This is a genomic window from Pseudomonas sp. GW822-FHT06B12, from assembly GCF_058799675.1.
The window spans coordinates 57,672-115,342 of record NZ_JBXALR010000009.1 but is presented as its reverse complement, the minus strand read 5'-3'; the positions used below and the strand labels follow the sequence as shown (position 1 = coordinate 115,342).

Sequence of the window (57,671 nt, the reverse complement as noted above, 5' to 3'; positions counted from 1 at the left end):
ACGTTTTACTATCCGGCTCAACAAATACAGGCGTGAGGTTATTTTCAGTAATAGCAAGCACACTCGCAATATAAGTGTTAGCTGGTACTATAACCTCGTCACCATCTTTCAACTTTCCGAGCTCTTTCCACGCACGCAAAGTGAGGATAAGAGCATCAAGACCGTTCGCAACACCTATGCAGTGTTTGACTCCGCAGTAACTCGCGAAGTCCGCCTCAAACTTTTCCAGTTCTTGCCCGCCGATGTACCAGCCAGAATCAATAACTCGAGTCGTAGCCTCAACCAATTCGCTGCGCAAAGTCCTATTCACAGAAGCCAAATCTAGAAAAGGAATAGTCATCATTTAAAAATCACCGAAAGTTTCTGTTCTGAGTGTTTAACTGCGTCATCTGTAATTTCATAATAATAATTGGCATCATCTTCGCCAACCTGAACAGCGCCCATTTTCTTATGAAAAGAAATAACCTTATCGTTCCCTTTCATTACATCAAAGTGAGACTTTTTAAACCCTAAAAACTCGAAACCAAATTTATAGACCAGAAAAGCACTCTCAATTGCAGAAAAGCGGGTTTTACTCTCATTGAGAATCCAGCTTCCCCAACAGAACGAATCAGAGCGAAGATCGTAGATCCGGACAGTCCCACAAGGTGTACCGTCGAGTCTTTGAATAATAAAATAAAATTGCTTTTTTGCTGCTTCGTCAGCTTTATATTTTTCAATCCACGCTTTCTGCGATTCCAGATCTGGAGAAACCCCCGACAGAAACTTATTGTATCGATCGTCCAAACGCAAACTCAGGATAAACTCTGCGTCCGCCACCTCAACCAATCTCAGGCCTATTGTCGAATATTCTAAATTCACTGCTTATTCTCCATCAATGTAGTATCGGCGCGCATTGAAATCCGCCAAAACGCATTGCTCGTTAGTTGGCTACCCGATCAATTTAGACTCATCAGATAACACCTGATCGCCGCCTGAGCCGTTCGATAGAACGGCTGCGCTGAAATTATTGTAGCGGCCCCCTGTTGAAAACACCAGAGTGTCTTAAGACCGGTTATCTACCAATACCTTATGGCGCCCACCGCAAGCTGTAGCGGCAGTAATAGACTGAACACCTAAGGCGCATACGCCATTGAGGAAGCGGATATTCGACGCTACGGAAGGAGATTACAGACAACCGCCGGGATGGGCACGCTCAAAGCGCGGGGTGTGTCGCAGGTGCTTGGTGGAGCCTGCGCAAAAGACTACGGTATTTGCGCACGGCAGAAAGCGGGAAAGTAAACATCACCGATAAACAATGACAATAAGCCCTTGGGGACAGGGCTTAATTATCAGGACTTCTTAACTAGCGGATAAACCGGGATTAGCATCTGCAATAAACTTATTATAATCCCTGTAATAATCCTCCTCATCATAAAAATCCGAAGCAAGCACCATACACACGGCGCCGGAAGAAAAATTATCGATCTCCCGCCAGATCATCGGGCAGATATACAGCCCAGAGTAGCTACGATTCATATGGACAGTTTTCTTCTCATACCCATCATCAAGATGAATATCAAAAGAACCCGACATTGCGATAATCAACTGATGCAACGCCTTGTGAGCGTGCCCTCCCCTTTCGGCCCCGCCGGGGACATCATAAAGATAGTAAACTCTTTTGATATCGAACGGAATATGGCGACCAGCCTCGACATAAGTAAGATTTCCGCGAGGATCGTTAATTCTCGGCAAACTTAAAATCTCACACTTTTCTAAATTCACTTCAAACTCCTTCTTTTATCTGATCACAATATTCACGCAAGAACATCTGTCTCAAGCTCATCTAGAAATTTCTCCAGATCAATGGTGAAATCGGCATGAATACTTTTTCCGCCGGACTCGATTGATCCCAGTACGTAATTGATTTTCTTCCCTGTGGAACAGGCAATATTTTGCCAGTACCAATAACTCGTATCTGGAAATTTGCTGATAAGTATGAATATTTTGGCGTCCTTTGGTGCAAACACCAGATTCGCCAATGCAGCGCCCGAAGATCCAATAATTATTTTGGCTCGACTAAACAGAATAACCTGTTCAATGAAGGTGAGCCCCTCCGTCTCGATGACCTTAAAGCCTTTTGGAACAAGTGCCGACTCTATGTCTGCAAAATTACTTACGAGCCTGGCGCCTGTTTTTCTTCTGAGTATGATTTTGTCTGGCCACTCTCCTTGTGAACGTGCAGCAAAAATATCCGTACGAGCTCTCAGCAGATTGAACGCGGAAGGACTGAATAGGCCGTGCGAGTATTTATCCAGCGTGGTATTACGACGTTCAAAAGGCACGTAACCTGCCACCGAAACAACATGCAATTGGGCGACTTTGACAGCTTTACCAGTTGGAATGACTATAATTTGACGAGCGCTACCCGCTACAACCCTTAAAGACTCCATCAAGTTTCGATGCAATCCATCATTTATAAGAATCGGAATATCTTTATATGCCTCTTCTGCACAGAATATAGCGATTCGAGGCAATACTTCTGTCATCCAATGCGCGTAATTTGGTGCGCAAGAATCAAGGAACGACGCAGCGATCGGAATCACCTCAGGCGCAACATCGTGCGACAACCAACGAGCCTTTCTCAACTTGTTGTCAAAAACCACTCTACCATGCAGTTCTTCACTCGTGTAATCTCGAGAAAAGTCATAGAGGTCGTGATGTAGTATTTTGTTGTCAACCAATACGAGATTTGTTCCACCGGAAACCATCGCATTGCTCAGAGAAAAAATATAAATATCTGGATATATATACGACGAGTGAGGTGATACCAGGTAGTCTTGTTCCGCAGACGGCAAAACTCGCGGCGAGGGAGTCTCAACCAACTCCTCGTGCGCTACTGCTTTTACTGTTATACCTTGTTCTATTATATATTTTTTATAATTCGTAAGCTCACGCCACTTTTGGTTTTTGTTTCCAGATAATAGAGCCCGAGCATTTGCATAGATCGGATAACCATTTCGCCAGAGCCACAATACTACCCAGCGTATAAACCAATTTTTTTTCAGGTGTTTTATATAGAATCTACCAAGCACCGTACTCCTTAGTCTGCCCACCATGTTATGCGTTTTATCAACTTCAAACTCGAGTCTCTGGATCGTCGTTTCATTTATATCAACCTTTTCCTCGACCGCATCCGGCGCAGGCATCCATCTTGAGATGTCAAATACGCGCCCTTGAGCATCTTGAGCATTCGACGATATTAACGACCTCAACTGCTCATCATGTTTCTCTACTTTCGCCTCAAGTATCGCCAATTGCTTCTTCAGCGCTTCAACACTTGAATTATCCATGCCGAGGTGCCCCATTAAGATACATCTCTATAACTTCATCAGGTTTTCCGTCAGCGACCTTCTTTCCGTGGTCCATCCAGATTACGCGATTACATAGCGATTTAACCAGATTATGATCATGAGATACCATGATCATAATATCTGCCTTGTCAATCATCGAATGCATTCTAGCCTTAGCCTTCTCCATAAAAGCTGCATCACCGCCAGCAAAAATCTCATCCAGCACTAATACTTCCGGGTGTACGGCTGTAGCAAGCGAAAATGCCAACCGCATATACATACCGGTGGAGTAGTACTTAACAGGGGTATCGATAAACTCTTCCAGCTCTGCAAAGGCAATTACTTCAGGTTCAATTTCGGATAATTGACTCTTCGAATACCCCAGGATTGCCCCGTTCAAGTATATGTTTTCTCGTCCTGTGAATTCAGGATGGAACCCGGCTCCAATTTCGAGCAAAGGTGCGATACGCCCTGAAACCTTAATGATACCGTCCGACGGTTCATAGATCCTGCACAATGCTTTCAGAAGCGTGCTCTTTCCTGCGCCATTATGCCCGACGATTCCAACGCGATCTCCAGCGTTCAGATCAAAAGAGACATTATTGACTGCCAGGAAATCCGAATATGCCGACCTGTTTTTTCTCTTGAATATCCCGGTGAAGTAATCTTTAAACGAAGGCGTCGAATCATGATAAATACGAAATTTTATTGACAAATCGATGATAGATATATTCGACATATTATTTACAGCCTGAAGATAATTTTTTTCTCTTTAAGGAGAAAAAAGATAAACCCGAGAAAGAGAGTACCTGCCGCCAGCGCGATGCACAGCATAACCGTTGAGGAGCTTGGTAAAACTCCTTGGGTCAGGGGGGCACGAAACATGTCAACAAACGGAACTACCGGATTAAAGCTCACTAACCACGCAACCTTTCCTATAAGCGCGTCATTCTTATACATAATCGGCGTCAGGAAAAACCAGGCTTGCATTGCGATCACGATGATATGCTGCAGATCTCGAAAAAAAACCGTCACAATCGAGACAAACAAAGCAATGCCTAGCGAGAATAAAAACAAAAGTGCGTAGGCCACAGGAATAAACAAGAGGGCCCAAGTAAGCTGCCCACCAATCGCAAAAATAATCAAAAATAATGCAAAAAAAGACAAACAACTATCAATCAAAATACCAAGAGCGACACTCAATGGAAATATCAGTTTTGGCAGATAGATCTTCTTTATCAAACTTTCATTATTAATGAAGGCCGCCCCAGACTGCGTTACTATCCCGCTGAAGCAGTTCCAAGGAATCATTCCCGCAAACAAAAACACGGCATAAGTCTTTAAATCCGCCTTGAACAGAGTCGAAAATACGACAGCGGTCACGCTCATCATCATCAACGGATTGATAAGCGTCCACAAATAACCGAGAGCCGTTCTTCGATACCGCAAAATCAAATGCTGTCGTACTAACTGCCATAGTACTGCACGGCTCCCGCACAGTTCAAAAAGCTGTCTAAAGGCCGAATTAATCACACGATTACCTCAGCGACCACACTAAAACCATAAATGACACACTTCATTTTTTGACCTTATAACTAACAAATTACGCCATTTTCCTTTGACAGCAACTTAGCGCAAAGGGTCGCCATTACGCTCACGCTCCTTTGATTTCTTTCAAAATAGCCAGCAGGTATTTGCCGTATCCATTTTTCGCCAAAGGTGCCGCGAGCGCTTCTAACTGTTCATCATTAATCCAGCCCTGCCTGAATGAAATCTCTTCAGGACATGCGACTTTCAATCCTTGGCGGCTTTCTATCGTGGCAATAAACTGCCCGGCCTCAAGCAGTGACTCATGTGTCCCAGTATCCAGCCACGCGTATCCTCTGCCCATGATTTCAACATCCAGCTGGCCTTTCTCCAGATAGAGTCTATTAAGGTCAGTAATTTCGAGTTCGCCTCTGGCGGACGGTTTTAAGCTTTTGGCGAGTTCTACGACTTGCGAGTCATAGAAGTACAGTCCTGTAACAGCGTAGCTGGACTTGGGTACAGTAGGCTTTTCTTCAAGGCTGATTGCCTTACCTTGACTGTCAAACTCGACGACACCGTACCGCTCCGGATCGTTGACATGATATGCAAATACGCTTGCACCGTCCGACCGAGACATCGCATTTGTGAGCAGACTGTGGAAATCGTGACCATGGAATATATTGTCACCCAAGACCAGCGCGCAAGCCTCACCGGCAAGAAACTCCTCACCAATGACGAATGCCTGGGCAAGTCCATCAGGCGACGCCTGAACGGCGTAGTGCAAATTGAGGCCCCATCGCTGACCATCACCGAGCAATTGCTCGAATCGCGGCGTATCCTGGGGAGTGGATATAATGAGAATATCTCTTATCCCTGCAAGCATAAGAACACTCAGAGGGTAATAGATCATAGGTTTATCAAAAACAGGTAAGAGCTGTTTTGATATGGCCAATGTTGCAGGGTGAAGGCGAGTTCCCGAGCCACCTGCGAGGATGATGCCTTTGCGATTCGTCGTATTGATCATTTATTTAGGACTTCCATAAGCATTCGGGTTACGCCACTTTGCCAATCCGGCATATGTAGAGAAAAATTGTCACACAGCTTCTGAGTGTTCAAACGCGAGTTTAGCGGTCGGCGCGCGGGGGTTGGGTAGGCCGCGGTGTCGATCGGATTGATTGCCGTCACCGCCAATTGTTCGCCATTCTGGCGAGCGAATTCGATCACATAACTCGCATAGCCGTGCCAGGAAACTTCACCGCTGGCAACCAAGTGATACAAGCCCTTAAGCTCGGGGCGCTCGACAATTTTCTGAATAACCAGAGCGGTTACGTCAGCAATAAGATCCGCGCCTGTGGGTGCTCCAATCTGATCGGCAATGACGCTCAGTGTTTCCCTGTCCTTGGCCAGACGCAAAATGGTCTTGGTAAAATTATTGCCGCGCGCACCGTATCCCCAACTGGTGCGAAAGATCAGATATTTGCAGCCCGAAGCGATAATAGCCTGCTCGCCAGCGAGCTTACTCGCACCGTAATGATTCACTGGCGCGACTGCGTCATCTTCTTTCCATGGTGCTTGCCCACTGCCGTCGAACACGTAGTCCGTCGAGTAGTGAATCAACCAGGCATCAAGGGACAATGCTTCCTCGGCCATAACCTGACTCGCCAGGGCATTTACGCGAGTTGCAAGCTCAGGCTCTGATTCAGCTTTATCCACTGCTGTGTAAGCAGCGGCGTTGACTATAACGTCAGGATTGACCCGGTGAATCGTTGCACGCAAAGACTCAAGATCGGACAAGTCGCCACACAGCCCGTCGACCGTTTGACGGTCAAGAGCTATCACCTCTCCGAGAGGCGAAAGGGAACGTTGCAGTTCCCAGCCAACCTGGCCGTTCTTTCCAAGCAGAAGGATTTTCATGCTTTGCTTGAACGGTCGGCGTAGTTTTTATCAATCCACTGTTGATAACTGCCACTCTTCACATGAGCTACCCACTCAGTGTTGTTCAGATACCATTCTACGGTTTTGCGGATGCCGGTTTCGAAGGTCTCTTCCGGTGTCCAGCCCAGCTCACGCTGGATTTTGCTGGCGTCGATCGCATAACGCTGGTCATGTCCCGGACGATCCTGAACATAGGTAATCAGACTGGCATGCGGACGGTGGGCCGAGTCAGGACGTAGCTCATCAAGCAATGCGCACAGGGTGTGTACCACTTCGATGTTTTGCTTTTCGTTATGGCCGCCGATGTTATAGGTCTCGCCGATAACGCCTTCGGTCACGACTTTGTAGAGTGCGCGGGCGTGATCTTCGACATAGAGCCAGTCACGGACCTGGTTGCCTTTGCCGTAGACCGGCAGCGGCTTGCCTTCCAGTGCATTGAGGATGATCAGCGGGATCAGCTTCTCAGGGAAGTGGCATGGGCCGTAGTTGTTCGAGCAGTTGGTGACCAGGGTCGGCAGGCCGTAGGTACGGCTCCAGGCGCGAACCAGGTGATCGGAGCTGGCCTTGCTGGCCGAGTATGGCGAGCTTGGCTGGTATGGCGTGGTTTCGGTGAAGAGGTCTTCCGGACCTTCGAGGTCTCCGTAGACTTCGTCAGTCGAGATATGATGGAAGCGGAAGCTGGCTTTACGCGAGTCATCCAGCGCTGCCCAATAGTGGCGCGCAGCTTCCAACAAGGTGTAAGTACCAATGATGTTGGTCTGGATGAATTCGGACGGACCGGAGATCGAACGATCAACGTGAGACTCTGCGGCCAGGTGCATGATCGCATCCGGTTGGTGTTCACGCAGGACACGGTCTATCTGATCGCGATCGCAGATGTCGACGCGCTCAAATACATAACGCGAATTCTGACTAACTTCAGCCAATGACTCGAGATTACCAGCGTAGGTCAGCTTATCCACGTTGACTACGGAATCTGCAGTATTGGAGATGATATGACGAATGACTGCCGAGCCGATAAATCCGGCACCGCCGGTTACTAGAATTTTCACGCGAAACCATACCCTTGAGTTACTGACAGGGCCGCCAACCGAGCGCTGTCTAATCCATGAATGTAAAAGCCGTCAACCCGGCCGAAGCCTCTGACAGAATCAACCTGAACCAATATGGGAATGTGCCACTATCGGACAAGCGGAACATTTTACAGCTTAATGAAGCTTTTACTAATGGATATAGACAAGCTGTGCCGCAAATTCGATGCGCGCCTTATGTTTGTCGCAATCAGACAAGACGCTTGCGTGAAGCTCTGGACGTACGTCCCAGAAACCAGCCCAGAATTGGGCCGATTACCATGCCAATCAGCAGCGCAATAACCATCACCAGCGATACAGGCAACTGCGGCCCAGCCCAGCCCAGGAACAGCAGCGAAACTGACTGCTGGTTCTCCAGCACGAATGCCAAAACTGCCAAAACAAGCAGCAACACAAAGACTCCGAGGAGTACGCGCTTTAGGTTACGCATGAATCGCTCCTTGAATGGCGACTGTCAAAGCCCCTCCTCCTCATCCTCATTCACCCGATCCCGGAGCTCTTTGCCCGGTTTGAAATGAGGAACGAATTTTCCGTCGAGACTGACGGATTGACCGGTCTTTGGGTTACGACCGACGCGCGGCGCGCGATAGTGCAAAGAGAAGCTGCCAAAACCACGGATTTCGATTCGATCACCGGTAGCCAGGCACTGGGACATTTGCTCAAGCATGGTCTTGATGGCCAGCTCGACATCCTTGGATGAGAGCAGCCCTTGATGGGTGACAATTCGTTCGATCAACTCCGACTTCGTCATATTTTTCCCTTCTTTTTCAAGCAGCTAGATCAGCGCTTCAAAGGTTTTAGCATGCTCGAAGGATTTTGAACAGCCTATATATTGACTTATCTGCATTACCTCGCAGACACCGCAAACCTGGCCCTCCTGGAGACTGGAGACCCGCTTCGCCACGCCACAGAGACACACCGAGCAGTCACCTGCAGATGACCAGCATGGTGCGAGTGAGGTATCCGGCCGGGTTCCACCCAAAAAAATAATCCTCAGCCTCCTCCTTGGCATCACTGGACTTGCCAATGACTCTGTACCCCTCCACCCCACACTCTCTTGCAGCACGCTTGTAACACCTGTCCCAACCCGAGCCGAGCCCCGAACAATCGATCTCAATACCACTAACGCCACGCACCACATGAGTTTTGGCGCCTGTCGTACACCCCACCAAGACCAGCACTGCCAATGTGACAACGAGCTTGTTCATTCCCTTCCTTACGCCAGGCATCACACCCAACCAATACTCGATTCAAGCTAAAGCCTAGCTTCGAATAGACAATTGATATACCTGAACAACAGACCACCTTACACCCGCATTGTTTCCCTCTATGCACTGACAACCTCAAATTTCAGGCACAAAAAAGGGCGACCGAAGTCGCCCTTTTTCTATGGCTTGACAGAACTTAGTTCTGTTTTTCCATTTGTGCACGCAACAGGTCGCCCAGAGTGGTAGGACCAGCAGCGATGCTGTCCGAGGCTGGCTTGTCGCGCAGGCTCTGGATAGCTTCTTTCTCGTCTTCAACGTCTTTCGACTTGATCGAGAGCTGGATTACGCGGCTCTTGCGGTCAACGCTGATGATCTTGGCTTCAACTTCTTCGCCTTCTTTCAGAACGTTGCGCGCATCTTCGATGCGGTCACGGCTGATTTCGGAGGCTTTCAGAGTAGCTTCGATATCGGTAGCCAAAGTGATGATGGCGCCTTTAGCGTCAACTTCTTTCACGATGCCTTTAACGATTGCGCCTTTGTCGTTCTCTTGAACGTACTCGGAGAACGGATCGCTTTCCAGTTGCTTGATACCCAGGGAGATACGCTCGCGCTCTGGGTCAACCGACAGGATAACGGTGTCCAGCTCGTCGCCCTTCTTGAAGCGACGTACGGCTTCTTCGCCCACTTCGTTCCAGGAGATGTCGGACAGGTGAACCAGACCGTCGATGCCGCCGTCCAGACCAATGAAGATACCGAAATCGGTGATCGACTTGATGGTGCCGGAGATTTTATCGCCCTTGTTGAACTGGCCAGAGAAATCTTCCCATGGGTTAGATTTGCACTGCTTGATGCCCAGGGAGATACGACGACGCTCTTCGTCGATGTCCAGAACCATAACTTCCACTTCGTCGCCGACTTGTACGACTTTCGAAGGATGGATGTTCTTGTTGGTCCAGTCCATTTCGGAAACGTGTACCAGACCTTCAACGCCTTCTTCCAGCTCAGCGAAGCAGCCGTAGTCGGTCAGGTTGGTTACACGTGCGGTAACGCGAGTGCTTTCTGGGTAACGGGCTTTGATAGCAACCCATGGATCTTCGCCCAGTTGCTTGAGGCCCAGGGAAACACGATTGCGTTCGCGATCGTACTTCAGAACCTTGACATCGATCTCGTCGCCAACGTTGACGATTTCGGAAGGATGCTTGATACGCTTCCAAGCCATGTCGGTAATGTGCAGCAGGCCATCGACGCCACCCAGATCGACGAATGCGCCGTAATCGGTGAGGTTTTTGACGATACCTTTGACTTGTTGACCTTCCTGCAGGGATTCCAGCAGAGCTTCACGCTCAGCGGAGTTCTCGGCTTCGAGGACGCTACGACGGGAAACGACAACGTTGTTGCGTTTCTGGTCGAGCTTGATGACCTTGAATTCCAGCTCTTTGCCTTCCAGGTGCGTGGTGTCGCGCACAGGACGGACGTCAACCAGAGAACCAGGCAGGAACGCACGGATGCCGTTAACGTCGACAGTGAAGCCGCCTTTAACCTTACCGTTGATAACGCCCTTGACCACTTCTTCGGCTGCGAAGGCTGCTTCCAGAACGATCCAGCATTCAGCGCGCTTGGCTTTTTCACGGGACAGCTTGGTTTCACCAAAGCCGTCTTCAACCGAATCCAGCGCAACGTGAACTTCGTCACCGACGTTGATATTCAGTTCGCCAGCGTCGTTGTAGAACTGCTCAAGCGGGATGAGTGCTTCAGACTTCAGGCCAGCGTGAACGGTTACCCAGCGAGCTTGGTAATCGATATCAACGATAACACCGGTGATGATGGAGCCTGCCTGAAGGTTCAGGGTTTTTAGGCTTTCTTCAAAGAGTTCCGCAAAGCTTTCGCTCATTTTAATTCCTGTTGATAAGGGCGAAGAATACGCCCATCTGCCACATCCCAGACGATGTGGGTTACGTTTATATAAAAGAAAGACCGCAAGACTATGACTGGTCCCCTGCGGTATTTCTTGGTCACCCGGCGATATCGCGAATGGCGATCTCGCTCATGATGCGTTCCAGCACCTGCTCGATGGACAACTCCGTGGAATCCAGCTGTATGGCGTCGACCGCCGGCTTGAGCGGGGCTACCGCTCGCTGGGTGTCGCGCTCATCGCGCACACGGATCTCATCTAGCAGACTCGACAGACTAACACCCTCGACTTTGCCCTTCAACTGCAAATAACGACGGCGTGCCCGTTCCTCGGCACTGGCGGTCAGAAAAATCTTCAGCGGCGCGTCGGGAAATACAACGGTGCCCATGTCACGACCATCGGCCACCAGCCCCGGCGCTTCCTGAAATGCCCGCTGGCGCTGCAGCAAAGCGTCACGCACCGCAGGCAGTGCAGCCACTTGCGAGGCCCAGGCACCGACCTGCTCGTTGCGCAAATCGTCAGTGACATCGTCACCTTCAAGGATGATGCGCTGCGGATGACCTTCGGTCGCCCCGATGAACTGCACATCGAGATGAGCAGCCAGCAACTTCAGCGACTCTTCATTGGTCAGGTCGACACTATGATTGCGCGCAGCGAATGCCAGCAAACGGTACAACGCACCGGAATCCAGCAAGCACCAGCCCAGGCGCTTGGCGAGGATCCCGGCGATGGTGCCCTTGCCCGAACCGCTCGGCCCATCGATGGTGATTACCGGAGCATGGCTGGTCACGACTGAGCCTCTTGAGCAACACGAATACCGACTTGCGCGCACAACGCGAGGAAGTTCGGGAAGGAGGTCGCAACGTTGGCGCAGTCATGGATGCGGATCGGCGCAGTGGCACGCAACGACGCAACGCTGAACGCCATGGCAATCCGGTGATCGCCGTGGCCATGCACTTCGCCGCCGCCAATCTGGCTGCCGTCGATGATGATGCCGTCCGGGGTTGGCTCGCACTTGACGCCCAGCGCCAGCAAACCATCCGCCATCACCTGGATACGATCCGACTCCTTGACCCGCAACTCTTCCGCGCCACGCAGAATAGTCCGACCTTCGGCACAAGCCGCCGCCACGAACAGCACCGGGAACTCGTCGATAGCCAGCGGAACCAGCGCTTCAGGAATTTCGATACCTTTAAGCTTAGCCGCTCGCACACGCAAGTCAGCCACCGGCTCGCCGCCGACTTCACGCTGGTTTTCCAGGGTGATATCGGCGCCCATCAGACGCAGGATGTCGATCACGCCGGTACGGGTCGGATTGATACCCACATGCTCAAGCACCAGCTCCGAACCTTCGGCAATCGACGCTGCCACCAGGAAGAATGCCGACGAGGAGATATCACCCGGCACTTCAATGTGCGTCGCAGTCAACTTGTGGCCGGATTCGACCGACGCGGTGGCGCCGTTGACGGTAACCGGGTAACCGAAGCCACGCAGCATGCGCTCGGTGTGGTCGCGGGTTGGCGCAGGCTCGGTGACGGTGGTCTTGCCCTCGGCGTACAGCCCCGCCAACAGCAGGCAGGATTTAACCTGGGCGCTGGCCATCGGCATGGTGTAAGTCAGGCCCTTGAGCGTGTTGCCGCCACGAATGGTCATCGGTGGACGACCTTCTGCAGCCGTCTCGATCACTGCACCCATCTCGCGCAGCGGGTTGGCCACACGATTCATCGGACGCTTGGACAGCGATGCATCGCCCGTCAGGGTGCTGTCGAAATTCTGCGCGGCCAGCAAGCCGGACAACAGACGCATCGAAGTACCCGAGTTACCCAGATAGATAGGGCCAGGAGCCGGTTTCAAGCCATGCAGGCCGACACCGTGAATGGTCACGCGACCATGGTGCGGACCTTCGATCACGACACCCATGTCACGGAAGGCTTGCAAGGTCGCCAGGGCATCTTCGCCTTCAAGGAAACCTTCGACTTCAGTAACGCCTTCCGCGAGGGAGCCGAGCATGATCGAACGGTGGGAAATCGACTTGTCGCCTGGTACACGAATCCGCCCACTCAGGCGGCCACCAGGATTTGCCAGGAAAATCAGATCGTTGGAGTTCATAGCGTCCACATAGGCCCGGCGGGCCAGGATTTTACTGAAATGCTCGCGGGCAACCCGGGCGCGCGTAAAGACGCCCAACAGTTGGTGCCCGTCCCCTGCATCGACCGCGTCGCGCAAGGCGTCGAGATCGCTGCGAAATGTATCGAGTGTGCGCAGGACAGCTTCGCGATTGGCGAGGAAGATGTCGTGCCACATGACCGGGTCACTGCCGGCGATTCTCGTGAAATCGCGGAAGCCGCCCGCAGCGTAACGGAAGATTTCCAGATTTTCACTGCGTTTGGCCAATGAATCGACCAAACCGAACGCCAACAGGTGCGGCAAATGGCTGGTCGCCGCCAACACTTCGTCATGACGCTCGACCTGCATGTGCTCGACATCGGCACCCAATTCGCGCCAGAGCCGGTCAACGACCGCCAGGGCAGCCGGATCGGTTTGCTCGAGCGGCGTCAGAATCACTTTGTGTCGACGGAACAGCTGAGCGTTGGAAGCCTCTACCCCGCTCTGCTCGGAACCGGCGATCGGATGCCCCGGAACGAAGCGCGCCGGCATGCCACCGAAGGCTTCGGTCGCTGCGCGCACCACATTGCCTTTGGCACTGCCGACATCGGTCAGAATCGCCGCCCCCAGGTCCATGCCAGCCAACAGCGCCAGCAGCTTCTCCATCGCCAGGATCGGTACCGCCAACTGAATCACGTCGGCACCGCGGCACGCGACAGCGAGGTCGTCTTCGCAACGATCCACCACGCCCAGCTCAACGGCGAGTTTTCGCGATAACGGATCGAGATCGACGCCGACCACTTCACGACACAACCCGCTTTCACGCAGGCCCTTGGCAAACGAACCGCCGATCAGCCCCAGACCGACCACCACCAGGCGACCGATCATAGGCACAGCAGGTTGCACGTCGATGACATCAACCACGAGCCAGAACCTTGGTCAGCGCCTCGAGGAAGCGACTGTTTTCAGCCGGCAGACCGATGGTGATGCGCAAGTGGTTCGGCATGCCGTAATTGGCCACCGGGCGCACGATCACGCCCTCATGCAGCAAGCCCTGGAATACCGGCGCCGCAACACGCCCCAGATCCACGCAAATGAAATTGCCTTTGGAAGGAATCCAGCTCAGCCCCAACTCACGGAAACCCGCTTCGAGTTGCTGCATGCCGGACTCATTCAGGCGACGGCTTTCAGCCAGGTACTCATCGTCCTGCAGCGCCGCGCAGGCCGCAGCCAAGGCCAGGCTGTTGACATTGAATGGCTGACGCACGCGGTTCAACACATCGGCAACCACCGCGGTCGACAAGCCGTAACCGACGCGCAATGCGGCCAGACCGTAAGCCTTGGAGAAGGTCCGGGAAACCAGCAGGTTCGGGTATGCCGCAAGGAAATCCAGGCCATCCGGCAGATCGCTACCTTCGGCGTACTCGATGTACGCCTCATCCAGCACTACCAGCACATGCGCAGGCACGTCCTGCAGGAACTCATCCAGCGCCTCGGCGCCGAACCAGGTCCCGGTCGGGTTGTTCGGATTGGCGATGAACACCACGCGGGTATTGCTGTCGATGGCTGCGAGCATGGCCGGCAGGTCATGACCCCAGTCTTTGGCGGGGATCACTCGCGCTTGCGCACCGACAGCCTGCGTGACGATTGGGTAGACCGCAAATGCATGCTCACTGAACACCGCATTCAGGCCCGGCGCCAGATAGGCACGCGCAACCAGCTCGAGAATGTCGTTGGAACCGTTGCCCAGCGTCACTTGATCGAGCTCGACCCGACACTGCTCAGCCAGCAGGGTTTTCAGCGCAAAACCGTTGCCGTCCGGATAGCGGGTCAGCTCGGCCAGCTCTTCGCGAATCGCCGCCAGCGCCTTGGGACTGGCGCCCAGCGGGTTTTCGTTGCTCGCCAGTTTGACGATTTTTGCCGGATCGATGTCCAGCTCGCGGGCCAGTTCGTCCACGGGCTTGCCCGGAACGTAAGGCGAAAGTTGTTGCACGCCCGGCTGTGCCAGAGCGAGGAAGTCGCCACTCATTGTTAACGCCTTTAGAGAACTGCTTTCGGGTAGGAACCCAACACTTTAAGTGCCACTGCTTCCTGACTGATTTTCTCCAGCACACCCTTTATCAGCGGGTCGCGGTGGTGGCCGACGAAATCAATGAAGAACACGTAGGTCCACTTACCGCTGCGCGACGGACGGGTTTCGATCCGCGTCAGGTCGATGCCATTGTCATGGAACGGCACCAGCAACTCGTGAAGCGCACCGGGCTTGTTGCTCATCGAGACAATGATCGACGTCTTGTCGTCGCCGGTCGGTGGCACTTCCTGGCTGCCGATCATCAGGAATCGCGTGGAGTTGTCCGGGCGATCCTCGATTTTTTCGGCCAGACGAGTCAGACCGTACAAGCCTGCCGCCATGTCGCCGGCAATCGCCGCCGAGTTCCACTCACCCTTGACCCGCTTGGCCGCTTCCGCGTTGCTCGATACCGCCACGCGCTCGACGTTCGGGTAGTGAGCGTCCAGCCATTTGCGGCACTGCGCCAGGGACTGGGCATGGGAGTAAATGCGGCTGATGCTGTCAGTCTTGGTGTTTTCACCCACCAGCAAGTGGTGGTGAATGCGCAGCTCGACTTCGCCACAGATAACCATGTCGTGTTCGAGGAAGCTGTCGAGGGTGTGGTTGACCGCGCCTTCGGTGGAGTTTTCCACAGGCACCACGCCAAAGTTCACCGCACCCGCGGCCACTTCACGGAACACTTCGTCGATCGCCGCCATTGGCTTGCTGATCACTGCGTGACCGAAGTGCTTCATGGCCGCTGCTTGAGTGAAGGTTCCTTCAGGGCCGAGGTAGGCCACTTTCAGCGGCTGCTCGAGCGCCAGGCACGACGACATGATTTCACGGAACAACCGCGCCATCTCTTCGTTGCCCAACGGCCCCTGGTTACGCTCCATTACGCGCTTGAGCACCTGGGCTTCACGCTCAGGACGATAGAACACCGGCACTTCGCCTTCGGCCAGCGAGGCCATCTTTACTCGCGCGACTTCCTGGGCGCAGCGCGCACGCTCACTGATCAGCTCCAGGACTTTTTCGTCCAGGGCATCAATGCGCAGGCGCAGTGCCTTGAGTTCTTGCTCAGACATTAGCCGTGTTCCTTCTCGAACTCTGCCATGTACGAAACCAGCGCATTGACTGCGTTGATATCGACGGCGTTGTAGATAGAGGCACGCATGCCGCCTACCGAACGGTGACCCTTGAGGTTCAGCAGACCGCGCGCCTCGGCACCGACCAGGAACGGCTTGTCGAGGCGATCGTCAGCCAGGCGGAACGGCACGTTCATCCACGAGCGGTCAGCCTTGTTGATCGGGTTGCTGTACAAGCCGCTAGCATCGATGAAGCTGTACAGCGTGCGCTGCTTGACTTCATTGAGCTTGCCAATGGCCTCAACACCACCCTGCTCTTTCAGCCATTCGAACACAAGACCGGACAAGTACCAGGCCAATGTTGGCGGGGTGTTGTACATCGAGCCGTTGTCGGCTGCGACCTTGTAGTCGAGCATGGTCGGGCAGAACGAACGGGCGCGACCCAGCAGGTCTTCACGCACGATGTTGACGACGATGCCGCTCGGGCCGATGTTTTTCTGGGCGCCGGCGTAGATCATGCCGAAACGCGAGACATCCACGGGGCGCGAGAGAATGTCCGAAGACATGTCAGCAACCAGTGGCACATCACCGACTTCCGGGATCCACTGGAATTCCAGGCCGCCGATGGTTTCGTTCGGCGCGTAGTGCACGTAGGCCGCGTCTTGCGACAGCTTCCATTCGTTCTGACCGGGAATGGCGAAATAGTCGTAAGGCTTGGCGGTAGCGGCGACGTTGACGTGGCCGTAGCGCTGCGCTTCTTCAATGGCTTTCTGCGACCAGATACCGGTGTCGATATAGTCGGCTTTACCGTTTTCCGGCAACAGGTTCAGTGGAATCTGAGCAAATTGCTGGCTGGCGCCGCCTTGCAGAAACAGCACTTTATAGTTCGAGGGGATATTCAGCAGATCACGCAAATCCTGCTCGGCCTTGGTCGCAATGGACACGAACTCATCGCTGCGATGGCTCATTTCCATGACCGAGAGGCCCTTGCCATGCCAGTCGAGCAACTCCGACTGGGCACGCAACAGGACAGCTTCAGGCAGCGCAGCAGGACCTGCGCAGAAGTTATAGGCTCGTTTGCTCACATCCACTCTCGCTATGCATTCACGGTAGCGGACAGAGCAAACACTCTGCCCTGCTACGATTTGGTTAGTCTTGCGGCTCTTCTTCGTCAGCTGCGTCAGCCTGCTGGCTTTCGACAGTGTCGTCCGGCTCGGTGCCGGCATCGAGCACGACGCCTTCCAGCTCAACGCCTTCTTCGCCTTCCAGCTCTTCGCCTTCGACTTCCGATGGCTCCTGAACCCGCTCCAGACCGACCAGTGTTTCATCGCTGGCCAGTTTGATCAGGGTCACGCCCTGGGTGTTACGACCCAGACTGGATACTTCGTCAACACGAGTACGCACCAGGGTGCCCTGGTCGGAAATCAGCATGATTTCCTCACCATCGAGCACCTGGACTGCACCGACCAGTCGGCCGTTACGCTCGTTGCTGACCATGGCGATAACGCCCTGACCGCCACGCTTGTACTCAGGGAACTCGGTGATGGCGGTACGCTTGCCGAAACCACGCGCCGAAGCGGTGAGGATCTGGCTGCCTTCTTCCGGGATCAGCATGGAAATCAGCTTCTGGCCTTCCGGCAGACGCATGCCGCGGACACCGCGAGCGGTACGGCCCATGGCACGAACGTCGGACTCTTTGAAGCGAGTCACCTTGCCGCCATCGGAGAACAGCATGACTTCACGCTCGCCATCGGTGATCGCAGCGCTGATCAGTACGTCGCCTTCGTCCAGCTCCAGCGCGATCAAGCCCACGCTGCGCTGACGGCTGAAGGATTCCAGCGGGGTCTTCTTCACGGTGCCATTGGCGGTAGCCATGAAGATGTAGTGACCTTCGGTGTATTCCTCGACCGGCAGCATGGTGGTGATGTATTCACCATCGTCCAGCGGCAGCAGGTTGACCAGCGGACGACCACGGGCAGCGCGGGATGCTTCAGGAATTTCGTAGGTTTTCAGCCAGTAAACCTTGCCCTTGCTGGAGAACAGCAACAGCGTGGTGTGGCTGTTGGCGACCAGCAGGTGAGCGATGTAGTCCTCATCCTTGACGCCGGTAGCCGATTTACCTTTACCGCCACGACGCTGAGCCTGGTACGCAGCCAATGGCTGGGTCTTGGCATAGCCACCGTGGGAAATGGTCACGACGCGCTCTTCTTCCGGGATCATGTCACCCAGAGTCAGGTCCAGACGCGCATCCAGAATCTCGGTGCGACGCACATCGCCGTACTCGGCACGAATGACTTCCAGCTCTTCGCGGATCACTTCCATCAAGCGCGTGGCGCTGTTGAGGATGCGGATCAGCTCGCCGATCTGGTTGAGGATCTCTTGATATTCGGCCAGCAGTTTTTCGTGTTCCAGGCCGGTCAGACGGTGCAGACGCAGCTCCAGAATGGCTTGCGCCTGTTCTGGCGACAGGAAGTACTTGCCGTCGCGCAGACCGAATTGCGGATCGAGGTTTTCCGGACGGCAGGAATCTGCACCGGCACGCTCGACCATCGCGACCACCGCGGTGGACTCCCAAGGCGTGCTGATCAGCGCTTCCTTGGCTTCCGACGGGGTTGGCGAAGCCTTGATCAGGGCGATGACCGGGTCGATGTTCGACAGCGCAACCGCCTGACCTTCGAGGATGTGACCACGCTCGCGGGCTTTACGCAGCTCGAACACGGTACGACGGGTAACGACTTCGCGACGGTGACGAACGAAGGCTTCCAGCAGGTCCTTGAGGTTCAGGATCCGCGGACGGCCGTCGATCAGCGCAACGATGTTGATACCGAACACCGCTTGCAGCTGGGTCTGGGCGTAGAGGTTGTTGAGGATCACCTCAGGCACTTCGCCGCGACGCAGCTCGATCACCACGCGCATACCGTCTTTGTCGGACTCGTCGCGCAGCTCGGTGATGCCTTCCAGCTTCTTCTCTTTGACCAGCTCGGCGATCTTCTCGATCAGGCGCGCCTTGTTCAGCTGGTAAGGAAGCTCGGTAATGACGATCTGCTGTCGGCCACCGACCTTGTCGATGTCTTCAATCATCGAACGGGCACGCATGTAAATGCGGCCACGACCGGTACGGTAGGCTTCGATGATGCCGGCGCGACCGTTGATGATCGCCGCGGTCGGGAAGTCCGGACCAGGGATGTATTGCATCAGCTCATTGATGGTCAACTCGGGGTTGTCGATGAGTGCCAGGCAACCGTCGATGACTTCACCGAGGTTGTGCGGCGGAATGTTGGTCGCCATGCCCACGGCGATACCGCTGGAGCCGTTGACCAGCAGGTTGGGAATACGGGTCGGCATGACCGCCGGGATCATTTCGGTGCCGTCGTAGTTCGGCACCCAGTCCACGGTTTCTTTATGCAGGTCAGCCAGCAGCTCGTGCGCCAGCTTGGTCATGCGCACTTCGGTGTATCGCATTGCCGCGGCGTTGTCGCCGTCGACCGAACCGAAGTTGCCCTGACCGTCTACCAGCAGGTAACGCAGCGAGAATGGCTGCGCCATACGAACGATGGTGTCGTACACCGCGGTATCACCGTGCGGGTGATACTTACCGATCACGTCACCGACAACACGGGCAGATTTCTTGTACGGCTTGTTGAAGTCGTTACCCAGTTCGCTCATCGCGAACAGCACACGCCGATGCACGGGCTTCAAGCCATCGCGCGCATCAGGCAGTGCCCGCCCGACAATTACGCTCATCGCGTAGTCGAGGTAGGACTGTTTCAGCTCGTCTTCGATATTGACCGGGAGGATTTCTTTGGCCAGTTCGCCCATGAGAAGCCTGATTCCTTTTTCTGGTGAAACTTCGTCACATCCATATGGGACGAACGAAGCTCGCCGCTGCAGGCTGAGTGCCAGCACCGACTTACGACAAATCAACGAGTTATGCCATGGATCTGCGCAGTAAAGGCAGCCACATCGGGCTACCTTGGAAACCGCCGGATGTTATCACAAGAGCCGCCACGCACCTATCCCCCAGATGCGCATGGAGCATAGTTAGTTGACCGGTGACAGCCGCAAAGGCGACGAGAGAGGCTCTGAGGCAAATCACAGGTCCGACTCAGGCTGATTTGTTGACCTTGAGGGCCCCATCGCGAGCAGGCTCGCTCCCACAATTGACCGAGTCGGTCACAGATTTTGCGAACGTCATCGATCCAATGTGGGAGCGAGCCTGCTCGCGATGGCGATTTAACAGGCGCCCAAGATCCTCAATGCAACCGCTTGCGGCACATCAACTGCGCCATCTTCGCGGTATCCGGCCGCTCGACGATGCCTTTTTCGGTGACGATGACGTCAATCAGATCAGCCGGCGTGACGTCGAACACCGGGTTAAAGGCATCGACATCCGCCCCCACCCGCTTGCCGCCGACTTCCAGCAACTCACGGCCATCACGTTCTTCGATCGGGATGTCGTCGCCACTGGCCAGATTCATGTCGATGGTCGAACTCGGCGCCACCACCATGAAGCGCACGCCGTGGTGCATGGCGTTGACCGCCAGTTGATAGGTGCCAATTTTGTTCGCCACGTCGCCGTTGGCGGTAATTCGGTCCGCGCCAACGATCACCCAGGTCACGCCTTTGGTTTTCATGATGTGCGCTGCGGCCGAGTCGGCGTTCAGGGTCACCGGAATGCCTTCGTTCGCCAGCTCCCAGGCGGTCAAGCGCGAGCCTTGCAGCCAGGGCCGGGTTTCGTCGGCGTAAACCCGTTCGACCATGCCTTCCAGGAACGCCCCGCGAATCACCCCGAGCGCCGTACCAAAGCCGCCAGTGGCCAGAGCGCCAGTATTGCAGTGCGTCAAAATCGCCTGGGCATTGCCCTGATGCTTGCGGATCAGGTCTACACCCAGCTGCGCCATGGTCAGGTTGGCTTCGCGATCACTTTCATGGATCGCCAAGGCTTCCGCTTCCAGGGCTGCCAATGGATTGGGGTGATCCTTGAGCCGTTCCAGACGCTCACGCATGCGACCCAATGCCCAGAACAGGTTGACCGCGGTCGGCCGCGAATCCGCGAGCAAGGCAAAGTCTTCTTCCAGCGCCGCCTGCCAGTCACCGTCCGCAGCGAACCGGGCACGTGCCGCCAACACCACGCCATAGGCGGCGCTGATGCCGATTGCCGGAGCACCACGCACCACCATCGAGCGAATAGCCTCGGCCACACCTGCGGCACTGGTGTAGGCAATCCAGGTTTCTTCGAATGGCAAAATGCGCTGATCCAGCAGGTACAGGGCGCCATCCCGCCAATCGATGGCCTTCACCTTCTCCGCAGCCAACAGTCGATTGCGCATCCTTCACCCCGCACTCATGAACAAAAGCCGCCGATTATAGCGATCCCCCCGCGAAGACGCTCGGGTATACTTCGCCATCCTTCATAAAAGCACTGGACCGAACCCTCGATGCCGAATCCTGCCGCTGCGCTCGACTTACTCTTGCTGCCGACCTGGTTAGTACCTGTCGAACCCGCGGGTGTGGTCCTCAAAGAGCATGGCCTGGGCATCCGCGACGGGCGCATTGCCTTCATCGGCCCGCGCAGCGAGGCCTTGAAGCTCAACGCCACGCAAGTCCGCGAGCTGCCGGGCATGCTGCTCAGCCCTGGCCTGATCAATGCCCACGGGCATGCGGCGATGACGCTGTTCCGTGGCCTGGCCGATGATTTGCCGCTGATGACCTGGCTCGAACAGCACATCTGGCCGGCCGAGGCCAAATGGGTCGATGAGGCCTTCGTCCGCGACGGCACTGATCTGGCTATTGCCGAGCAGATCAAGGGCGGCATCACGTGCTTTTCGGACATGTACTTTTTCCCGAAAGTTGCCAGCGAACGCGTGCACAACAGCGGTATTCGCGCGCAAATCGCCATCCCGATCCTCGATTTCCCGATTCCCGGCGCCAGTGATGCGGATGAAGCTATCCGTCAGGGCGTCGAACTGTTCAGCGACCTCAAGCATCACCCGCGCATCAAAATCACCTTCGGCCCTCATGCACCCTACACCGTCGGCGATGAAAACCTCGAAAAAATCCGGGTGATCGCCGAGGAGCTGGACGCTGCGATCCACATGCACGTCCACGAAACCGCCTTCGAAGTCCAGCAATCGGTCGAGCAACGCGGCGAGCGGCCATTGGCCCGCCTGGGTCGCCTGGGTTTGCTCGGACCGCGTTTCCAGGCCGTTCACATGACGCAAGTCAGCGATGAAGACCTGGCGTTGCTGGTAGAAAGCAACAGCAGCGTCATTCATTGCCCGGAATCGAACCTGAAACTGGCCAGCGGCTTCTGCCCGGTGGAGCGCTTGTGGCAGGCTGGGGTCAATGTAGCGGTCGGCACCGATGGCGCGGCCAGCAACAATGACCTCGACCTGCTGGGTGAAACCCGCACCGCCGCCCTGCTGGCCAAAGCCGTCGCCGGCTCGGCCACGGCGCTGGACGCTCATCGTGCCTTGCGCATGGCAACCCTCAACGGTGCCCGGGCGCTGGGGCTGGAAACCGAGGTGGGCTCGCTGGAAGTCGGCAAGGCCGCGGACCTGGTGGCCTTCGATCTGTCTGGCCTGGCCCAGCAACCGATTTACGACCCGGTTTCGCAGCTTATCTATGCCACTGGCCGGGACCGCGTAAAACACCTTTGGGTCGCCGGCAAGCAATTGCTCGACGACCGGCGCCTGACACGCCTCGATGAACAACAGCTATGCGCCACCGCCACCGTCTGGGGTCAGCGTATCAGCGGACACGCCGAATAGAACGAACCCTTGAGCTGAACCTCAAGGCTGACAGCAGAATTTTTTAGATTCAGAGGATTACCCATGAGCAACGTCGACCACGCTGAAATCGCCAAATTCGAAGCCCTGGCTCATCGCTGGTGGGACCGCGAAAGCGAGTTCAAGCCACTGCACGACATCAACCCGCTGCGGGTCAACTGGATTGACGAACGCGTCAAACTGGCCGGCAAAAAGGTGCTGGACGTCGGATGTGGTGGCGGCATCCTCAGCGAATCCATGGCGCAACGCGGCGCCACCGTGATGGGCATCGACATGGGCGAAGCACCGTTGGCGGTCGCGCAGTTGCATCAGCTGGAATCCGGCGTCAGCGTCGAGTACCGGCAGATCACCGCCGAAGCCCTGGCGGAAGAAATGCCCGAGCAATTCGATGTGGTCACCTGCCTGGAAATGCTTGAGCACGTGCCGGATCCGTCGTCGGTCATTCGCGCCTGCTTCCGCATGGTAAAGCCGGGTGGCCAAGTGTTCTTCTCGACCATCAACCGCAATCCGAAGGCTTACCTGTTCGCCATCGTCGGCGCCGAATACATCATGAAGCTGCTGCCGCGCGGCACGCATGACTTCAAGAAATTCATCCGCCCTTCCGAGCTGGGTGCCTGGAGCCGGCAGGCCGGCCTGAGCGTCAAGGACATCATTGGCCTGACGTACAACCCGCTGACCAAGCACTACAAGCTGGCCTCCGATGTTGACGTGAACTACATGATCCAGACCCTGCGCGAGGAATAAGCCCATGGTAATCAGAGCAGTTCTTTTCGACATGGACGGCACCCTGCTCGACACCGCGCCGGACTTCATCGCGATCTGCCAGAGCATGCGCGCCGATCGCGGCTTGCCACCCATGCCGGACAAACACATCCGCGACGAGATTTCCGGCGGGGCGAAAGCCATGGTGGCGGTGACCTTCTCGATGGACCCGGAATCGCCAGGCTTCGAGGCGTTGCGACTGGAATTCCTGGAGCGCTATCTCAAGGGTTGCGCGGTTCACAGCAAACTCTTCGATGGCATGGCGGAGCTGTTGGCCGACATCGAGAAATCCAATCTGATCTGGGGCGTGGTGACCAATAAACCGCTGCGCTTCGCTGAGCCGATCATGCAACAACTGGGGCTGGCCGAACGCTCGGCGCTGCTGATCTGCCCGGACCACGTGACGAACAGCAAGCCGGACCCGGAGCCGTTGATCCTCGCGTGCAAAATGCTCGACCTGGACCCGGCCAGCGTGCTGTTTGTGGGCGATGACCTGCGCGATATCGAGTCGGGCCGCGATGCCGGCACCAGGACCGCCGCAGTGACCTTTGGCTACATTCACCCGGATGACAATCCACGGAACTGGGGCGCGGATGTGGTGGTGGACCACCCTTCGGAGTTGCGCAAGGTTCTGGACGGCGCGTTGTGTAGCTGCTGATTCAGTCAAAAGATCGCAGCCTGCGGCAGCTCCTACAGGGGACCGCGATCTTTTTCAGCCCTTTTAATGGATTGTGTAGAGGTTTTTTATGTTTGATTATTCCGCCCGCCCTGAATTGCTCAAGGATCGGGTCATTCTGGTCACTGGCGCCGGTCGTGGAATCGGCGCTGCCGCGGCAAAAACCTATGCCGCTCACGGCGCTACCGTGCTGCTGCTGGGCAAGACCGAGGCCAATCTGACTCAGGTCTACGACGAAATCGAAGCGGCCGGTCATCCACAGCCAGCGGTGATTCCGTTCAACCTGGAAACCGCTCTGCCGCATCAGTACGACGAGCTGGCGGCAATGATCGAAACCGAATTCGGCCACCTTGATGGCTTGTTGCACAACGCCTCGATCATTGGCCCGCGTACGCCACTGGAACAACTGTCCGGCGAAAACTTCATGCGCGTGATGCACGTCAACGTCAACGCCATGTTCATGCTGACCAGCACCCTGCTGCCGCTGCTCAAGCTGTCTCAGGACGCCTCGGTGATCTTCACTTCCAGCAGCGTCGGTCGCAAAGGTCGCGCGTACTGGGGCGCTTATGGCGTGTCGAAATTCGCCACCGAAGGCCTGATGCAAACCCTGGCCGACGAAGTCGACACCGTCGCACCGGTGCGCTCCAACAGCATCAACCCAGGCGCTACCCGCACCAGCATGCGCGCTCAAGCGTACCCGGGCGAAAACCCGGCCAACAACCCGACACCTGAAGAGATCATGCCGGTTTACCTGTACCTGATGGGACCGGACAGCACTGGCATCAATGGTCAGGCATTCGACGCTCAGTAAGCCCCTCGCTACACCCGCTGCCGCGACGACATACCGTCGCGGCACGCTCCTCACTACCTTCAGGCGCCAGTCTTGAGTCAAACAAATGCCGCCGTATCCACCACCACTAACAGCCATACAACCTAATAAATTGATTTAGAAGGAGTTTTATCAAGGTGAACCGAATGGCACGACTTTCGCTCTAACACTGCGTAAACACGCAGCGTGTTAGCGGTCGGGCAGCACCCTGTCGAGGCTTACTTTTGCTCGGCAAAGCAGACTAAACTTTGGCCACATGTCCTACGGGACTGATGGACCAGTATGACGCGCAGCCCAAAGCCGCTCTCACCCAGCCTGTAAGACAGCATTCCTGCTTAGGGGCTCACGCCATATGAAATCTCCAACCCAGACCAACGCAATTGACTTCGATAGCGCCAAATTGCAACGCCTGGGCTTTGGTCAACTGCCGCCCCTCCTGGAGCGTCCCGCCAGCCTCGGCCAATTGCGCCAGCACATGGGCCTGCAACTACAAACCAGCCTTGAGCCGCAGCGCATTCTGGGACTGTTTTTCCGCGAAGTTCAGCGCCTTGTCCCACTGGACGCCTTGCACTATGAGCACAAAACCAGTGATTTGCGCCTGGAGTTCGGTCAGCGTGGCCATCACTCGGTGAGCTACAGCCTGAGCCACGAAGGCGCACATCTGGGCGATCTGGTGTTCCGTCGCAATCAGCGCTTCAGCGAACAGGATCAGGGCAAACTCGAATCCCTGCTGGCAGCCCTGCTCTTCCCGATGCGCAACGCCTTGCTCTATCGGGCTGCAACTCAAAGCGCACTGCGCGATCCACTGACAGGCACCGGCAACCGCATTGCCATGGATCAGACCCTGCAACGTGAGATCGACATGGCCCGGCGACATATGCAGCCGCTGTCGTTACTGATGCTCGATATCGATCACTTCAAACGGATCAACGACACCCATGGCCACAGTGCCGGCGATGACGTGCTCAAGGCTGTCGCAACCTCGATCAAAAACCAGTTGCGCAACGTAGACATGGTCTTCCGTTTTGGCGGCGAAGAATTTTTGATTCTGCTTTCCAACACCAGCCGCGAAGCTGCCGCGATGATTGGCGAACGCCTGCGTTATGCCGCGCAAGCCGAGGAGTATTGGGCCGATGGGACGCTGATCGGGTTGACAGTCAGCCTCGGGTGCTCGACGTTGCTGCCCGGAGAGTCCGCAGATAGCTTGTTACGGCGCGCCGACAGCGCGTTGTATGTGGCCAAACGCGAGGGGCGTAACCGGTTGGCGATGGCCGGCTGAATCACCAGCAACACCCCAAGTCAAATGTGGGAGCGAGCTTGCTCGCGATGAACGATAACCCGGTTTTCCTGTTAAACCGGGTTGCCTGCATCGCGAGCAAGCTCGCTCCCACATTGGATCGTTGTTAAACCGAAGGATCAGCTTTCGACCAGCACCATCCGCTCACGGACTACCGGAGCCCTTTCCGAGTGTTCCAGTTGCATGCAGCGCTCCAGAAACAGGTACATATAGTCGTAGCTCTTGCAAACCGCGTCACGTAGTTCAGCTTGCAGGGATTTGCTGGGGTTCTGGCCCGCCAGCGTGCAGATTATTTCCAATGCCTCCCATGGATGGGCATCATCGTATTGAGCGTGCATTTTCAGCCACTTCATGGCGCGCTTGCGATCCTCCTCAGGGAACGATGCCGCATAAATCCCGCTGGAACACACCAGCGCCGACCACTCACCGGTTGCACCTTCAATCGCATAGTTGGTCGCCGCAATGGCAACAATCAGCGAATCCGCCGAACTGGTATGCCAGCACCAATGACTCAACGCATGAAGTTCAGGGGCAACCTGCTGCGCCTGCAAGTCCTCCAGACTGACGCCATGCGCTCGACTCCAGTGCACCCAGTAGTCGGCATGGTTAAGCTCAACCCGAATATTGCGCATCAGCCAGCGACGTGCCATGTCCTCACCGGGGTGACGGGCAAAGCGGGTTTTGGTCAGGTTTTGCGCCATGTACAACGCGAACTGTTCAACGACCGGCCAGCCACCAATGAGGTACTGACGCATGGTCTTTGCGCTGAGTTTGTTGTCACGCATCCGCTGATACAGTTCATGTTCGACAACCCGACGCTTGCTCTCGCTGCAATCCCGGATCAACTGCTGAGCCCAGGCTGGATAACTTGCGGCTTCCATAAGCGGGCCGGATCTGTTGAATGTATCGATCACTGTCGCACTCCTTTTGATTGTGATTGTACGGATCAGCAAGAGACTTCAACGGAATGTGCCAGGCGCCTTGAATAACAGAGGCCGCGGTCTGGTGGGCCGACATTGCAGGCTGTCACAGGTAAACAATTGCGGGCGTTCGATAACATACCCTTGAGCATAATCCACCCCGATCTCCAGCAATGCCTGCTCGATCTGGGGTGTTTCAACAAACTCGGCAATGGTGCGCTTACCCATGACATGACCGATGTGATTGATCACTTCGACCATTGCACGGTTAATCGGGTCGTCCAGCATATCCTTTACGAAACTCCCGTCGATCTTCAAGAAGTCTACAGGCAAATGTTTCAGATAAGCGAATGAGGACATACCGGCACAAAAGTCATCCAACGAAAAATGGCAACCTAACCCTTTGAGTTCATTAATAAATCTGATTGCGCTGCCTAAATTCGAAATTGCACTGGTTTCAGTGATTTCAAAACAAATCATTTCAGGCGGGATGGCATAGGCAATGAACTTCTCACGTAGGAAGTGTAGGAAAGCCTCATCACCGATCGTAATACCTGACAGATTTATCGCACACATGGCCAACGGCCCTTCGCGCTCTTGCGCGATGCCCTGAGCAATGATTTTGAAAACGTTCTCGACCACCCAACGATCCAGCGACGTCATCAACCCATAGCGCTCGGCGGCAGGAATGAAACTGTCCGGCAGGATCATCCGCCCGGCTTCGTCATGCAGACGCAGCAGGATTTCGATATGCCCGCCACCTCGCTCGACATGCCCCAGCGCAGCGATTTCCTGTGAGTACAAGCAGAAGCGATTCTCTTCGAGCGCCATGTGCAAGCGCTGCACCCAGGCCATCTCGCCGAAACGCAAGGACAGCTCGGAATCGTCGGCATGATAGACCTGCACCCGGTTGCGGCCCTTTTCCTTGGCCATGTAGCAGGCCATATCGGCAGCACGCAATGAAGCCTCAAGGGTGGCCGGAGCTTGAATGATGTGCACCAGGCCGATGCTGACGGTGGTCACGAACGGCCGGCCTTTCCAGACAAAATGCAGGTTTTGCACTGTCTGACGCAGGCCCTCGGCGATTTTCTCCGACGCTTGCGGCGAACAGTTTTCCAACAGGATGCCGAACTCGTCACCGCCCAGCCGGGCCAGGGTGTCACCTTCGCGCAATCCCGACTGCAACAACGCACAGATATGCCGCAGCAACTCATCACCTGCGGCGTGTCCGCAGGTGTCGTTGACCAGTTTGAATTGATCCAGGTCGAGGAACATCAAGGCATGCCGGGCAGGTTGGCGCGTCAGGTTGTGCAGCGCCTGCTCCAGGCGATATTCGAATTCGCGACGGTTGGCCAGCCCGGTCAGGGCGTCGTGGGTGGCCTGCCAGGAAAGATTGGCGATGTACTGCCGCTCCTGGGTCATGTCATGCAGCACCAGCACTGTGCCGCTGACCTTGCCTGCATTGCGAATCGGCGAGCCCACCAGCGTCACGGAAACCGTGCTGCCGTCCAGCCGCTGAATCAGTTTGGAGTGCTCACTGCCACCACTGAGTTGACCGCTGAGAATGTGCTCGATCAGGGTAAAGCCGTCAGCCTGGGCATTTTCGTCCAGCAGATTGAACAAGGCCGCCAGCGGCAACCCGACCGCCTGTTCAGCTTTCCAGTGGGTCAACTCTTCGGCCGCCGGGTTCATGTAAGCGATGGCGCCTTCAACGTCGGTGGCGATCACGCCATCACCAATCGATTGCAGGGTGATTTGCGCGCGTTCCTTTTCCAGCTGCAAGGCATTGGCAAACGCATGGCGCTGGGCCAGAAGCTTATGGGTTCGTAGCAACGCCAGGGCAATCAACCCCAATGCCGTGGCCAGGTTGGTGAACAGCAACAACCGTAGAATCAGCCGCGAACCCTCGCCCAATGCGTCACTGAAGGCTTTGGCGGCGGGTGTCACCCCTTCGTTGATGGCAAATATCTGGGTTTTCCAGCGCTGGATGTCAGCGTCGGTCGCCTGGTTGCCGGCAATGCGCTGATGCATTTCACGGGCGACGCTATCGAGCTGCACCAGATAGGCATCACCTACGGTCCAGCGATCGATTGCGGTTTCCAGGTAGCTGAAATGCCGGAAGTTCAAATACAGCCAAATCAGACTGGAGACGTCATCGGGATGGTTACCGCCCTTGAGGATGCCACGTCGGGCAGCCGCCAGATCGGGCGGCTGACTATCCAGCGCAACACGCAGTTCATGCCCGCCCTGAGGGACTGCAATAGCATTCTGGTACTTGAGGAAAATCGACTCGTCGCGACTGTCGGCGTAGAGATTGAGGTAATAGATGGCATCTTTCTGGCCCTTGGACCACAGGCTTTCGCCGGCAACGTAGCCGCGAACCGCCGACAGAACGTACAGGCTCACGCCACCCAACAGGGCCTGAAATAACACGACGGCGATAAATGGCCAGACGATGCCCAACAACCGTGGCGTTCCGAGAGTCCGTTTTTGCTTCATGAGGTCCTTTGCATAGGCGCTGGCGATCATCACCAAGTTAAACCACTACCGCTAGCCTAGGGTGCCTTCTCGCTCCCAGCAAGCCAACGGTGCTGGAACCGTCCTCCGTAACCACCCTAAATTTTCGATCAATAAATATGTACCAACCTGACCACATCGGATCAATGAACACTGCCTCCTCATTTCATACAGAGTCAGTATTCATCATGCAGATAACCACCTCCACCAGCTCCGCAACCAGCACTGATGCACAAAGATACCAAGGTCAGTTAGCGGACTATGACACCATGTTGCGTCAACTGAGACTCATCAAACAGGAGTCACTGGATCCTACCGGTGCCTTTATGAGCCCTTCCCATCATTCCCCCCTGGCTCAAGAGTACGAGGCCGGACAGGTTTTCCTGAACAAACTGCTCAGTGATGAGGACTACCTGGCACTTTCCCGGAAACTCAAAACAAGATCCGGTTCCTTGTCAGTCACTATCGGAGAGGAACAGGCCGTCTATGAAACGACAGGCCTGGACGGGATAGGTGAAATCACGTTAACCCTGACCGACAAACCACAGTGGCGCGACTGGACAAGCGAAATTGAGAGTGCCGTTCGCAACATAGGCGGACAGATGCGCTCCGACGGCCTGATCAGCCTCCCTCGAATGCTGAGGTATTACGGTCTCTCGACCGTGGAAGCAAGAGATTCCACTGCACTGGACTCAGTCACTCATGCACTTGAAGAGAAACGGGCAAGCCATATGCTGGGGCTTGAAAGCGGCATCGATATCGACGAGTTGGTCAGAGCATCCGACCATCAAGCAGTCATTCAGGTCGTCAAGGAATTCCTGCCATCCGATAAAACTTCCGTGCTGGATTACCTGTCAAGCTTCATTCCCTCCATGCCGGGCACGCTACAACTGCGTACGACACCCATGACCTGCCTGGAACAACTGCTGCATTGCGACAAGGCAAAGGTACTGGGAAACCGGTTGCTTGAAGAGCTGGGTTGGTACGGTGGCAAACTCCGCGACGATGCCGCTCCGGGTATCCGAACCAAGTTGGTGAGCAAGGCCATTCGTCTGTGGGCAGAACAATCGTCAAGCGAAAACCCGGACGGTATTGCCGGCTACCGTTGGCAAAAGCCATCCAACTGGGGAAAAAGCTATCAGGCAATCTGGAGCGAATTCGAGTCGCATCTGCTCAGCTCAAAACACGCCTCATCAGTGAATGAATCAATTCTGATTGCATGCCTTTATCAACCGTTGTTTCCACCAGAGTTTCAGGTTCGCGATATACCACCCGAACTGGCCTACCGAAGCTCAGTGGTTTGGGTAAACTTCGTACACGGCGTCAACCTCGCCCATGCCATAGATCCAGTCTTGCTGCGACTACTGAAATTCCAGGAACTGGTCGACCTCCCGATTGATCAAACTGAAGAAGCCTCTGCGCAGGCCCTGAATATCATAGCTCTCGCACGACTTAGTCCTACCCTGGAATGGGCTGTCACCAATGGAGTTATTCGTGAAAGAACCGATGCCAACTATACAAAGGAAGAAATCGAGCGATCAGTCTCTGCGCTTGACGCGCACACACAAACATTGAGCAATGCCATCACTGAACTCGACAAGGAACCTCCCAAACGACTGGATCTGGCCAAACAAGAGATGGCCAAGCTATTTGGCGATGCATTCATGTCGGATGGCTACAGATTGATACCCGAGCCCTCTCAATGGTCGAGCAGCTTCTTTGATACGCCCACGTTAAAGAGTGCCCCCAAAGAGTCCTTCAGCTTTCTTGACGTGTATGCATCCGGGAAGTTTGATGACGGTAAAAAATGGTACAGGACAACACCGGATGGAAAACAAAGAAGCACACTCTGGATCCACCTTGATGGCGATCGAAAAATACAAATCTACAAAAACATCATATTCTCTAACTCTTCAGGCAGGTACTCCCCAGGTGACAAATACTTGCCTGACATCAGCGCCGTCTTCCAAGAGCAATTCAACACTTATCTCACCTCACAAAAAATCGCCTACGAAAAGTTGATAAAAAGCCAATTATCATCTTTACCATTACTCGATCGCCAGGCAATAGAACATGGCATTATAAAAATATATACCTTGAGGGCGCCCACCTCTGGAGAGGAGGCACAGAACGAGTCCGAGCAGATCATAAAACCACTCAGGGCCCGCAGAGGTTTTATATTGGAAGCCACCCACAACAACCAAAAATCATATTACGAATGCATACCGAACGCGGGAGTGATTCGTCACCTCAAATCGTTCAATCAAAACTTCATTGGCGGGGCGCTAAAAACTGAAAGGTGGAAAGTCTCAAAAGGCTCTGCCGTCACAGTGAGTGTCGTTCGCACCAAGACACTTCCATTCGATTGGGGTGCACATACAGCCGGGACCATTCCCCTGCCAGGTGCAAGTTGCGAGGCGATCATAGAGCAGCTGGGAAACACCCTCAGCAGCGTTCAGCCCGACCAAGAGCCGGACTTCGTACCACACACACTATCTTCTTTGCGCTCACGTCAAATTACTGAGTTGATCACCAGCACTCTTTTTTTTGTTGACGAAACACTTCTTCTTGCTCATGCCCGCGGGGAAACTGAATTTGACCGTATACAAGCCCAGACAGATAAAACCCTCAAGGTAATAAAAATGTTCGTGCCTTTCTGGAACGCCATCGAAGATATCGCCTCAGGTGATAGAAATCGGATCATTCAAGGCGTGTTCGGTTTAATCTTAGACATGGCCATCTTTGCGTACCCTATCGGTAAGTACGTATCGGGCGTAGTAAAACTGGTATCGACTGCCGGAAAACTCGGCGCACGTGCGACTCTGCGGGGTTTTGGCAACCTGACAAAAACATTGCTCATGGCAACGGCGCAAAACCTGAACCCTCTGGAGCTCTTCCCGTTGCTATTCAAATCAGGCTCCAGAATTGTTTTGCGGTACGGCCAGAAAGGCTTGTTCAAGGTGAAGTCATTGGGCGGCCATGCCGGACAATACAACATCGTCGGGGCTGTTTCCACATCGGCTACTCCCGGTACCTGGAGGTCCAGGGTCGCAGGCGACCACTTGGCGACAGTGCGCGGCATTGAAGATGTCCCCATACGCAATACGGGCCTGACAAGTAAACCAGACTATCGCCTGATTGACCCGTTATCTGGCAAGCCATATGGCCCTATACTCGCCACCCGCTCAGGTGATCTTTCGTTGGGGCGATCACACTACAGTGCACTGGAAAAGAAGCATAACCACGACATCTTCAAGCTCTCTAATGACACCCGCGTACACGAGGTGCTGGAAGTCGATGGCACAAGCACCTTCTTCCTCAACGATGTCCCTTACAGGCTGCATGACGGCAGCTTGCGACGTGTCAGCAGTCTTGACGCCAGTGAGAAACTCAAACAGGTGCCATGCCGTACTCGTCGCAATTTTGGCGATGCCTGCAAGACCAAATACATATTAGCTGACGACCCTGCCCAACGCCCCCAGCGAGGAACGTTTACCGAGGAGAAGAGCTGGGCCCCGTGGTTTGGGGAGGTAACCAGCTACCCTTCAACTCCGAAATCCGCCGACGACCGTAGCTTGCTGAACTTTGAAGGAAAGATCTACGAACTTAAGGACGGCAAGCTAAACACCTATAAGGGAAAACCTGAATGGATTGGTCTCACGCAAAGAACCCCTGTTCCCAAAGAAGAAGTTTCCGCCATCGTGGAATTCCAGACGGGTATATATGGAGGCATCAAAGTAACCGGCACCGCGAAAAACATTGATGACGTACATGACACCGGCGCAATTATCGTACCTTCCATAGATAAAAAAACCACATACATATTCACCAGACTCAATACTGATGACTATTACCTGGCGAGGCTCTCGCCCAGCGACAGCATTAATACACCACTGATGATGAAAAGGCTGACTCCGGACGAACTACTCGCAGGCACTCTGGGAGAGGAGCTGAAGCGCGTGTACGCAGGCTCGTTAAATGCGAACAACACCGCACGCATTTACGGAGAAGAAAAGATCAAGCTTGCACTGGTCAAAATAGATGAGATCGCGACAGCCATCGGCACGCCGGGCAATCCTCCTGCCAATATGAAGTGGTTAAAAGTCGATACCTCCTCGGCCGAAGCCCTGATGTTTGATTACGGAACAAGAATGATTGTCGCAGAGTTACCCGAGGGTGCAGCGGTATGGAAATCCAATGCCCTTGCGTCAGAAACGATGCAAGAATCGACAGCCAACATCTTCGAAATACTTTTCAAAAACAAGTCAACAACCGCTTCGCCACACCGGTCGACCAATACCGTAAAGATCGACAACGCGATGGAACAACTGCAAAAAATTCTTCCGACCAAACAACATTCGGAAAACCTGAAAAACATAGGCTATGCCAAAGTCGAGACTGCTGCCGGGCGAACTGAAATATATGTCAGCGTTTCCGGCGTCGGGGATAACACCCAACATCTCCCGCTGTTCAAAACCAGTGATGGCTTTACAGAAATCGAACTCAACGGTGCTACTTACTTTAATGTCGACGGCATTAGAAACCCTATTGACCCAGTCTCTCTTCACTTGAGCGAAGACGGAAACCTGCTGGCAATCCCACACCCGATGAGTGATGCCAGCAGCTCCGATGTCTTAAATCGGGTTACGTCAGTAGACAGCGAGAGCAAGCTGATTGGATACATCAGCGAAAAATACCCAAATGCTGAAGACATTAAATCAGTGACAGTGGTCACCACCTTACCTCCATGCGACTCCTGCTCAATCGTCATGAAAGAATTTGGTCATGCGCGCGGAGTCGAGGCACTGAACGTCATATGGGGTAAGCGTCCTAACCCGCGCAAGCGGCCGGCCCCTGAAAGCAGCGGTTCTTCAAGCGATTCAAGTTCGTCAAACTCCTCCAGCGATTAAAACTGACCCCAAAGCTATCAATGCTGCTGCAAATGCCCATAAAGCTTGGCGTATAAACCACCATCAGCAATCAACTGCTGATGGTCGCCATCTTCGGCAATCTGGCCACCATCGAATACCAGCACGCGATCTGCCTGTTTTACCGCCGATAACCGGTGGGCAATGATCAGTGTCGTTCGGCCGCTGAGAAACCGTGCCAGTGCTTGATGGAGGTTGTATTCGGTGGCGGCATCCAGCGCCGAGGTCGCTTCATCGAGGACCACGACCTTCGGCTCCGCCAGCACCATGCGCGCAATGGCCAGGCGTTGGCGTTGGCCACCGGACAAGCGCACACCGGAACGGCCAACGATGCTGTCCAGCCCTTGCGGCAACGCCTTGACCGTAGCGTCGAGCTGGGCGATTTCCAGCGCCTGCCAGCAAGCTTCGTCGCTGCGTTCGCGGCCCATGCTCAGGTTGGCCCGAATGGTGTCGTTGAACAGTGCCGGATGCTGCAAAACCACCGCGACATTCTCGCGCACGGTTTCCAGGCCGATTTCCTCTTGAGTCGCGCCACCAAAACGGATGCAGCCCGCCTGCGGCGTATAGAGCCCCAACAGCAATTGCACCAGCGTGCTTTTACCCCCGCCGCTGGCGCCGACGATCGCGACTTTCTCACCAGGGGCGATGGACAGGTTCATCTTGTCCAGCACCAGCTCACCGCCGTAGCCGAAACTCAAGCCTTGCACCTCGATGCCCACCGTCTCGCGCCCCTTGAACGGGTCGACGCCACCTGGGTACTGCGGCTCATCGTCACGCGACAACAACTCGTTGATTCGCGTCAGCGCCCCACCGGCCGCGTAATAAGCGTATTGCAGATTCAGCAGCTGCTCGACCGGCCCGATCATGAACCAGAGGTAGCTGAACACCGCAAGCATCTGGCCGATGGACAGGTCGGAGAACAGCACTGTGAGCATCGCAGCGGCGCGAAAGATATCGATGCCGAACTGGAACAGCAAACCGCTGGCGCGGCTTGAAGCGTCGCTTTTCCACTGTGAGTTGATGGCGTAGTTGCGCACTTCTTGCGCCCGCATCCCCAGTCGTCCAAGGAAAAAACCCTGGCGATTACCAGCGCGGATTTCCTGAATCGCATCCAGGGTTTCGGTCAGCGCCTGGGTGAACCGGGAGGTACTGTCGTTCTCAAGTTTTTTCAGGTGTTTGACCCGCTTGCCCAATTGCACCGTGGCGTAGATCACCAGTGGATTGAACAGCAGAATCAGCAGCGCCAGTTTCCAGTGCATCCAGACCAGAATGCCCGCCGTGCCGACCAGCGTCAGCATCGCCACCAGAAAACGGCTGAGGGTTTCACCGACGAATTTATCGAGCGTGTCCAGGTCGGTGACCAGGTGCGTGGTCACCGTACCGCTGCCCAGGCTTTCATATTCACCGAGGGAAATACGCTTGAGTCGCTCGATCAGTCGCACGCGAATGCGGTAGACGATGTCCTTGGCCAATCCGGCAAACAGGCGTGCCTGCAAGACGTTGAACATCAACGCACCGCAACGCAGGGTCAAGGTCACCAGCAACATCAAACCGATGTAGCCAGCGGCGCTTTGCCAGCCGGCCGGCAGCGCGTGGTTCATGACTTTCAGTGCCGCGTCGCCATGCCCCAGCAGCACTTCGTCCACCAGCAGCGGCAACAGCAAGGGAATCGGCACACTGCACAGGGTCGCCAGTACGGCGACGCCGTTAGCGATCCACAGGGATTTTTTATGGTGAAGCGCCAGACGACGGATTTCCGCCCAACTCAGCCGATCGACCCGCTTGGGTTGCTGCACATCATCGGGCCGGTCATACACAGGCGGCGCGCTCCAGCCAGCGACCGAGCAACGGTGACAGCTCGCTGAGCGGTTGATAGCCATTGGTCAACAGTGCCAGTTGACCATTGCGCTCGGCCAGCAAGGTCGGGAACCCGGCGATGCCCAGATCCTGAACCCAGGTGAAGTCTGCCGCCGTGGCCGCGTGCTGATCGGCACGATCAAAAGCTGCCGCGAACTCGATACGTGGCAAACCGGCTTGTTCGGCCAACTCCACCAATACACTGGCGCGGGTGACGTCACGGCCCTCGGCATAAAAGGCCCGCTGAATGAGTTTAAGCAGTTTCCACGCGCAATCCGGCGCCAGACTGCGCGCTGTCACCAGTGCGCGGCAGGCAGGTTCAGTGTCGTAGACAAAACCGTCGGGCAGCGCGCCTTCGAACTTGAACGGCTGGCCGGTGGCCTCGGTGACCGCCTGCCAGTGTTCGAGAATGTAGCGCCGAGTGGTGGGTTCCAGCGCCGCACCACTGCCTGTGCGCAAACCGCCGACCACCAGATGCACTTCAACGCCCGCGGCCTGCGCCTGCTCGACCAGGGCCTCGGCCACCGGAGCGAAGCCCCAGCACCAGGAACACATCGGATCCATTACATAGAGCAGGCGCGCGGACATGGTTCAGGCCTCGGTGTTTGATTGCTTGTAGTTGTAACCAATCGGGTGCGGCTGATTACGGGCCTTGGCCAGTTCGATCTGTTTCTGCCGGTCGATCGCACTGCGACGGGTCTTCTCACTCAGCTTATCCCAGCAATGCGGGCAACTGATGCCAGCGACATAGTGCTCGGATGCACGGTCTTCGACGCTCACTGGCGTACGACAGGCATGACATTGATCGTAGTCGCCTTCGCTCAAGTCGTGGCGAACGGTGACGCGGTTATCGAACACGAAGCAGTCGCCCTGCCATTTGGTTTCTTCCTTCGGCACCTCTTCGAGGTACTTCAGGATCCCGCCCTTGAGGTGGAAGACTTCATCGAAGCCCTGGCTGAGCATGTAGCTCGAAGCCTTTTCACAACGAATGCCGCCGGTGCAGAACATCGCGACTTTCTTGTGTTTGGCCGGGTCGAAGTTGGCTTTGATGTAGTCTGGGAATTCGCGAAAACTGGTGGTTTTCGGGTCGAGCGCACCTTCGAACGTGCCGATCGAGACTTCGTAGTCGTTGCGGGTATCGATCAGCAGCACTTCAGGATCGCTGATCAAGGCGTTCCAGTTCTGCGGGTCAACGTAGGTGCCGACCTTCTTGTTCGGATCGACGCCTTCAACACCCAGGGTGACGATTTCTTTCTTGAGCTTGACCTTGGTGCGGTAGAACGGCTGCTCATCGCAGTACGACTCTTTGTGGTCGATGTCGTCCATGCGCGGGTCGTTCTTGAGCCAGGCCATCAGCCCGTCGATGCCTTCGCGGCTACCGGAAACCGTGCCGTTGATGCCTTCTTCGGCAATCAGCAAAGTGCCTTTGATGCCGTTGTCGACCATCGCCTGCAACAGTGGCTCGCGCAGGGCGACGTAATCTTCAAGGGTGACGAACTTATACAGTGCCGCCACGACAATCTGTTGTGTCATGGGTGATTCTCCAGGTGGCTACCCTCGTAAGGGGTGAACCGGATGCGAAAAAAAACGCGCCGGCTAAGCGGCGCGTTGCGGATTGTAGCAAAGGAGCAGCGGTAAGCGGCAAGCTTCAAGCGGCAAGCACGGAGCGGGTCGCCTTGAACTTGCAGCTTGTAGCTTGAATCTTGCAGCTGCTTAATGGCTACCGCCAGCGCAGGTCGGCGAGGCAGGTGCCGCGCCGGTCTTCGCCCATTCCTCAGGCGTGTACGTATGCAGCGCCAACGCATGGAACTCGCCCATCAGGTCACCCAACGTGGCGTAGACCTTCTGGTGGCGCTTGACGCTGTTGAGCCCGGCAAACTGCTCGCTGACCACCACGGCCTTGAAGTGGGTTTGCAACCCACGGCTGTGCATATGGCTTTCGTCCAGCACATCCAGATGCGCGGGTTGCAACGCGTTCAGTGCCGATTCAATACGTTGTTGCATGGTCATTGCGGGGCTCCGCTCAAGGCTTTTTCTTGGCTGGAGCGGCAGCGTCTTTCGGCGTCAGCTCGGCAGTCATGTCAGACAGCAGCTTGTTGACCACAGGCACCGCACTTTCCAGTTTGGCTTGAGTCATCTGGGCCGATTGCTGAGTCAACTGAGGCATTTTTTCCAGGACTTTCTTGCCCAGTGGCGACTGGTAGAACGCGACCAGGTCCTTGAGCTCGGATTCGCTGAAGTTGGTGGTGTAGAGCTTGACCATGTCCGGTTTCAGCTTGTTCCAGCCAATGGCCGCGTCCAGAGCTGCGTTGGCCTTGGCCTGGTAGGTTTCCAGCAAGGCTCTTTTCGATTCCGGCGCTTTGGTTTGTTCAAAGCGCTGGGCGAACATTTGCTGCACTTGCATGTACACCGGAGTGCCCAGTTTGTCAGCGTGCGCCAGGGTCAGGAACGCTTCGGCACTGGCGTTGTGGCTGGCGGTATCGGCGAAAACCTGGCCGCTGGCACAGACCAGAGCAACCGCGGTACAGATGGCACGAAGACGAGTCATCGAGTTTCCTATTCTAGCAGGCGAGGTAAAACCCCAAGGGTGGCCATTCTGCGCCTAAAAAACTCATGCGCTCAACCCCTCCCCCTTGCCAGGCCTGATTTGCAGGGCCGAACGGTAGAAAAAACGACTGATGGAACCTCAAGCGCCAATCACGGCCTAAACTGCGCTATCAGACCTACAGGAATGTGACCGATGAGCCGAATCGAAACCGACAGCCTTGGCCAGGTGGAAGTCCCGGATGAAGCCTACTGGGGCGCACAGACGCAGCGCTCGCTGATCAACTTTGCGATCGGTAACGAACGCATGCCGCTGGCTGTATTGCACGCCCTGGCGCTGATCAAGAAAGCTGCAGCACGGGTCAATGATCGCAACGGTGATCTGCCGGCCGACATTGCCCGACTGATCGAACAGGCGGCCGACGAAGTGCTCGATGGCCAGCATGATGACCAGTTCCCGCTGGTGGTCTGGCAGACCGGCAGCGGCACCCAAAGCAACATGAACGTCAACGAAGTGATCGCCGGTCGCGCCAACGAACTGGCCGGCAACCCCCGTGGCGGCAAGGTTCCGGTGCACCCCAACGATCACGTCAATCGCTCGCAGAGTTCCAACGACAGCTTCCCCACCGCCATGCACATCGCCACGGTGCAGGCCGTGCAACAGCATCTGTTGCCGGCGGTCGCTGAACTCTCCGGAGGTTTGGCAGAGCTGGCCGCCCGACACATGAACCTGGTGAAGACCGGTCGCACGCACTTGATGGATGCCACGCCGATCACTTTCGGCCAGGAGCTTTCAGCCTTCATCGCGCAGCTCGACTACGCCGAACGAGCGATCCGCAGCGCCTTGCCGGCCGTCTGCGAGCTGGCTCAGGGCGGAACCGCAGTAGGCACCGGCCTCAATTCGCCGCATGGTTTTGGCGAGGCGATTGCGTCTGAACTGGCCGCCCTCTCCGGCCTGCCGTTTATCACCGCGCCGAACAAGTTTGCCGCGCTGGCCGGGCATGAGCCACTGACCACCCTGTCCGGCGCACTGAAAACCCTCGCCGTGACGCTGATGAAAATCGCCAACGACCTGCGCTTGCTGGGCTCCGGGCCACGGGCCGGTTTTGCCGAGGTCAAGCTGCCCGCCAACGAGCCCGGCAGTTCGATCATGCCCGGCAAGGTCAACCCGACTCAGTGCGAAGCGCTGTCGATGCTCGCCTGTCAGGTGCTGGGCAACGACGTGGCGATTGGTTTCGCGGCCAGCCAGGGTCACCTGCAACTGAACGTGTTCAAACCGGTGATCATTCACAACCTGCTGCAATCGATCCGGCTGCTGGGCGATGGCTGCAGCAACTTCCAGCAGCATTGCATCGCAGGCCTGGAGCCGGACGCCGAGCAGATGGCGGCGCATCTGGAACGCGGTTTGATGCTGGTGACGGCGCTGAACCCGCACATCGGTTACGACAAATCCGCCGAGATCGCCAAGAAAGCCTACGGCGAAGGGCTGACCCTGCGCGAGGCGGCGTTGAAGTTGGGTTATCTGACGGATGAGCAGTTCGATGCCTGGGTACGGCCGGAGAACATGCTGGAGGCTGGCAAGCAGGGGTGAATCTGAACGTTATTTAGCGCCTGGCAGTCAGTCATCGCGAGCAAGCTCGCTCCCACAGTGGTTTTGCATACACCACAAATCCAATGTGGGAGCGAGCTTGCTCGCGATGAACGATGACGCGGTTATCGACTGACCGCAGCCCGCATCCGCCGGGCCCTGAGCCCGGCGATCAGCGACGGCCCCAACGCGACCAGCGCCGAACCCAGCACCACCAGCACTGCCCCGCCGTACGCCAAACGGTTGATCTCTTCGGCCTGCACATAATCGGGCCATAACCAGGCGGCCAGTGCCACGGCGGCGAAGGTCACCAGCGGGGTGATCGCCAGCGTCGCACTCACCCGCGACGCTTCCCAATGGGCCAGTGCTTCAGCAAACGCGCCATAGGCGATCAGCGTGTTCAGGCAGCACGCGAGCAGCAACCAGCCTTGCAGCGGGCTCAGTTGCAAAGCTTCCAGTGGATGCACCCACGGCGTCAGCAACAAGGCGCAAAACAGGTAGATCACCATCATCACCTGCAGCGAGTTCCACACCGTCAGCAGTTGTTTCTGGCCCAGCGCATAAAAGGTCCAGACGGTCGACGCCGCCAGCACCAGCAGCACGCCTGCGGTGTAATCACTCAAAGACGTCAGCAACTCGCTCAGCCGCTGATTGAAAAACAGCCCAAAGCCCAGCAACAGCACCAGCAGGCCAATCCCCTGCCCCAGGCTGAAACGCTCCTTGAACACAAACAGACTGGCGATGAGCAACAGGATCGGGCCCATCTGCACAACCAGTTGCGCGGTCCCCGGGCTAAGCAGGTTCAGGCCCATCAGGTACAACACGTAATTGCCCACCAGCCCGAGTACCGCCATCAGCACCAGCCAGCCACCTTTAGGCCCGAGTGCCCGTCGGCTCGGCAGACGTTTGGTCGCCGCCAGGTAAAGGAACAGAAAGCTGCCGGACACCATCAGTCGAAACCAGGTGACTGTGACCGGGTCCATCACCAGCAGCACTTGCTTGAGTTTGATCGGCAGGATTCCCCACAAAAACGCGGTCAGCAAGGCGAGGAACAGACCATAAACCCAGCGACCGGACGAAATGTGCATGGAAACCCCAAAGGCCGACGGCAAGAAAAATCCATTCTAGGCCGCCGCCGAGGCATCACACAGGGACAGTTGATGACAAGCCGCAAATGAGACTGTATCGGTCGTACCGATAAATTGACGGTTTGCCACTGATCGGATGGTCAGGCACCTCAAGTGATTCAGACATAAGCTGATTTTGTTTCGACCTTCAGGATCCGCTCAAGGAGACCGCCATGTACGGCATGCGTGCCCAAGACACCGCCCCTGCCACGCACTTTCGCAGTGACCGGATGTGTCGGGTGAATGGTGATTTGTATTTCAGTACCCGGGAGAACACCCAGGAAGGACCGTTCACCAGCCATGCAGCGGCCGAGCAGGAGATTCATGCGTACATCGAGCGGATGCAGCTAATGAGCCGTGAGCGTATTAGCTGAATATCTGCGCTGCCTTCATCGCGAGCAAGCTCGCTCCCACAGGTTTTGTGCGGTCCTTGTGGGAGCGAGCTTGCTCGCGATGGCGATTTAACAGGCGCTATACCGCTTCAAACAACCCCGTAGCGCCCATCCCGCCGCCCACGCACATGGTCACGATGCCGTAACGCAAGTTGCGCCGTTGCAGTTCGCGCACCAGATGGCCGACCTGACGCGAACCGGTCATGCCGAACGGGTGACCAATCGAAATCGAACCACCATTGACGTTGTATTTCTCGTTGTCGATTTCCAGGCGATTGCGGCTGTACAGGCACTGCGAAGCAAAGGCTTCGTTGAGCTCCCACAGATCGATATCCGCCACCTGCAAGCCCTTGGCCTTGAGTAGTTTTGGCACTGAAAACACCGGGCCGATGCCCATTTCGTCCGGGGCGCAACCGGCAACGGTGAATCCACGGAAGAAGGCTTTCGGCTTCAGTCCCAGCTGTAGTGCTTTTTCCAGGCTCATCACCAGAGTCATCGAAGCGCCGTCAGACAGTTGCGAAGAGTTGCCGGCCGTGACCGAACCGTCTTCGGCAAACACCGGTTTCAGTCCCGCCAGGCTTTCGTAGGTGGTGTCCGGACGGTTGCAATCATCGCTATCGACAATGCCTTCAAGGATCTGCACCTGGCCGGTGTTTTTGTCTTCGACCCTGTACTTCACTGCCATCGGCACGATTTCATCGTTGAACAATCCAGCAGCCTGCGCCTGGGCAGTGCGCAACTGGCTTTGCAGGGCGTAGCGGTCCTGCTCTTCGCGGCTGACGTTGTAGCGACGGGCAACGATTTCCGCAGTCTGGCCCATCGGGAAGTAGATGCCGGGCACCTGCTCCTTGAGCAGCGGGTTGATCAGGTTGTCGGTATTGACGCTTTTCATGGTCAGGCTGATCGACTCGACACCGCCGGCAACGATGATGTCGCTGCAACCCGAAGCAATCTGGTTGGCCGCGATGGCAATCGCCTGCAAGCCCGAGGAGCAGAAGCGGTTGAGGGTCATACCGCCGGTGCCGATGCCCAAATGCGAGAGCACCGCTACGTTGCGACCAATGTTGAACCCCTGGGCACCTTCGTTGGAGCCGGCGCCGACGATGCAATCCTCGACACTGGCCGGGTCAATGTCGTTGCGCGCAAGCAACGCGTTGACGCAATGGGCTGCCATGTCGTCCGGACGCGTCTGGTTGAACTTGCCGCGAAAGGATTTGGCCAGTCCGGTTCTCACGCTATCGACGATCACTACTTCACGCATGGCATACCTCATTGTTGTTGTCGTTCAGGAAGTGGATCGAGCATAAATCCAGCTCCCGGCCGACCGCGACAATCATTCACCCCGCGTATGCAAAACCATCGGACTACTTCTTATCCTTTTTCGACTTCTTCTCCTGCTTGTCGGATTTCTCGAAAGCATCTTCCAGCGCGCGATTGAGGGTGCGCAGCACTTTGACCCGGGCCCAGCGTTTGTCGTTGGCTTCCACCAGGGTCCAGGGCGAAACCTCGGTGCTGGTGCGGTCAACCATATCGCCGACGGCAGTCCGGTAGTCGTCCCACTTCTCGCGGTTGCGCCAGTCGTCTTCGGTGATTTTGAAGCGCTTGAAGGGAGTCGATTCACGCTCCTGAAAACGCTCCAACTGAGTTTGCTTGTCGATGGCCAGCCAGAACTTCACCACGATCACGCCGGAGGCACTGATCTGCTCCTCGAAATCGTTGATTTCACCATAGGCACGCATCCAGTCCGCCGGGCTGCAGAAGCCTTCGATGCGCTCCACCAGCACCCGGCCATACCAGGATCGGTCGAACACGGTGAATTTGCCCCGTGCCGGGATCTGTCGCCAGAAACGCCACAGGTACGGCTGGGCGCGCTCATCCTCAGTCGGCGCGGCAATCGGCACAATGCTGTACTGGCGCGGATCGAGTGCCGCAGCCACACGCCGAATCGCCCCGCCCTTGCCCGCGGCGTCATTACCCTCGAACACCGCAATCAGTGCGTGTCGACGCATGCGTTTGTCGCGCATCAGGCCGGAAAACCGTGCCTGCTCGGTAATCAGTTGCTCCTCGTAATCGTTTTTTTCCAGTCGCTGGCTCATGTCCAGGCTGCCGAGCAGGCTCAGTTGATCGACGCTGGTCAGCAGCGGTGCAGCGTTGACTTTGTCCGGTTTGACCGCGGGCCGTTTGAGGGCGTTTTGCAGACCTTCGAGCAGGATCTTGCCCACGGTCAGACTGCGGTAATGCGCGTCCACGCCTTCGATCACATGCCAGGGCGCGTAGTCACGGCTGGTGCGGCGAATCACGCGCTCGCCGTACATCACGAACTTGTCGTAGGTGTGCGATTGCTGCCAGTCCAACGGGCTGATGCGCCAGCTGTGCAGCGGGTCGTCCTGCAAGGCCTTGAGACGCGCCTTCATTTGTTTCTTGGACAGGTGAAACCAGAACTTGAAGATCAGCGCGCCTTCATCGCAGAGCATTTTCTCCAGGCGCTCGGTCTGGTTGATCGCCTGGTCCAGCACCGCGTCCTTGAACAGACCATGGACCCGCCCCTGTAGCATCTGACTGTACCAGTTGCCGAAAAACACCCCCGTCCGCCCCTTGGCCGGGAGCATCCGCCAGTAGCGCCAGGCCGGTGGTCGCGCCAGTTCTTCATCGGTCTGCTGATCGAAGGTGCGCACCTCGATCAGTCGCGGGTCCATCCACTCATTGAGCAACTTGACCGTCTCGCCCTTGCCCGCGCCTTCAATCCCGTTGATCAGCACGATCACCGGAAAACGGGCCTGCTGCTGGAGATCGAACTGGGCTTCGAGCAACGCCTCACGCAGCGCCGGCACCTCGGCTTCGTAGGTTTCTTTATCGATCGCATGACCGATTTCGGCAGATTCGAACATGAGTGGCTCCCTTCCAAGATTGAGCAAGACTAGCGGATTGACCGAGTGTTTGTCCGGGCAATCCCATCCGATTTGCCATGGATCAATCGCCTGTGTCGCGATCGGCTAGAATGGCCATCTTGCCTCGCCTGAGCCGACCATGAATCCTGAAATACTGCCGAACCCCGTACCGCATGCCCAGCTCGACTGGGACGACCAAGGTCGCCCGCGCTCGCGGGTGTTTGACGACGTGTATTTCTCCGATCAGTCGGGCCTCGATGAAACCCGTTACGTGTTCATCGAGCAAAACCGTCTGAGCGAACGGTTTGCCGAACTTCCGGCCAACGGCCGGTTGGTGATTGGCGAAACCGGTTTTGGTACCGGGCTGAATTTTCTCTGCGCCTGGCAGCTGTTCGAACAACAGGCAGTGGCCGGCGCCCGACTGCATTTCATTAGTGTCGAAAAATACCCGCTGAGCCCGCCCGACCTGCAACGCGCCCTGACGTTATGGCCGGACCTCAAACCCTTTGCCGATCAGCTACTGACGCAGTACGTCGCCATCCACCAGGGCTTTCAGCGGCTGGTGCTGGATAACGGCCGCGTGACGCTGACGCTGTTGATCGGCGATGCGCTGGAGCAACTGCCACAGCTGGACGCACAGATCGACGCGTGGTTTCTCGATGGTTTCGCCCCGGCGAAAAACCCCGACATGTGGACCGCCGAACTGTTTGCCGAACTGGCGCGTCTGGCGGCGCCCGGTTCGACCATCAGCACCTTCACCAGCACCGGCTGGGTACGCCGTCTGCTGAATGCGGCGGGCTTCAAAATGCGCCGTACGCCGGGCATCGGCCACAAATGGGAAATCCTCCGGGGTGAGTTCGTCGGCTGGCCTGAAGAGACACCGGCCCCGGTAGTCGCCAAGCCATGGTTTGCTCGCCCGAATCAGGTTAACGGCGAACGTCGCGCATTGGTGATCGGCGCCGGGCTTGCCGGTTGTGCCAGTGCCGCCAGCCTCGCCGAACGCGGTTGGCAGGTAAGCCTGCTGGAACGGCATGCCGAGCTGGCGCAAGAAGCCTCCGGCAACCCGCAAGGCGTGCTGTACCTGAAACTCTCGGCGCACGGCACGGCACTTTCGCAATTGATCGTCAGCGGTTTCGGGCATACCCGGCGCTTACTCGAACACTTGCAGCGCGGTGTTGATTGGGACGACTGCGGAGTGCTGCAACTGGCGTTCAATGCCAAGGAAGCCGAACGTCAGGCGCAGTTGGCGGCAGCCTTTCCCGCCGATCTGCTGCACCTGCTGGACCAGCCGCACGCGCAGGCCCAGGCCGGAATCGAACTGGCGCACGGCGGGCTGTTCTATCCAGAGGGTGGCTGGGTTCATCCACCGGCCCTGTGCCAATGGCAAGCGTCGCAACCCAATGTCCAGCTACTGACGCACCGCGATGTTCTGGAACTGCGCAAGGTCGATGATCAGTGGCAAGCCTGGGACGGCGACACCCTGCTCGCCAGTGCGCCAGTGGTGGTACTGGCCGGCGCAGCGGAAATCAAACGTTTCGCGCAAAGTGCCGAGCTGCCGCTCAAACGCATTCGCGGGCAAATCACCCGATTGGCGCAAACCGCTGAAAGCCAGAGTCTGGCGACCGTGGTCTGCGCCGAAGGTTACATCGCCCCCGCGCGCTTGGGTGAACACACCCTGGGCGCCAGTTTCGACTTCAAGAGCGACGGCCTGACCCCGACCACCGCCGAACACCTCGGCAACCTGGAGCTGCTGGAGGAAATCTCCAGCGATCTGGTCACCCGCCTGCACGCCCAACAGTTGGACCCGGAACAGCTTCAAGGTCGCGCCGCGTTCCGCTGCACCAGCCCCGACTACCTGCCGATCGTTGGCCCTTTGGCTGACAGCCAGGCATTCGCCCAGGCCTACGCCGCACTGAGCAAGGACGCCCGGCAGGTACCAGATGTCGCGTGCCCATGGCTCGATGGGTTGTACGTCAACAGCGGCCACGGCTCACGCGGCTTGATCACTGCGCCGCTGTCCGGTGAGTTGCTGGCGGCGTGGCTGGACAACGAACCGTTGCCGCTGCCCAGAAGCGTCGCCGAGGCCTGCCATCCGAACCGGTTCGCCTTGCGCAAGCTGATCCGCGGCAGCTGAATCGATTGCCGCGTTCCTCGTAGGAGCTGCCGCAGGCTGCGATCTTTTGATCTTCAACGCCTTTGAAGACGCTAAAAGATCGCAGGCTACGCCAGCTCCTACTGGCTGTTAATGGTTATCCGCCGTAGGATCGCCGGATTGATGACCCGAGGTGCCTATGCTGATTCCCCACGACCAACTTGAAGTCGACACCCTGACCCGTCTGATCGAAGACTTCGTCACCCGTGACGGTACCGACAATGGCGACGAAACCCCGCTGGAAACCCGCGTGCTGCGCGTCCGCCATGCGTTGAGCAAAGGTCAGGCGCTGATTGTGTTCGATCCGGAAAGCCAGCAATGCCAGCTGATGCTCAAGCACGACGTGCCCAAGCACCTGTTTGACTGAGGGCTTCAGCTGCGTTTGCCGTGTACCCGTTTGGCCTGAATGCGCTCATAGACTTCGGCGCGATGCACATTGATGTTTTGCGGGGCCTCGATGCCGAACCGAATGTTGCTTCCGTTCACGGCGAGGATGCGCACAGAGATGTTGTCGCCAATGGAGATCAATTCGCCCACGACGCGGCTGAGTACGAGCATGGCTCTAGTCCTTGAGGTTACCGGGCCTTGAAGATGACCGGCTGACGCCAAGTCTTCAATGCAACGGCAGTAAAACAGTCCCGCCCTACGCAGCAGAACGATTCCCCTTACAGACCTTCCCTGCATCACAACGCCGATGGCTCAAGAGGCAGAGAATCGCGGGCCAAACAGAATGATGCTCGCGCCTAACACGCAGAGTGCAACGCCTAGCCAATCCGAGCTCAGCGGTCGAATCCGCTCGACCACGCCAAGCCAGCCGATGGACGCAATGATGTAAATGCCGCCGTAGGCTGCATAAGCGCGGCCCGCGTAGGTCGATTCGACTTTGGTCAGCAAAATGGCGAACAGCGTCAAACTGAGCAGCGCAGGTACGACCCACCAGGCGCTTTTGCCCTGCCGCAACCACATCCAGAAAGCGAAACAGCCGGCGATTTCGAACAGCGCGGCGAGGAAAAACCACAGGTAATTGAGCATGCACACATCTCGTCAGGGCTGCCAGATGCGGCAACCCTAACGACGCGGCCCGCTACTCGCAAGTTCCACTGGCGCTTTGCCTGGCCTTGGCGCGCATCTTGTCGGCCATCACGGTCATTTCGTTGTAGAGCAGTTGCGGGTTCTTCTGTTTGAGTGCCCAGGCCATACGGCCCTGCTCGTGGGGCAGTATCATGAACTCGCCAGCGGCAACATGCTGGTAGATGTAATCGGCGATGTCGCTGGCGGTAATCGGCGAGCTTTCCAGCAACTTGCCGACCTGGGCTTTCATGGCCGGGGTCGGGCCACGGAAGGAATCCAGCAGGTTGGTCTGGAAGAACGACGGGCAGACCACATGCACAGCGATTTCCTGCTGTGCCAGTTCAATCAGCAGGCTCTCGGACAGCGCCACAACGCCAGCCTTGGCCACGTTGTAGTTGCTCATGGCCGGGCCTTGCATCAACGCGGCCATCGAGGCGATGTTGATGATCTTGCCTTTGCTCTTTTCCAGCAGCGGCAGGAACGCCTTGCAGCCCTTGACCACGCCCATCAGGTTGATTGCGATCTGCCAGTCCCAGTCTTCCAGCGACAACTCACTGAAGAAGCCACCGGAGGCCACGCCGGCGTTGTTGACGATCACATCGATGCCGCCCAGCTTCTCTTCACAGGCTTGTGCGAAGGCGGTCAGCTGGCTGTAGTCACGCACATCGCAACGCTGAATGAAACCGTCACCACCGGCCTCGCGGACCAGCTTGAGGGTTTCCAGCAGACCAGGCTCGCTGACATCGGACAAGGCCAACTGCCAACCTTCACGAGCCCAGCGCAGAGCGATTTCGCGACCCAGGCCGGACCCGGCGCCAGTGATCATCATGCGATTTTGCATAGGGAGTTGCCTTGTTGTTCCGGGGAAGATGTTGCGCAGTGTAGCGAAGGATTTTCCTGCACCCATGACCATCAAATTGCTGAATATCCCAGGCAAACCGTAGCGGTTGCATGGCACAGAACCGCGTCAAGCCATCCGGGTTTTCGGCAGGGTTTGACCACCGACTGATTCAGCAGACAAAAAAAAGGCCCTTGCGGGCCTTTTTTTCTATTGCTTGCGTTACTTGTTCGGCGTGCTTTCGGTTACACCCGCGGTGTTATCCAGCAAGCTCTTGGTCGCGGTTTGCAGGAACGCTTCCAGCTTGAGCTTCAGCTCAGCGGTGCGCGGTGCATTCGGGACGACTTCGGCATGCGGGTTGGCACCCAGTTGGTACTGGTACATCTTCGGGTCCATTTCCTTTTCCTTGGGCAGAATCAGGATCTGGTCAGCCGTGACGATGGCCGTGGTCTGCTCGGTGCCCGATGGCTTGATCACGCCAAAACCGGTGTCGCCTTGCGGCAGGTTGAGCAGGTCGCGGCCCCAGCACTGTTGACGCACTTCGCCACCGAGGCGGCCCATGATGGTCGGCACGATGTCGATCTGAGTGCCCACGGTATGGTCACGTTGACCGAACTTTTCCTGGATGCCCGGTGCAATCATCAGCATCGGCACGTTGAAGCGGCCCAGGTCCATTTCGGTGATTTGACGCTCGTTGCCAAAACCATGGTCGCCCACGATGACAAACAGGGTTTCCTTGAAGTACGGCTCTTTGCGGGCCTTTTCAAAGAACTGCCCCAACGCCCAGTCGGCGTAGCGCATGGCAGTCAAATGCTCGTTCAGGCTGCCACGGTCGGTGACTGGCTCGACCGGCAATGGTGTCGGCAACGCATACGGCGTGTGGTTGGACAGGGTTTGCAGCAACGCGTAGAACGGCTTGCCTTCGCGCGCCTTGAGTTCCTGCAGGCCACGGTCAAACATATCCTGGTCGGACACGCCCCATGTCGGGTCGGAGAACACCGGGTTGACGTAGTCGTTACGCCCGATGAAGTTGGTCATGCCCTGGTTGCTGAAGAAGCCCGACTGGTTGTCCCAGGCAAAATCGCCGTTGTAGACATACACATCGTCGTATTTACGGGCGCTGAGCAACTGCGGCAGGCCGGACAACTTGTGGCTGCCTTCCGGGGTCTGCATCAGGTATTCGAAGCCCGGCAGGTTAGGGAAGCAAGCCATGGTGGCGAACATACCCTGATGGGTGTGGGTGCCGTTGGAGAAGAAACGGTCGAACAGCAAACCCTCTTTCGACAATTTGTCGAGGTTTGGCGTGATGTTGCCCGGCGCGCCCAGAGCACCTACCGAGTGACCGGCCATGCTTTCCATCAGGATCACAACGACGTTCTTGATCGGCAGGGTCTTGTCGGCCGGTGGCGTGTAATCGCGGCGTACCGCAGCGATATCGGCGTCAACCAGCTTCTCGTCTGACAGCAACAGCATATCGCGGACGATTTTCTGGGCCTCAGACTGCTCCATGGTCGGCTTCCAGATGTTGTCGCGCTCTTCGGACATGCGGCTCTTCGCGGCGGCAACCAACTGCAGCGTGCCGTTCAGACCCAACTGGTTGGCGAAGTTCGAGTCGGTGGTGTAAACGTCACCCCAACGCAACGGTGGACCTTGACGCAGAGTGCCACGGGCGGCCACGACGCAGATCAACAGGCAGACCACGAACACCGCGATGCGCGCATACCAAGGGGCTACTTGACGGGTGCTGATGGCACCACCGCTGAACGGGCCGCGTGGGCGCGTTGCACGGTCGGCGCCCTTGAACGCCAGACTCAGCAGCCAGGTGCCAACGGCCCAGGCCAACAGATAACGGACTACGGGGAAGCCGTACCAGAGCATGCTCATGACGGTTTTCGGGTCTTCCTTCACATACTGGAAGACCAGGCCGTTGAGGCGCTGGTGGAACTCGCGGTAGAAGTCCATTTCCATCAGGCCGAGGAACAGCGCGATGCTCGAGGCAATGGTCAACCAGAAGCGAAACAGACCACGGGCTGCCATCGCCCGGACACTGAACAGCGCCAGCAACAACGGGATGCTGAGGTAGACCACCAGACGCAGGTCGAAACGCAGGCCGTTGGCGAAAGCTTCGAGGAAGGTCGAGGCTGGGGTGCTAAGGATCATCTCCCGGTTGTAAACCAGCAGCGCAAGGCGCAGCAGGGAGAGCATCACCATCATGACCAGGGCGCAAAGCAGCGTATAAGCCAAATGCGATTTGACGGTCGGTTGCAGCAAGCGATTCGAAGCTCGCTGCGAACTCAGGGCGTCAGGGTTTGCCATTTCGTTTTAGGACCCATTGGAAGTTGAAATTTCAAAGATGTTGCGGCGCCCAGCCCTCTCTTTGCCGTTACTTGCAGGAAATGGTCGGGGGCTTGCGCGATGCGCAAATGTTGCACGATCACTCACGGCATTGCCATTCATTACTGGCAAGCTCCCCCCAAAGTCTGGCTTCCAGGGCTCTGGAACAAGAGTAAACAGAGGGTTGAGTGTTAAATCGATGCGGGCGAATTGTCTTGGAGCACTTGTGAAAATTTCGTACAACGCATATCTGGAAACACAAAAAAGGGCCTCGCGGCCCTTTTTAGTCAGTTCCGCTTAATCATTACCTGGCTTGTTCACCGCTTGCAGCACGTACTGCGGAAGAGCGAATGCGCCAATATGGATTTCCGGGTTGTAGTAGCGCGTGATGATGCCGCTGCCGGCAAAACGCTGGCTCAGGGTTTCGCGCGACAGTTTGCGGTACGCGGTGTTGGTCGCGCCCCAGGCAAATGTCATGGCACCACCGATGTAAGTCGGCACCGCGGCCTGATAGAAGTGCCAGTCCGGGAACAAACTGCGCAGGCGCCCGGCGGTGGTTTTCACTTCTTCGATCTGCATGAACGGCGTGCCGTTCTGGGTCACCAGAATGCCGCCTTCGTTCAGGCAACGGCGGCAAGCCTGGTAGAAGTTCTCCGAGAACAGCACTTCACCCGGACCGATCGGGTCCGTGGAGTCGGAGATGATCACGTCGAATTTTTCCTGGGTGGTGGCGACGAAACGCATGCCGTCGTCGATCACCAGGTTCAGGCGTGGGTCATCGAACGCACCCTTGGAGTGGTTCGGCAGGAATTCCTTGCACATGTCGACCACGGTGCCGTCGATTTCGACCATGGTGATGTGTTCGATGCTGCGGTGCTTGGCCACTTCACGCAGCATGCCGCCGTCGCCACCGCCGATGATCAGCACGCGCTTGGCGCTGCCGTGCGCCAGGATCGGCACGTGGGTGAGCATCTCGTGGTAGATGAACTCGTCGGCTTCGGTGGTCTGGATCACGCCGTCCAGCGCCATGACCCGGCCCATGCGCGGGTTTTCGAAAATCACCAGGTGCTGGTGCTCGGTGCGCACTTCGTGCAGCAGTTTTTCCATGCGAAAACGCTGACCGTAGCCTTCGTAGAGGGTTTCCAGGTATTCGCTGGTCTTGGTGGTGCTCATGGGAAGTCCCCGGTGAAGGAAAGGCGCGCATTCTACGTCGCCGAACATGACAGGTCGAACCTTCGTCAGACCAAAGATCATTCAAGCACACAGAGATCCCTGTGGGAGCGAGCTTGCTCGCGATGACGACGGCACATCCAACATCAATCTGGCAGACAGACCGCAATCGCGAGCAAGCTCGCTCCCACAGGGGAATGTGTTGGCTTTGAAGGCGGGGTCAAAGCCGCATGTTGCCTCTGGGACCCGCAATCGCCCAAATAACCAGGCCCAGCACCGGCAGCAGCAGGATCAGCAGCACCCAGATGATTTTCATCCCGATTTCTGCGCCGCTTTTAAGCACGTTGATGACCGCCCAGATATCCAGCGCGAGGATGATCAGGCCAACCAGGCCATTGAAGGTGGAACCCATGGTGTCGCTCCCGGGAGAAGAATTTCCCCCTTAGGATAGTCGGGCCTGACGAGGGTTCGGTTTTATTACGTTTGGCGCAGTAACCGCCTTAAACGTGGATCGCCACTTTCAGCGCTTCCAGCGATGGCGCCGCGGCAATCCCGACTTGCGCACACAACTCCAGCACCCGAGGGACGTCGTTGCCATAAACCAGCACGATCTGAATCTCGTCATCGAGCAGTTGGCTGAAGTTCATCAGCGTATAACCACCGTTTTCCGTGTTCATGCTGCCCATCTGAATCTGAATCCGGTTGAGCGCGGTCAACGCTTCAGTCTTGGCCAACTGCTTGGGTTTGATATTGAACGCCACGCCCGGGCCGAAGGACGCGACGATCTGCGCGAACAGGTCCATGTAGGTGTCGGCCTGAAACAGCACGGTTTCCGGCAGGCTGCCGACCACCACCCACTCACCCAACGGAATCGGGAAGGTGTCGTCGTAGTTGATGTCCGGATTAGCGGTCAGGAACGCTTCGGGATCGGCATAGGCCTGGGCGGCTTCATCGGCGATCTGCACAATTTCCGCCTCGCTCATGCAGCCAGAGCTGATTTTGCTGATGAGTTCGATGAGTGCGGCTTTCATGGGCGGATCCTGTAGCGAGGGTAATTTGAGGGCGCGAAGGATAGCTCAAAGGTTTGCTTCAAGGTATCCGGGGCCACAAAAGATCGCAGCCTGCGGCAGCTCCTACATAACCGGTATAGACCGTAGGAGCTGCCGAAGGCTGCGATCTTTTCCATGGATCAGCCGAGCAGCTTCTGCAACTGCGCCGTGGTATCTGCCGCGCCCATGGTCTTGGCCGCGTCCAGTGCGCTGATGCCATTGGCGTCCTTGGCCTTGGGATCGGCACCTTTGCTGAGCAGATAGTCGACGATTGCGCTGCGATTGAACATCGCGGCCATCATCAGCGCGGTGCGGCCATCAAAGGACGAACCTTCAACCTCGGCGCCACCTTCGACCAGCGCGGTGACCACTGCCAGATCACCTTTGAACGCCGCGCCGGCAATCGGGCTTTGGCCATTGTCGTTGCGGATCTCTGGATCGGCCTTGTGCTCAAGCAGGACTTTCACCGCATCGACATGGCCGTGGTAAGCGGCAAGCATCAGCAAAGTGTCGCCCTTGTGATTGCGCAGGTTCGGCGGCAAGCCTTTGCTCAGCAGCGCGGCGAGCATCGCCGCGTCGCCATCGCGGGCCTTGTTGAACACCTGCTCGGCAAACTCCGCGGCTTCTTCCGGGGTCATCTGGCGGGATTTGTCTGACATTGGGGACTCCACATTCGGTCAATCGCAAAGCCGCTAGTTTCCTTAAGCGAGCTGACACCTGTCACCCCTTTTTTCTCTCGTCCGGCCATAGCCAGAATCAATAACGGAACTTGCCAGCGTGAATATCCGCCAGCACCTGTTCGGTGATCTGCACGTAAGTGTCCGAACCCGGCAGCCAGGCGTAGATCGGATCGTCGCCGGTTTTCCCCGGATCGAAGGCTTCATCCTTGAGGCGGGTCTTCTGGTACTTGAAGGTCCCGGTGGTTTCCATTTTCACTTTCACCCGCAAAAACAGCGGCACCGCATAGGCCGGCATGTGCTGGCGAGCGAAACTCAGCAATTCACTGAAGTCCAGAGTGGCCAGGGATTCGGCCGGGGTAATCGCCGCCATGCCGGCGCGGCCATTGGTGTTGCTGATCTCCACGCCATAGGCCACGGCCTCGGCAATATGAGGGTGCTGCAAGAGGATGTTCTCGACTTCGGTAGTCGAGACGTTCTCGCCCTTCCAGCGGTAGGTATCGCCGAGGCGGTCGACAAACTGTGCGTGACCGAAACCGATGTTGCGCAGCAAGTCGCCGGTATTGAAGTAGCGATCGCCCTTCTCGAAGACATCGTGGAGTACGACCTTCTCGGTCTTCTGCGGATCGGTGTAGCCATCGAGCGGCGCCTTGTCATCGATCCTTGCCAGCAACAGACCTTGCCGGCCTTTGCCGACTTTCTGCATGAACCCCTTGCTGTTGCGGATCGGCGCACAGCGGTCATGGGCGTACTCGACCAACTCCCAGGACATCAGCGAAAAGCCGATGGTGTTGTCGAAGTTGAGGATGTTGGTGAAACCGATATTGCCGTCGCTGGCGGCGTACAGCTCACAAATGTGATTGACCCCGAAGCGCCGCTTGAATTCGCTCCAGACGCCGGGGCGCAAGCCGTTGCCGATCATCTTCACCACCGCATTATTACGGTCGTCGGCACTCGGCGGCTGATCGATCAAGTAACGGCACAACTCGCCAACATAGCCAATGGTGGTGGCCTGGTACTTGTGCACGTCGTTCCAGAATTGGCTGGCGCTGAACTTGCGCCGAATGGCAAAGCCCGACGCCCCGCAAATCGCCGATCCCCAGCACACACACAGCCCCGTCGCATGGTAGAGCGGCAAGGTGCAATAGACGACATCGTCGGGGCGCATATCCAAAGCGATCAAGCCAAAACTGGCAGAGGTGCGCATCCAGCGACCATGCTTGAACACCCCGGCCTTGGGCAACCCGGTCGTGCCGGAGGTGTAGATATAAAAACAAGGGTCGTCGAGATACACCTGCTGACTGCTGAGCGGGTTGTCGGCCGGGTAATCGGCGCTGGCGCGCATCAGGTTGGTGAAGCCTGCGGGAGCTTCGCCGGGATCACGGAAGGTGTCCTGATCGGCCACCCACCAGGTTTTCGCGGCATTGATTGCAACCTGATCACGGATAGCCGAAAACGCTTCGACCAACTCCCCGCCCACCACGATTGCCACGGGGTCGACCAGGTTCACGCTGTGCACCAGCACCTGTTGGGTTTGCGAGGTATTGAGCATCGCGCTGATCGCGCCAACCTTGGCCACCGCCAGCACCGTGACCAGCAGCTCCGGGCGGTTTTCGATGAAGATCCCGACCACATCACCTTTGCCAATACCCTGGGCAATCAAATAGTGAGCGATGCGGTTGGCCCACTGGTTGACCTGTGCATAACTGAGTTTGACTGCACCTTGCAGCAGCGCCGGGCCATCGGGGTTGCGTTGCGTCGCCTGCTCGAAGCTCCAACCGAGGCCGCAGGGTTGATCCGGCTGTTTGACGTTGGCGACCTTGAGGCCCTTGACCACCCGTGGCAGGGCTTTGGCAATGGACGGCAACTTACGGAGCATCATGCCCCAGGTGATCATGTCGTTTGACGCGCTGCTCATGGTTGCTCCCGTTCGGCCCATGATTTCAGGCCTGTTTTGTTATTGTCGGGCGAACATGTAATCGGGGGTGTTCAGGCAACTTCATCCCTGTATGAGAGACGACAGATAACCTCTCGTTAGAGATTCAATAAAAGACCTGGAAAAGTTGCTGCAGGGCAAAAAGTACGCCCGCACTTATGCCGCTGTACACGCGGTTTTTGAAATGTTTTGTATCCGGGTCGATACTGCGGCGAGCGCGCAAAATGCAGGATGCACGATGGCCATTCATGCAGAATGCACGATGCCGAAAAAACGCATACTTTTTATGCCATTGATTTATAAGTATTTTTATAAATATTCGTACTGGCACAACCTGTGCACCTATCACTCCATGCTTGCCATTCAAGTGCAAACGGAGCTAATCGACATGAGCCTGATCCAGGAAAAATTTTCATCCCTGTTCTCCAACTTCGACGTCACCACGCAGGCACGCCCTGACGGCGGCATTCTGCTGACGCTGAATAGCAGCGATGGCCGCGTGTTCAAACGCTCGATTTCCTACGCTCAATTACATGCCGGTGATCAACTGTCCTGGGTGATCAGTGCCATTCGCCGTGACATGGCCGAACAGGCCAGCGAACTGCCGCAGATTTCGATGCTGCAAAGTCAGCAGCGTTTCGCCCTGCCGACCTATCACACGTCGTAAGCACTCCATCGCCCAAACCTTTCAGGTCGTGCAAGCCTTGTGCTGCACGGCCTGAGTGCATTCTGAGCTCAGCTCAGCAAGCCCCGGTTGACTGCCTCGCCGACCGCTTGGGCGCGGTTGGTGACTTCGAGTTTGGAGTAGATATTGCCCAGGTGGAACTTCACCGTCGCCTCGGAAATGTCCCGAATCACACTGATTTCCCACACCGTTTTCCCGGCCTTGGCCCAGCGCAAAATCTCCAGTTCCTTTTCGCTCAATGGTTTGCCCACCGGATCCGGACGCTGTCGTTTAGGTATTTTCAACACGGGCGCGCCGGCCCGGTCTGGTGTTTTCATCCTTACCCCTCTCGCCAAGAGTCCGCAGCATTCGAAGCGAACAAACTTCAGGGCCGAAGAGTTACACAAGGACGAGATTAAAC

Annotated in this window: 51 protein-coding genes (1 of these 51 only partly in view); 11 read left to right on the top strand and 40 right to left on the bottom strand. The window is 56.5% G+C overall.

The window, feature by feature from the left end; all coding sequences use genetic code 11:
• The 20 genes from AC1RKH_RS20155 to mtnA all read right to left on the bottom strand — a co-directional run.
• Positions 1-340, bottom strand: partial view of a DegT/DnrJ/EryC1/StrS family aminotransferase gene (locus AC1RKH_RS20155; RefSeq protein WP_493063347.1) — the 5' end (the start) only. The gene continues 788 nt to the left of window position 1, outside the view; only the first 340 of its 1,128 coding nucleotides appear in the window; the start codon lies at positions 338-340; its stop codon lies off the left edge, out of view.
• Positions 340-861: a GNAT family N-acetyltransferase gene (locus AC1RKH_RS20150; RefSeq protein WP_493063280.1), complete on the bottom strand. Its 522-nt coding sequence runs from the start codon at positions 859-861 to the stop codon at positions 340-342. The genes AC1RKH_RS20155 and AC1RKH_RS20150 overlap by 1 nt, the downstream gene beginning before the upstream one ends.
• A gap of 480 nt (positions 862-1,341) precedes the next feature.
• Entirely contained in the window at positions 1,342-1,764 is a 423-nt protein-coding gene (locus AC1RKH_RS20145; protein WP_493063281.1) for a sugar 3,4-ketoisomerase, read from the bottom strand.
• A 32-nt stretch (positions 1,765-1,796) separates the two neighbouring features.
• Positions 1,797-3,332, bottom strand: a complete 1,536-nt coding sequence (locus AC1RKH_RS20140) for a glycosyltransferase family 61 protein (RefSeq protein WP_493063282.1) — start codon at positions 3,330-3,332, stop codon at positions 1,797-1,799.
• Positions 3,325-4,071, bottom strand: coding sequence for an ABC transporter ATP-binding protein (locus AC1RKH_RS20135; protein WP_493063283.1), 747 nt, complete (start codon positions 4,069-4,071; stop codon positions 3,325-3,327). Before AC1RKH_RS20135 ends, AC1RKH_RS20140 begins: the two co-directional genes overlap by 8 nt.
• 5 nt (positions 4,072-4,076) lie before the next feature.
• Positions 4,077-4,865: an ABC transporter permease gene (locus tag AC1RKH_RS20130; RefSeq protein WP_493063284.1), complete on the bottom strand. Its 789-nt coding sequence runs from the start codon at positions 4,863-4,865 to the stop codon at positions 4,077-4,079.
• Positions 4,866-4,986: 121 nt separating this feature from the next.
• On the bottom strand, positions 4,987-5,883 hold the full coding sequence (gene rfbA, locus AC1RKH_RS20125; RefSeq protein ID WP_493063285.1) for a glucose-1-phosphate thymidylyltransferase RfbA: 897 nt from the start codon (positions 5,881-5,883) through the stop codon (positions 4,987-4,989).
• Entirely contained in the window at positions 5,880-6,773 is an 894-nt protein-coding gene (rfbD, locus tag AC1RKH_RS20120) for a dTDP-4-dehydrorhamnose reductase (RefSeq protein WP_493063286.1), read from the bottom strand. The genes rfbA and rfbD overlap by 4 nt, the downstream gene beginning before the upstream one ends.
• Positions 6,770-7,846, bottom strand: a complete 1,077-nt coding sequence (rfbB, locus tag AC1RKH_RS20115) for a dTDP-glucose 4,6-dehydratase (RefSeq protein ID WP_493063287.1) — start codon at positions 7,844-7,846, stop codon at positions 6,770-6,772. Before rfbB ends, rfbD begins: the two co-directional genes overlap by 4 nt.
• Before the next feature lie 229 nt (positions 7,847-8,075).
• On the bottom strand, positions 8,076-8,315 hold the full coding sequence (locus AC1RKH_RS20110; RefSeq protein WP_493063288.1) for a LapA family protein: 240 nt from the start codon (positions 8,313-8,315) through the stop codon (positions 8,076-8,078).
• 24 nt (positions 8,316-8,339) lie between these two features.
• A complete protein-coding gene (ihfB, locus tag AC1RKH_RS20105) occupies positions 8,340-8,636 on the bottom strand; it encodes an integration host factor subunit beta (RefSeq protein ID WP_003369729.1) in 297 nt (98 codons plus the stop codon).
• A 175-nt stretch (positions 8,637-8,811) separates the two neighbouring features.
• Positions 8,812-9,093 (bottom strand): hypothetical protein, encoded by a 282-nt coding sequence (locus AC1RKH_RS20100; RefSeq protein ID WP_493063289.1) that lies wholly within the window; start codon positions 9,091-9,093, stop codon positions 8,812-8,814.
• 196 nt (positions 9,094-9,289) lie between these two features.
• Positions 9,290-10,984, bottom strand: coding sequence for a 30S ribosomal protein S1 (gene rpsA / locus AC1RKH_RS20095; RefSeq protein ID WP_071554228.1), 1,695 nt, complete (start codon positions 10,982-10,984; stop codon positions 9,290-9,292).
• 121 nt (positions 10,985-11,105) lie between these two features.
• Positions 11,106-11,795 carry a (d)CMP kinase gene (gene cmk, locus AC1RKH_RS20090; protein WP_493063290.1) on the bottom strand — a complete coding sequence of 230 codons (690 nt, stop codon included), beginning with the start codon at positions 11,793-11,795 and terminating at the stop codon, positions 11,106-11,108.
• Positions 11,792-13,999 (bottom strand): bifunctional prephenate dehydrogenase/3-phosphoshikimate 1-carboxyvinyltransferase, encoded by a 2,208-nt coding sequence (locus AC1RKH_RS20085; RefSeq protein WP_493063348.1) that lies wholly within the window; start codon positions 13,997-13,999, stop codon positions 11,792-11,794. The genes cmk and AC1RKH_RS20085 overlap by 4 nt, the downstream gene beginning before the upstream one ends.
• 28 nt (positions 14,000-14,027) lie before the next feature.
• The gene (gene hisC / locus AC1RKH_RS20080) at positions 14,028-15,140 is read right to left on the bottom strand and encodes a histidinol-phosphate transaminase (RefSeq protein WP_493063291.1); all 1,113 of its coding nucleotides are present in this window, start codon (positions 15,138-15,140) and stop codon (positions 14,028-14,030) included.
• Between the two features lie 11 nt (positions 15,141-15,151).
• Positions 15,152-16,246: a prephenate dehydratase gene (gene pheA, locus AC1RKH_RS20075; RefSeq protein WP_030128742.1), complete on the bottom strand. Its 1,095-nt coding sequence runs from the start codon at positions 16,244-16,246 to the stop codon at positions 15,152-15,154.
• On the bottom strand, positions 16,246-17,331 hold the full coding sequence (gene serC / locus AC1RKH_RS20070; protein ID WP_493063292.1) for a 3-phosphoserine/phosphohydroxythreonine transaminase: 1,086 nt from the start codon (positions 17,329-17,331) through the stop codon (positions 16,246-16,248). The genes pheA and serC overlap by 1 nt, the downstream gene beginning before the upstream one ends.
• Before the next feature lie 64 nt (positions 17,332-17,395).
• Positions 17,396-20,065, bottom strand: coding sequence for a DNA gyrase subunit A (gyrA, locus tag AC1RKH_RS20065; protein WP_493063293.1), 2,670 nt, complete (start codon positions 20,063-20,065; stop codon positions 17,396-17,398).
• A 434-nt stretch (positions 20,066-20,499) separates the two neighbouring features.
• Positions 20,500-21,576, bottom strand: a complete 1,077-nt coding sequence (mtnA, locus tag AC1RKH_RS20060) for an S-methyl-5-thioribose-1-phosphate isomerase (RefSeq protein ID WP_493063294.1) — start codon at positions 21,574-21,576, stop codon at positions 20,500-20,502.
• Between the two features lie 108 nt (positions 21,577-21,684).
• Between mtnA and AC1RKH_RS20055 the strand changes: the two genes are divergently transcribed.
• The 5 genes from AC1RKH_RS20055 to AC1RKH_RS20035 all read left to right on the top strand — a co-directional run bounded on the left by AC1RKH_RS20055 (position 21,685) and on the right by AC1RKH_RS20035 (position 26,580).
• A complete protein-coding gene (locus tag AC1RKH_RS20055) occupies positions 21,685-23,016 on the top strand; it encodes a TRZ/ATZ family hydrolase (RefSeq protein ID WP_493063295.1) in 1,332 nt (443 codons plus the stop codon).
• A gap of 63 nt (positions 23,017-23,079) precedes the next feature.
• A complete protein-coding gene (gene ubiG, locus AC1RKH_RS20050; RefSeq protein ID WP_123426949.1) occupies positions 23,080-23,778 on the top strand; it encodes a bifunctional 2-polyprenyl-6-hydroxyphenol methylase/3-demethylubiquinol 3-O-methyltransferase UbiG in 699 nt (232 codons plus the stop codon).
• Between the two features lie 4 nt (positions 23,779-23,782).
• On the top strand, positions 23,783-24,454 hold the full coding sequence (gene mupP, locus AC1RKH_RS20045; RefSeq protein WP_123426948.1) for an N-acetylmuramic acid 6-phosphate phosphatase MupP: 672 nt from the start codon (positions 23,783-23,785) through the stop codon (positions 24,452-24,454).
• A gap of 88 nt (positions 24,455-24,542) precedes the next feature.
• Positions 24,543-25,283, top strand: a complete 741-nt coding sequence (locus AC1RKH_RS20040) for a YciK family oxidoreductase (protein ID WP_493063296.1) — start codon at positions 24,543-24,545, stop codon at positions 25,281-25,283.
• 370 nt (positions 25,284-25,653) lie between these two features.
• Positions 25,654-26,580 carry a GGDEF domain-containing protein gene (locus AC1RKH_RS20035; protein ID WP_123426946.1) on the top strand — a complete coding sequence of 309 codons (927 nt, stop codon included), beginning with the start codon at positions 25,654-25,656 and terminating at the stop codon, positions 26,578-26,580.
• A 137-nt stretch (positions 26,581-26,717) separates the two neighbouring features.
• Here the strand turns inward: AC1RKH_RS20035 and AC1RKH_RS20030 are convergent, their stop codons facing one another.
• On the bottom strand, positions 26,718-27,479 hold the full coding sequence (locus tag AC1RKH_RS20030; protein WP_493063349.1) for an iron-containing redox enzyme family protein: 762 nt from the start codon (positions 27,477-27,479) through the stop codon (positions 26,718-26,720).
• Between the two features lie 78 nt (positions 27,480-27,557).
• The gene (locus AC1RKH_RS20025) at positions 27,558-30,017 is read right to left on the bottom strand and encodes an EAL domain-containing protein (RefSeq protein ID WP_493063297.1); all 2,460 of its coding nucleotides are present in this window, start codon (positions 30,015-30,017) and stop codon (positions 27,558-27,560) included.
• A gap of 137 nt (positions 30,018-30,154) precedes the next feature.
• On the opposite strand from AC1RKH_RS20025, the gene AC1RKH_RS20020 reads away from it, so the two are divergent.
• Positions 30,155-34,945 carry a hypothetical protein gene (locus AC1RKH_RS20020; RefSeq protein WP_493184049.1) on the top strand — a complete coding sequence of 1,597 codons (4,791 nt, stop codon included), beginning with the start codon at positions 30,155-30,157 and terminating at the stop codon, positions 34,943-34,945.
• Between the two features lie 17 nt (positions 34,946-34,962).
• On the opposite strand, the gene AC1RKH_RS20015 is transcribed toward AC1RKH_RS20020, so the two are convergent.
• From AC1RKH_RS20015 to AC1RKH_RS19995, 5 genes are all read right to left on the bottom strand, one after another.
• Complete coding sequence (locus tag AC1RKH_RS20015; protein ID WP_493063299.1) at positions 34,963-36,780, bottom strand: ABC transporter ATP-binding protein; 1,818 nt, start codon at positions 36,778-36,780, stop codon at positions 34,963-34,965.
• On the bottom strand, positions 36,773-37,375 hold the full coding sequence (locus tag AC1RKH_RS20010) for a DsbA family protein (protein ID WP_262111884.1): 603 nt from the start codon (positions 37,373-37,375) through the stop codon (positions 36,773-36,775). Before AC1RKH_RS20010 ends, AC1RKH_RS20015 begins: the two co-directional genes overlap by 8 nt.
• 36 nt (positions 37,376-37,411) lie before the next feature.
• Positions 37,412-38,353, bottom strand: a complete 942-nt coding sequence (gene trhO / locus AC1RKH_RS20005; protein WP_493063300.1) for an oxygen-dependent tRNA uridine(34) hydroxylase TrhO — start codon at positions 38,351-38,353, stop codon at positions 37,412-37,414.
• A gap of 180 nt (positions 38,354-38,533) precedes the next feature.
• Positions 38,534-38,830 (bottom strand): BolA family protein, encoded by a 297-nt coding sequence (locus AC1RKH_RS20000; protein WP_493063301.1) that lies wholly within the window; start codon positions 38,828-38,830, stop codon positions 38,534-38,536.
• 13 nt (positions 38,831-38,843) lie between these two features.
• Positions 38,844-39,368, bottom strand: a complete 525-nt coding sequence (locus tag AC1RKH_RS19995; RefSeq protein WP_123426939.1) for a DUF2059 domain-containing protein — start codon at positions 39,366-39,368, stop codon at positions 38,844-38,846.
• Between the two features lie 192 nt (positions 39,369-39,560).
• Between AC1RKH_RS19995 and AC1RKH_RS19990 the strand changes: the two genes are divergently transcribed.
• A complete protein-coding gene (locus tag AC1RKH_RS19990; protein ID WP_493063302.1) occupies positions 39,561-40,955 on the top strand; it encodes a class II fumarate hydratase in 1,395 nt (464 codons plus the stop codon).
• Positions 40,956-41,077: 122 nt separating this feature from the next.
• Here AC1RKH_RS19990 and AC1RKH_RS19985 read toward each other — a convergent pair whose 3' ends face one another.
• The gene (locus AC1RKH_RS19985) at positions 41,078-42,040 is read right to left on the bottom strand and encodes a DMT family transporter (protein ID WP_493063303.1); all 963 of its coding nucleotides are present in this window, start codon (positions 42,038-42,040) and stop codon (positions 41,078-41,080) included.
• Positions 42,041-42,252: 212 nt separating this feature from the next.
• Between AC1RKH_RS19985 and AC1RKH_RS19980 the strand changes: the two genes are divergently transcribed.
• The gene (locus AC1RKH_RS19980; protein WP_493063304.1) at positions 42,253-42,453 is read left to right on the top strand and encodes a DUF6316 family protein; all 201 of its coding nucleotides are present in this window, start codon (positions 42,253-42,255) and stop codon (positions 42,451-42,453) included.
• Between the two features lie 97 nt (positions 42,454-42,550).
• On the opposite strand, the gene AC1RKH_RS19975 is transcribed toward AC1RKH_RS19980, so the two are convergent.
• Complete coding sequence (locus AC1RKH_RS19975; RefSeq protein WP_493063305.1) at positions 42,551-43,732, bottom strand: thiolase family protein; 1,182 nt, start codon at positions 43,730-43,732, stop codon at positions 42,551-42,553.
• Positions 43,733-43,835: 103 nt separating this feature from the next.
• Positions 43,836-45,359, bottom strand: a complete 1,524-nt coding sequence (pap, locus tag AC1RKH_RS19970) for a polyphosphate:AMP phosphotransferase (RefSeq protein ID WP_493063306.1) — start codon at positions 45,357-45,359, stop codon at positions 43,836-43,838.
• A 139-nt stretch (positions 45,360-45,498) separates the two neighbouring features.
• On the opposite strand from pap, the gene mnmC reads away from it, so the two are divergent.
• Positions 45,499-47,493: a bifunctional tRNA (5-methylaminomethyl-2-thiouridine)(34)-methyltransferase MnmC2/FAD-dependent 5-carboxymethylaminomethyl-2-thiouridine(34) oxidoreductase MnmC1 gene (mnmC, locus tag AC1RKH_RS19965; protein ID WP_493063307.1), complete on the top strand. Its 1,995-nt coding sequence runs from the start codon at positions 45,499-45,501 to the stop codon at positions 47,491-47,493.
• Between the two features lie 157 nt (positions 47,494-47,650).
• Positions 47,651-47,878: a YheU family protein gene (locus AC1RKH_RS19960; protein ID WP_019693006.1), complete on the top strand. Its 228-nt coding sequence runs from the start codon at positions 47,651-47,653 to the stop codon at positions 47,876-47,878.
• Positions 47,879-47,883: 5 nt separating this feature from the next.
• On the opposite strand, the gene csrA is transcribed toward AC1RKH_RS19960, so the two are convergent.
• The 9 genes from csrA to AC1RKH_RS19915 form a co-directional block, all read right to left on the bottom strand.
• Positions 47,884-48,069, bottom strand: coding sequence for a carbon storage regulator CsrA (csrA, locus tag AC1RKH_RS19955; protein WP_493063308.1), 186 nt, complete (start codon positions 48,067-48,069; stop codon positions 47,884-47,886).
• A gap of 141 nt (positions 48,070-48,210) precedes the next feature.
• Positions 48,211-48,543: a YnfA family protein gene (locus AC1RKH_RS19950; RefSeq protein ID WP_493063309.1), complete on the bottom strand. Its 333-nt coding sequence runs from the start codon at positions 48,541-48,543 to the stop codon at positions 48,211-48,213.
• Between the two features lie 52 nt (positions 48,544-48,595).
• On the bottom strand, positions 48,596-49,423 hold the full coding sequence (locus AC1RKH_RS19945; RefSeq protein ID WP_493063310.1) for an SDR family oxidoreductase: 828 nt from the start codon (positions 49,421-49,423) through the stop codon (positions 48,596-48,598).
• 219 nt (positions 49,424-49,642) lie between these two features.
• A complete protein-coding gene (locus AC1RKH_RS19940) occupies positions 49,643-51,736 on the bottom strand; it encodes an LTA synthase family protein (protein WP_493063311.1) in 2,094 nt (697 codons plus the stop codon).
• A 315-nt stretch (positions 51,737-52,051) separates the two neighbouring features.
• Positions 52,052-52,927: a polyamine aminopropyltransferase gene (gene speE / locus AC1RKH_RS19935; protein ID WP_493063312.1), complete on the bottom strand. Its 876-nt coding sequence runs from the start codon at positions 52,925-52,927 to the stop codon at positions 52,052-52,054.
• Between the two features lie 217 nt (positions 52,928-53,144).
• Positions 53,145-53,336, bottom strand: a complete 192-nt coding sequence (locus AC1RKH_RS19930; RefSeq protein WP_493063313.1) for a PLDc N-terminal domain-containing protein — start codon at positions 53,334-53,336, stop codon at positions 53,145-53,147.
• An 88-nt stretch (positions 53,337-53,424) separates the two neighbouring features.
• A complete protein-coding gene (locus AC1RKH_RS19925; protein ID WP_493063314.1) occupies positions 53,425-53,955 on the bottom strand; it encodes a hypothetical protein in 531 nt (176 codons plus the stop codon).
• A 158-nt stretch (positions 53,956-54,113) separates the two neighbouring features.
• Positions 54,114-54,632: an ankyrin repeat domain-containing protein gene (locus AC1RKH_RS19920; protein ID WP_123426926.1), complete on the bottom strand. Its 519-nt coding sequence runs from the start codon at positions 54,630-54,632 to the stop codon at positions 54,114-54,116.
• A 97-nt stretch (positions 54,633-54,729) separates the two neighbouring features.
• On the bottom strand, positions 54,730-56,568 hold the full coding sequence (locus AC1RKH_RS19915; RefSeq protein ID WP_493063315.1) for a long-chain-acyl-CoA synthetase: 1,839 nt from the start codon (positions 56,566-56,568) through the stop codon (positions 54,730-54,732).
• A gap of 406 nt (positions 56,569-56,974) precedes the next feature.
• Between AC1RKH_RS19915 and AC1RKH_RS19910 the strand changes: the two genes are divergently transcribed.
• Positions 56,975-57,253 carry a DUF3509 domain-containing protein gene (locus AC1RKH_RS19910; RefSeq protein WP_123426924.1) on the top strand — a complete coding sequence of 93 codons (279 nt, stop codon included), beginning with the start codon at positions 56,975-56,977 and terminating at the stop codon, positions 57,251-57,253.
• Between the two features lie 68 nt (positions 57,254-57,321).
• On the opposite strand, the gene AC1RKH_RS19905 is transcribed toward AC1RKH_RS19910, so the two are convergent.
• Positions 57,322-57,588: a helix-turn-helix domain-containing protein gene (locus AC1RKH_RS19905; protein ID WP_123426923.1), complete on the bottom strand. Its 267-nt coding sequence runs from the start codon at positions 57,586-57,588 to the stop codon at positions 57,322-57,324.
• Positions 57,589-57,671 lie beyond the last annotated feature (83 nt).

What these genes read in the sequence shown, in the direction of transcription:
- AC1RKH_RS20010 (WP_262111884.1), bottom strand. Translation starts at nt 37,375, where the DNA reads ATGTGTTCCTGGTGCTGGGGCTTCGCTCCGGTGGCCGAGGCCCTGGTC.
- AC1RKH_RS19980 (WP_493063304.1), top strand. Translation starts at nt 42,253, where the DNA reads ATGTACGGCATGCGTGCCCAAGACACCGCCCCTGCCACGCACTTTCGC.
- AC1RKH_RS19925 (WP_493063314.1), bottom strand. Translation starts at nt 53,955, where the DNA reads ATGAAAGCCGCACTCATCGAACTCATCAGCAAAATCAGCTCTGGCTGC.
- AC1RKH_RS19975 (WP_493063305.1), bottom strand. Translation starts at nt 43,732, where the DNA reads ATGCGTGAAGTAGTGATCGTCGATAGCGTGAGAACCGGACTGGCCAAA.
- csrA (WP_493063308.1), bottom strand. Translation starts at nt 48,069, where the DNA reads ATGCTCGTACTCAGCCGCGTCGTGGGCGAATTGATCTCCATTGGCGAC.
- AC1RKH_RS20040 (WP_493063296.1), top strand. Translation starts at nt 24,543, where the DNA reads ATGTTTGATTATTCCGCCCGCCCTGAATTGCTCAAGGATCGGGTCATT.
- ubiG (WP_123426949.1), top strand. Translation starts at nt 23,080, where the DNA reads ATGAGCAACGTCGACCACGCTGAAATCGCCAAATTCGAAGCCCTGGCT.
- AC1RKH_RS19995 (WP_123426939.1), bottom strand. Translation starts at nt 39,368, where the DNA reads ATGACTCGTCTTCGTGCCATCTGTACCGCGGTTGCTCTGGTCTGTGCC.
- AC1RKH_RS19930 (WP_493063313.1), bottom strand. Translation starts at nt 53,336, where the DNA reads ATGGGTTCCACCTTCAATGGCCTGGTTGGCCTGATCATCCTCGCGCTG.
- hisC (WP_493063291.1), bottom strand. Translation starts at nt 15,140, where the DNA reads ATGAGTGGCGACTTCCTCGCTCTGGCACAGCCGGGCGTGCAACAACTT.
- AC1RKH_RS20020 (WP_493184049.1), top strand. Translation starts at nt 30,155, where the DNA reads ATGTACCAACCTGACCACATCGGATCAATGAACACTGCCTCCTCATTT.
- AC1RKH_RS19940 (WP_493063311.1), bottom strand. Translation starts at nt 51,736, where the DNA reads ATGGCAAACCCTGACGCCCTGAGTTCGCAGCGAGCTTCGAATCGCTTG.
- AC1RKH_RS19950 (WP_493063309.1), bottom strand. Translation starts at nt 48,543, where the DNA reads ATGCTCAATTACCTGTGGTTTTTCCTCGCCGCGCTGTTCGAAATCGCC.
- gyrA (WP_493063293.1), bottom strand. Translation starts at nt 20,065, where the DNA reads ATGGGCGAACTGGCCAAAGAAATCCTCCCGGTCAATATCGAAGACGAG.
- trhO (WP_493063300.1), bottom strand. Translation starts at nt 38,353, where the DNA reads ATGACACAACAGATTGTCGTGGCGGCACTGTATAAGTTCGTCACCCTT.
- AC1RKH_RS20110 (WP_493063288.1), bottom strand. Translation starts at nt 8,315, where the DNA reads ATGCGTAACCTAAAGCGCGTACTCCTCGGAGTCTTTGTGTTGCTGCTT.
- AC1RKH_RS19960 (WP_019693006.1), top strand. Translation starts at nt 47,651, where the DNA reads ATGCTGATTCCCCACGACCAACTTGAAGTCGACACCCTGACCCGTCTG.
- mupP (WP_123426948.1), top strand. Translation starts at nt 23,783, where the DNA reads ATGGTAATCAGAGCAGTTCTTTTCGACATGGACGGCACCCTGCTCGAC.
- mtnA (WP_493063294.1), bottom strand. Translation starts at nt 21,576, where the DNA reads ATGCGCAATCGACTGTTGGCTGCGGAGAAGGTGAAGGCCATCGATTGG.
- AC1RKH_RS19915 (WP_493063315.1), bottom strand. Translation starts at nt 56,568, where the DNA reads ATGAGCAGCGCGTCAAACGACATGATCACCTGGGGCATGATGCTCCGT.
- rpsA (WP_071554228.1), bottom strand. Translation starts at nt 10,984, where the DNA reads ATGAGCGAAAGCTTTGCGGAACTCTTTGAAGAAAGCCTAAAAACCCTG.
- AC1RKH_RS20135 (WP_493063283.1), bottom strand. Translation starts at nt 4,071, where the DNA reads ATGTCGAATATATCTATCATCGATTTGTCAATAAAATTTCGTATTTAT.
- AC1RKH_RS19990 (WP_493063302.1), top strand. Translation starts at nt 39,561, where the DNA reads ATGAGCCGAATCGAAACCGACAGCCTTGGCCAGGTGGAAGTCCCGGAT.
- AC1RKH_RS20030 (WP_493063349.1), bottom strand. Translation starts at nt 27,479, where the DNA reads ATGGAAGCCGCAAGTTATCCAGCCTGGGCTCAGCAGTTGATCCGGGAT.
- speE (WP_493063312.1), bottom strand. Translation starts at nt 52,927, where the DNA reads ATGAGCACCACCAAGACCAGCGAATACCTGGAAACCCTCTACGAAGGC.
- AC1RKH_RS19920 (WP_123426926.1), bottom strand. Translation starts at nt 54,632, where the DNA reads ATGTCAGACAAATCCCGCCAGATGACCCCGGAAGAAGCCGCGGAGTTT.
- AC1RKH_RS20025 (WP_493063297.1), bottom strand. Translation starts at nt 30,017, where the DNA reads ATGAAGCAAAAACGGACTCTCGGAACGCCACGGTTGTTGGGCATCGTC.
- AC1RKH_RS19910 (WP_123426924.1), top strand. Translation starts at nt 56,975, where the DNA reads ATGAGCCTGATCCAGGAAAAATTTTCATCCCTGTTCTCCAACTTCGAC.
- AC1RKH_RS20140 (WP_493063282.1), bottom strand. Translation starts at nt 3,332, where the DNA reads ATGGATAATTCAAGTGTTGAAGCGCTGAAGAAGCAATTGGCGATACTT.
- AC1RKH_RS20085 (WP_493063348.1), bottom strand. Translation starts at nt 13,999, where the DNA reads ATGATCGGTCGCCTGGTGGTGGTCGGTCTGGGGCTGATCGGCGGTTCG.
- AC1RKH_RS20055 (WP_493063295.1), top strand. Translation starts at nt 21,685, where the DNA reads ATGCCGAATCCTGCCGCTGCGCTCGACTTACTCTTGCTGCCGACCTGG.
- rfbD (WP_493063286.1), bottom strand. Translation starts at nt 6,773, where the DNA reads ATGAAAATCCTTCTGCTTGGAAAGAACGGCCAGGTTGGCTGGGAACTG.
- pap (WP_493063306.1), bottom strand. Translation starts at nt 45,359, where the DNA reads ATGTTCGAATCTGCCGAAATCGGTCATGCGATCGATAAAGAAACCTAC.
- rfbA (WP_493063285.1), bottom strand. Translation starts at nt 5,883, where the DNA reads ATGATCAATACGACGAATCGCAAAGGCATCATCCTCGCAGGTGGCTCG.
- pheA (WP_030128742.1), bottom strand. Translation starts at nt 16,246, where the DNA reads ATGTCTGAGCAAGAACTCAAGGCACTGCGCCTGCGCATTGATGCCCTG.
- AC1RKH_RS19905 (WP_123426923.1), bottom strand. Translation starts at nt 57,588, where the DNA reads ATGAAAACACCAGACCGGGCCGGCGCGCCCGTGTTGAAAATACCTAAA.
- AC1RKH_RS20000 (WP_493063301.1), bottom strand. Translation starts at nt 38,830, where the DNA reads ATGACCATGCAACAACGTATTGAATCGGCACTGAACGCGTTGCAACCC.
- AC1RKH_RS19945 (WP_493063310.1), bottom strand. Translation starts at nt 49,423, where the DNA reads ATGCAAAATCGCATGATGATCACTGGCGCCGGGTCCGGCCTGGGTCGC.
- mnmC (WP_493063307.1), top strand. Translation starts at nt 45,499, where the DNA reads ATGAATCCTGAAATACTGCCGAACCCCGTACCGCATGCCCAGCTCGAC.
- ihfB (WP_003369729.1), bottom strand. Translation starts at nt 8,636, where the DNA reads ATGACGAAGTCGGAGTTGATCGAACGAATTGTCACCCATCAAGGGCTG.
- AC1RKH_RS19985 (WP_493063303.1), bottom strand. Translation starts at nt 42,040, where the DNA reads ATGCACATTTCGTCCGGTCGCTGGGTTTATGGTCTGTTCCTCGCCTTG.
- AC1RKH_RS20100 (WP_493063289.1), bottom strand. Translation starts at nt 9,093, where the DNA reads ATGAACAAGCTCGTTGTCACATTGGCAGTGCTGGTCTTGGTGGGGTGT.
- AC1RKH_RS20035 (WP_123426946.1), top strand. Translation starts at nt 25,654, where the DNA reads ATGAAATCTCCAACCCAGACCAACGCAATTGACTTCGATAGCGCCAAA.